Annotated in this window: 39 protein-coding genes and 3 pseudogenes (1 of these 42 running past the window's edge); 27 read left to right on the top strand and 15 right to left on the bottom strand. The window is 42.1% G+C overall.

The genetic code is table 11. The annotated features are described in order from the left end of the window. From FKV70_RS21750 to FKV70_RS21705, 11 genes are all read left to right on the top strand, one after another. A protein-coding gene (locus FKV70_RS21750) for a Gfo/Idh/MocA family protein (RefSeq protein ID WP_142614391.1) crosses the window boundary here: on the top strand, positions 1-1,116 show its 3' portion. Its footprint begins 57 nt before the window's first position; the window shows 1,116 of its 1,173 coding nt (coding positions 58-1,173); its start codon lies off the left edge, out of view; it ends in the stop codon at positions 1,114-1,116. A gap of 36 nt (positions 1,117-1,152) precedes the next feature. Further along, positions 1,153-1,881: a ThuA domain-containing protein gene (locus FKV70_RS21745; protein WP_064797130.1), complete on the top strand. Its 729-nt coding sequence runs from the start codon at positions 1,153-1,155 to the stop codon at positions 1,879-1,881. Positions 1,882-1,952: 71 nt separating this feature from the next. Next, positions 1,953-3,059, top strand: coding sequence for a Gfo/Idh/MocA family protein (locus FKV70_RS21740; RefSeq protein ID WP_063210444.1), 1,107 nt, complete (start codon positions 1,953-1,955; stop codon positions 3,057-3,059). A 451-nt stretch (positions 3,060-3,510) separates the two neighbouring features. Next, positions 3,511-3,882 (top strand): hypothetical protein, encoded by a 372-nt coding sequence (locus FKV70_RS21735; protein ID WP_142614389.1) that lies wholly within the window; start codon positions 3,511-3,513, stop codon positions 3,880-3,882. A 58-nt stretch (positions 3,883-3,940) separates the two neighbouring features. Then, entirely contained in the window at positions 3,941-5,122 is a 1,182-nt protein-coding gene (locus FKV70_RS21730; RefSeq protein ID WP_142614387.1) for a DUF4272 domain-containing protein, read from the top strand. Between the two features lie 278 nt (positions 5,123-5,400). Further along, on the top strand, positions 5,401-5,751 hold the full coding sequence (locus tag FKV70_RS21725) for a cellulase family glycosylhydrolase (RefSeq protein WP_063210438.1): 351 nt from the start codon (positions 5,401-5,403) through the stop codon (positions 5,749-5,751). A 241-nt stretch (positions 5,752-5,992) separates the two neighbouring features. After that, positions 5,993-7,195, top strand: coding sequence for a macrolide family glycosyltransferase (locus FKV70_RS21720; protein WP_142614385.1), 1,203 nt, complete (start codon positions 5,993-5,995; stop codon positions 7,193-7,195). Positions 7,196-7,291: 96 nt separating this feature from the next. Then, the gene (locus tag FKV70_RS21715; protein ID WP_063210434.1) at positions 7,292-7,741 is read left to right on the top strand and encodes an RrF2 family transcriptional regulator; all 450 of its coding nucleotides are present in this window, start codon (positions 7,292-7,294) and stop codon (positions 7,739-7,741) included. A gap of 270 nt (positions 7,742-8,011) precedes the next feature. Then, entirely contained in the window at positions 8,012-8,671 is a 660-nt protein-coding gene (locus tag FKV70_RS21710; RefSeq protein WP_142614383.1) for a nitroreductase family protein, read from the top strand. 121 nt (positions 8,672-8,792) lie between these two features. Continuing rightward, on the top strand, positions 8,793-8,903 hold the full coding sequence (locus tag FKV70_RS26745) for a DUF6254 family protein (RefSeq protein ID WP_014599788.1): 111 nt from the start codon (positions 8,793-8,795) through the stop codon (positions 8,901-8,903). Positions 8,904-9,124: 221 nt separating this feature from the next. Next, positions 9,125-10,654, top strand: a complete 1,530-nt coding sequence (locus FKV70_RS21705; RefSeq protein ID WP_142614381.1) for a right-handed parallel beta-helix repeat-containing protein — start codon at positions 9,125-9,127, stop codon at positions 10,652-10,654. A gap of 87 nt (positions 10,655-10,741) precedes the next feature. On the opposite strand, the gene FKV70_RS21700 is transcribed toward FKV70_RS21705, so the two are convergent. Then, entirely contained in the window at positions 10,742-11,446 is a 705-nt protein-coding gene (locus FKV70_RS21700) for a helix-turn-helix domain-containing protein (protein WP_142614379.1), read from the bottom strand. Between the two features lie 138 nt (positions 11,447-11,584). Here FKV70_RS21700 and FKV70_RS26970 point away from each other — a divergent pair, with 138 nt between their 5' ends. The 4 genes from FKV70_RS26970 to ppsA all read left to right on the top strand — a co-directional run bounded on the left by FKV70_RS26970 (position 11,585) and on the right by ppsA (position 17,143). Beyond that, positions 11,585-12,178: a sugar O-acetyltransferase gene (locus tag FKV70_RS26970; RefSeq protein ID WP_142614377.1), complete on the top strand. Its 594-nt coding sequence runs from the start codon at positions 11,585-11,587 to the stop codon at positions 12,176-12,178. 123 nt (positions 12,179-12,301) lie between these two features. After that, complete coding sequence (locus tag FKV70_RS21690; protein ID WP_142614375.1) at positions 12,302-12,775, top strand: MarR family transcriptional regulator; 474 nt, start codon at positions 12,302-12,304, stop codon at positions 12,773-12,775. 153 nt (positions 12,776-12,928) lie between these two features. Then, positions 12,929-14,164, top strand: coding sequence for an MFS transporter (locus FKV70_RS21685; protein WP_142614556.1), 1,236 nt, complete (start codon positions 12,929-12,931; stop codon positions 14,162-14,164). Between the two features lie 360 nt (positions 14,165-14,524). Beyond that, positions 14,525-17,143: a phosphoenolpyruvate synthase gene (gene ppsA / locus FKV70_RS21680; RefSeq protein ID WP_142614373.1), complete on the top strand. Its 2,619-nt coding sequence runs from the start codon at positions 14,525-14,527 to the stop codon at positions 17,141-17,143. 450 nt (positions 17,144-17,593) lie between these two features. Here ppsA and FKV70_RS21675 read toward each other — a convergent pair whose 3' ends face one another. Then, positions 17,594-18,571: an AraC family transcriptional regulator gene (locus FKV70_RS21675; RefSeq protein WP_142614371.1), complete on the bottom strand. Its 978-nt coding sequence runs from the start codon at positions 18,569-18,571 to the stop codon at positions 17,594-17,596. A gap of 393 nt (positions 18,572-18,964) precedes the next feature. On the opposite strand from FKV70_RS21675, the gene FKV70_RS21670 reads away from it, so the two are divergent. Then, complete coding sequence (locus tag FKV70_RS21670; protein ID WP_244310806.1) at positions 18,965-20,002, top strand: NAD-dependent epimerase/dehydratase family protein; 1,038 nt, start codon at positions 18,965-18,967, stop codon at positions 20,000-20,002. A 102-nt stretch (positions 20,003-20,104) separates the two neighbouring features. Here the strand turns inward: FKV70_RS21670 and FKV70_RS25970 are convergent, their stop codons facing one another. Next, on the bottom strand, positions 20,105-20,266 hold the full coding sequence (locus FKV70_RS25970; protein ID WP_155762551.1) for a hypothetical protein: 162 nt from the start codon (positions 20,264-20,266) through the stop codon (positions 20,105-20,107). Further along, the gene (locus FKV70_RS21665) at positions 20,260-20,811 is read right to left on the bottom strand and encodes a TetR/AcrR family transcriptional regulator (protein ID WP_142614369.1); all 552 of its coding nucleotides are present in this window, start codon (positions 20,809-20,811) and stop codon (positions 20,260-20,262) included. The genes FKV70_RS25970 and FKV70_RS21665 overlap by 7 nt, the downstream gene beginning before the upstream one ends. A gap of 164 nt (positions 20,812-20,975) precedes the next feature. Between FKV70_RS21665 and FKV70_RS21660 the strand changes: the two genes are divergently transcribed. Beyond that, positions 20,976-21,902 carry a ketopantoate reductase family protein gene (locus FKV70_RS21660; protein ID WP_142614367.1) on the top strand — a complete coding sequence of 309 codons (927 nt, stop codon included), beginning with the start codon at positions 20,976-20,978 and terminating at the stop codon, positions 21,900-21,902. 153 nt (positions 21,903-22,055) lie between these two features. Here FKV70_RS21660 and FKV70_RS21655 read toward each other — a convergent pair whose 3' ends face one another. Next, positions 22,056-22,940 (bottom strand): LysR family transcriptional regulator, encoded by an 885-nt coding sequence (locus tag FKV70_RS21655; RefSeq protein ID WP_142614365.1) that lies wholly within the window; start codon positions 22,938-22,940, stop codon positions 22,056-22,058. Between the two features lie 170 nt (positions 22,941-23,110). Between FKV70_RS21655 and FKV70_RS21650 the strand changes: the two genes are divergently transcribed. Further along, positions 23,111-23,857 carry an acetoacetate decarboxylase gene (locus FKV70_RS21650; protein WP_142614363.1) on the top strand — a complete coding sequence of 249 codons (747 nt, stop codon included), beginning with the start codon at positions 23,111-23,113 and terminating at the stop codon, positions 23,855-23,857. A gap of 13 nt (positions 23,858-23,870) precedes the next feature. Continuing rightward, complete coding sequence (locus tag FKV70_RS21645) at positions 23,871-24,902, top strand: ketopantoate reductase family protein (protein WP_142614361.1); 1,032 nt, start codon at positions 23,871-23,873, stop codon at positions 24,900-24,902. Between the two features lie 84 nt (positions 24,903-24,986). Here the strand turns inward: FKV70_RS21645 and FKV70_RS21640 are convergent. Continuing rightward, positions 24,987-25,943 (bottom strand): annotated as a pseudogene (locus tag FKV70_RS21640) (IS30 family transposase). Between the two features lie 221 nt (positions 25,944-26,164). Between FKV70_RS21640 and FKV70_RS21635 the strand changes: the two are divergent. From FKV70_RS21635 to FKV70_RS21620, 4 genes are all read left to right on the top strand, one after another. Beyond that, the gene (locus FKV70_RS21635) at positions 26,165-26,740 is read left to right on the top strand and encodes a TetR/AcrR family transcriptional regulator (protein ID WP_142614359.1); all 576 of its coding nucleotides are present in this window, start codon (positions 26,165-26,167) and stop codon (positions 26,738-26,740) included. 67 nt (positions 26,741-26,807) lie between these two features. Then, positions 26,808-28,025 (top strand): MFS transporter, encoded by a 1,218-nt coding sequence (locus tag FKV70_RS21630; protein ID WP_142614357.1) that lies wholly within the window; start codon positions 26,808-26,810, stop codon positions 28,023-28,025. A 588-nt stretch (positions 28,026-28,613) separates the two neighbouring features. Further along, positions 28,614-29,960, top strand: a complete 1,347-nt coding sequence (locus FKV70_RS21625) for a cellulase family glycosylhydrolase (protein ID WP_063210412.1) — start codon at positions 28,614-28,616, stop codon at positions 29,958-29,960. A gap of 686 nt (positions 29,961-30,646) precedes the next feature. Continuing rightward, complete coding sequence (locus FKV70_RS21620; RefSeq protein ID WP_142614355.1) at positions 30,647-31,294, top strand: FusB/FusC family EF-G-binding protein; 648 nt, start codon at positions 30,647-30,649, stop codon at positions 31,292-31,294. 462 nt (positions 31,295-31,756) lie between these two features. On the opposite strand, the gene FKV70_RS21615 is transcribed toward FKV70_RS21620, so the two are convergent. Further along, positions 31,757-32,368 (bottom strand): TetR/AcrR family transcriptional regulator, encoded by a 612-nt coding sequence (locus FKV70_RS21615; RefSeq protein WP_142614353.1) that lies wholly within the window; start codon positions 32,366-32,368, stop codon positions 31,757-31,759. 227 nt (positions 32,369-32,595) lie between these two features. On the opposite strand from FKV70_RS21615, the gene FKV70_RS21610 reads away from it, so the two are divergent. From FKV70_RS21610 to aiiA, 3 genes are read left to right on the top strand one after another with little or no spacing between them, the layout of a single operon-like run. Beyond that, on the top strand, positions 32,596-33,984 hold the full coding sequence (locus tag FKV70_RS21610; protein ID WP_142614351.1) for an amidase: 1,389 nt from the start codon (positions 32,596-32,598) through the stop codon (positions 33,982-33,984). A gap of 14 nt (positions 33,985-33,998) precedes the next feature. Further along, on the top strand, positions 33,999-34,202 hold the full coding sequence (locus tag FKV70_RS21605; RefSeq protein WP_142614349.1) for a hypothetical protein: 204 nt from the start codon (positions 33,999-34,001) through the stop codon (positions 34,200-34,202). Between the two features lie 48 nt (positions 34,203-34,250). Continuing rightward, positions 34,251-35,009, top strand: a complete 759-nt coding sequence (gene aiiA / locus FKV70_RS21600; RefSeq protein WP_142614347.1) for a quorum-quenching N-acyl homoserine lactonase AiiA — start codon at positions 34,251-34,253, stop codon at positions 35,007-35,009. Between the two features lie 220 nt (positions 35,010-35,229). Here the strand turns inward: aiiA and FKV70_RS21595 are convergent. Next, positions 35,230-35,343: pseudogene (locus FKV70_RS21595) on the bottom strand (TetR-like C-terminal domain-containing protein); the annotation flags it as partial. 133 nt (positions 35,344-35,476) lie between these two features. Here FKV70_RS21595 and bluB point away from each other — a divergent pair. After that, positions 35,477-36,112, top strand: coding sequence for a 5,6-dimethylbenzimidazole synthase (gene bluB / locus FKV70_RS21590; protein ID WP_063210400.1), 636 nt, complete (start codon positions 35,477-35,479; stop codon positions 36,110-36,112). A gap of 532 nt (positions 36,113-36,644) precedes the next feature. On the opposite strand, the gene xerS is transcribed toward bluB, so the two are convergent. The 7 genes and pseudogenes from xerS to FKV70_RS21545 all read right to left on the bottom strand — a co-directional run. Next, entirely contained in the window at positions 36,645-37,715 is a 1,071-nt protein-coding gene (xerS, locus tag FKV70_RS21585; RefSeq protein ID WP_142614345.1) for a tyrosine recombinase XerS, read from the bottom strand. A 196-nt stretch (positions 37,716-37,911) separates the two neighbouring features. Further along, positions 37,912-38,862 (bottom strand): phosphotransferase enzyme family protein, encoded by a 951-nt coding sequence (locus FKV70_RS21580; RefSeq protein WP_142614343.1) that lies wholly within the window; start codon positions 38,860-38,862, stop codon positions 37,912-37,914. A gap of 599 nt (positions 38,863-39,461) precedes the next feature. Continuing rightward, a pseudogene (locus FKV70_RS26730) lies at positions 39,462-40,670 on the bottom strand (IS5 family transposase); the annotation flags it as partial. Positions 40,671-41,002: 332 nt separating this feature from the next. After that, positions 41,003-41,278: a hypothetical protein gene (locus FKV70_RS21560; RefSeq protein WP_244310805.1), complete on the bottom strand. Its 276-nt coding sequence runs from the start codon at positions 41,276-41,278 to the stop codon at positions 41,003-41,005. A gap of 129 nt (positions 41,279-41,407) precedes the next feature. Beyond that, the gene (locus FKV70_RS21555) at positions 41,408-42,130 is read right to left on the bottom strand and encodes a thioesterase II family protein (RefSeq protein WP_142614337.1); all 723 of its coding nucleotides are present in this window, start codon (positions 42,128-42,130) and stop codon (positions 41,408-41,410) included. Between the two features lie 23 nt (positions 42,131-42,153). Next, the gene (locus FKV70_RS21550) at positions 42,154-52,263 is read right to left on the bottom strand and encodes a non-ribosomal peptide synthetase (protein WP_142614335.1); all 10,110 of its coding nucleotides are present in this window, start codon (positions 52,261-52,263) and stop codon (positions 42,154-42,156) included. Positions 52,264-52,292: 29 nt separating this feature from the next. After that, on the bottom strand, positions 52,293-57,671 hold a 5,379-nt coding region (locus tag FKV70_RS21545), incomplete at its 5' end, for a non-ribosomal peptide synthetase (RefSeq protein ID WP_142614334.1).

The following is a 57,671-nucleotide window of genomic DNA, read 5'->3' as shown; positions in this document are numbered from 1 at the left end:
AGCAACGCTTATCGTAGTCTACCCATGTTCTTCCCAGACGCCCCGCTGCAGCCAGAGATGTCCGTCATCTGTGGACGTAACGAGCAGGGGGTTCAAGCAGCTGCTCACCAGTTCGGCTGGAGCGAGAGTGTTACGAATTGGCGTGATCTAGTGAAACGTAACGATATTGATCTTATTGACATTAACGCCCCGAGTAATGCCCATAAGGAAATTGTCATGGAAGCTGCCCTCCATGGCAAGCATCTGTTTTGTGAGAAGCCGCTTGCGCTTTCCCTGGCAGATTCCCGTGACATGCTGGAGGCAGCAGAGAAAGCAGGGGTCAGTCATATGATTGGCTTCAATTATCGCTTTTCTCCGGCTGTCCAACTGGCGAAACAGCTAGTCGGAAGCGGCCGCCTAGGCAAGATTTATCATTTTCGTGCCTTTTTCCTTCAGGATTGGATCATGGACCCATCCTTCCCGCTGGTATGGCGGTTGCAAAAAGAAGTGGCCGGTTCTGGCTCTCATGGCGATCTTGGGGCCCATTTGATTGATCTCGCTCGGTTCCTGGTTGGCGAATTTCACGAAGTCATCGGCATGAGCGAGACGTTCATCAAACAGCGCCCGCTGGCTTTGGAGATGAGCGGATTGAGCTCCAAAAGGAGTGCCGAGGCCAATGCACCGATGGGAGAAGTAACGGTCGATGATGCCACGTTATTTCTAGCACGTTTTGCCGGAGGTGCGCTGGGCAGCTTTGAAGCTACACGCTTTGCTGCTGGACATCGGAGCACAAATTCATTCGAAATCAACGGTAGTCTGGGCAGTGTACGGTTTGACTTTGAGCGAATGAATGAGCTGGAAGTGTATTTCACACAGGATGAGGAAGGTGTTCAAGGCTTCCGCCGCGTGCTCGCCACCGATCCGGCACACAAGTATTCCGAAGCCTGGTGGCCTGCAGGACATACAATTGGATTCGAGCATACCTTCACCCACGAGATGCTAGAGATGTTGAGTGCTATCTCCGAAGGACGGCAACCTTCACCAAACTTTCATGACGGGGTCGCTTGCCAGGCCGTGCTTGAAGCAGTAGAACGATCTATAAAGGAACGCCGTTGGGTATCCATTGAAGAAATGTAGGTTAACAACACATTCCGAAAGGTGAGTGGATTACAGATGCGCAAGGCACTGATTGTATGGGGTGGATGGGACGGACATGAGCCGGAGCAGGTGTCAGCTATTTTTGAACGTATTTTAAAGGAAGAACAGTTCGAGGTAGAGGTATCTAATAGCCTTGACGCCTACCAGGATGCGGAGAAACTGCTTGGCCTCGACCTGATCGTTCCCATGTGGACTATGGGCCAGATTGAGCAGGAATTAGTCAATCATGTATCAGCAGCAGTTCAAAGCGGCGTAGGTCTGGCAGGCTGCCACGGTGGCATGTGCGATGCCTTTCGGAACAACGTAGACTGGCAATTCATGACAGGCGGGCAATGGGTTGCACATCCCGGCAATGACGGGGTGGAATATAGGGTGAACATTAAGCGAGGCTCCAGCCCGTTGCTGGACCACATTGAGGATTTTCAAGTCAAAAGCGAGCAGTACTACCTCCATGTAGACCCTGCGGTTGAGGTGCTGGCAACCACACGCTTCCCAGTCGTTCCGGGACCTCATTCAGCCAATGGACCAGTGGATATGCCTGTTGTATGGACAAAACGATGGGGGAACGGACGCGTGTTCTACAATTCGCTAGGTCATCACGCAGATATCATAGATATACCCCAAGTGACCGAGATGATGCGTAGCGGGTTCCTGTGGACTGCAGCTGGCAAACAGGCGGCGGTCAACCGTGATAGCTCCCTGACAGAGGCATATACGGGGATGGCAGACAGCCAGCAGCAGTAGCGTGAAAGGATATCCGATGCAATAAAAGAATGCCATTATCCATTTTTTCTGAAGGAGAAGGGAGTTCAGGCATGAAAAAAATGAAAGTGGGTATCATCGGTTGCGGTAAAATTAGCGGAATTTACATGGAAAATTGCCATCGTTTCGACATTCTGGAGCTGTTCGCAGTAGCGGATCTGGACCAAGGTCGGGCAGAGGAGCAGGCGAAAACGTTCAACGTTCCAAACGTATATACGGTAGATGAGATTTTGGCTGATCCGCAGATCGAACTCATCATTAATTTGACCATCCCGGGCGTTCACGCTGATGTGTGTCTAAGAGCACTTGAGGCTGGCAAGCATGTCTATGTGGAGAAGCCACTTGCTGTCACCCGAGAGCAGGGCCAGGCAGTCTTGGATCTTGCTCAACAAAAAGGACTGCTTGTCGGCTGCGCACCGGAGACCTTCTTTGGTTCCGGTATACAGACATCATTAAAACTGATTGAAGACGGAGTCATTGGGAATCCGGTAGCTGCTACGGCTTTTATGATGATTCGTGGACACGAACATTGGCATCCTGATCCTGAATTTTATTATGCAGCTGGTGGTGGTCCGATGTTTGATATGGGACCTTATTATTTGACGGCTCTGGTGCAATTGCTGGGACCGATTGCCGCCATTTCGGGCATGACCAGCAAAGCGATGGATCAGAGAACAATTACGAGCGAGAAAAAGAGAGGCCAGACCATCTCAGTCGATATTCCGACCCATGTGGCTGGATTGTTGCGTTTCAAGCAGGGAGCTGTTGGTACGCTGATTACCAGCTTTGACATCTTTGGTGGAAGTACTCTGCCACCGATCGAGGTATATGGTACGCATGGCACGTTGCAGGTACCTGACCCGAACACATTCGGAGGGCCAGTTCGCTTTAGGCTGGTAGGTGAGCAAAATTGGACCGAGGTCCCGCTGCTGCCAGGTTACCAGGAGAATACACGAGGTATCGGTGTTGCTGATATGGCCTATGCAATCCGGAATGGACGCCCCCACCGCGCCAGCGGGGAACTGGCCTACCATGTGCTGGAAGCGATGTGGGCATTTCATGATTCTTCCGATCAACAGACCTTTTATCAGATGCAGAGTACATGTCAGCGCCCGGCGGCCTTACCGGGAAATCTACCCTTATATACATTAGATGTGTAAACGAGTACCAGCCTGAAGCTGTATTCGCAGCATATAAAATTACAAGACTGAGGATTGCCCCAATAGCAGGCCTGGGATTTGCCTATTCTGCTCTAGATGTTTCAGTGCTGTTAAAAAGAAGGCTCCAGTTCCGCTTTGACTGCGGCTTTGGAGTCTTCTTAGTTAACTGTTAAGAACAACATGCTACATAATTGTATCCCTCGAAAAGATCTTAATGCTATAAAAAAATAGCAGCATCATCACGAGGAATGCGCTAGAAAGGACTGTTTAACTTGATTATTTTTATGATGTCGCTCTAATATAAAAGAAACACCCGCTAGACATCTATGTACTCTTAATACTGCGGCGCTGTGAATGTATTTTTGATTGTTCAAAAATAATAGATTGATAGATTGCTAATATGTGAGCAAAGAATAATATCGCAATTATAATTTTTAAAGAGGGTGAAAATATGTGTAGATACGCAATGTATGGCCCATACAAAGATATCTTTGCCTGCTTTGTATGTAGGAAGGTATATAAACAAACATCCCGTTTTGAGATTCCAAAGGGAAAATATGATGGGATTGTCCATGTCTGTCCGCAATGCCAGGCGCCTATGCATGACATGGGGCATGATTTTCAAGCCCCGAAGCAAACGGATATCAAGCAGTGGGAAAAGATAGAGCTTCTGTACCAAAATGGATATACATACCATTCCTGCGGTTGTGGCGGTCCTGGGTACAGACCTTCCCGGCTGCAAGAGGTTCCTGAATTCCTGAATGCGCAGCGAAAGTTTGAGAATGAGGGAGAGGCATTGCTGCATCGGCTTTTGCAGAGTTAATTGAACCGAGCAAGTAACAAACATGGACTATTCGTAGTGTGGTCATAAGGAGGTCACCATGAGAAATTGTGCACTTTATAGCTCAACCTTCGATCTGGATCAGGTTGAGAAATTATTAAATTCGATTTATCCCAATAATCAGATACACGTGAATGAAAGCAAAACTAGGTTTGAGGTCAAAGGCAAGGGCTGGTTTAATAAGAAAGTCAAAGGGTTTAATATAATGACCAGCAAAACGAATCCGGAGGAGTTTGCCTCCATGCTTAACGGAATGATAAATTTTTTCAGTCAGATTCCTGCTGAGAACAAACAGCTGCAGCAAAAGCTGCTGATCAAGATAAGTACGCTGAATATGGTGATTGGTGTGGAGACCGAGGAGGATATATCCAAAGCCTTTTTTGCCGAATTGCTTGATTTCATAAATTCGCTGGATGGGCTAATGTTCTGGGGTGGCGGTAATTTGCTTGCACCTGACGGAAGTCTGTTATTAGATGTTAATGGACGTTCGGAAGTGGAAGATTATACAGTTACTGCTCATGTCAGTTATTTGCATGGAGAGGACCGAATTAGCGAATCCGGGATGAAGCGAAAGCTGCAGTCGGAAAAGAAATTGGTCGATCAAGGCTTTACGCAAATGCCGCCGATCCCAGGCAGGCTAGGAGATGAAGCCGCAGACAGCATCCGTTCTCTTAAGGAAGTGGCTGGTCGAGCCGTTGCTTTATGTATTGTGGCACTGAAAGGTGAGTGTATCGGTGCGGGTGAAAGCATGGAAGACACGAAACGGATAATAAATCAAGTGACTGATCAGTATGGCGCGGACCGTTTCTTTTCACCAGAAGAAAAAAGGTTCCTATTCAATGATTACGTCGATGAGTCGGAAGGTATCCAGTTCTCTTGGCGTTATGAAGGCTTTTGGGTTCTGTTATGGGCTTTGGGCCATCTTGATCAGCTAGGTGACCCAACTGGGATTTGCGACGTGCCCTTGTCTGTTTCAAAGCTGCAGCAATTTGACTCGTTTGAGGATTTTCTGTCAAGCTCAAGGCTGCGCAGCAGCAAGGAAATTTTAGATGAAGCCGATTTAATTTGGCGTTATGACTGGTTGTGTGTGGATAGCCGTATTCATAAACAGCCCGCCCCTGGAAATCTGGATGATGGTGTAGTGTATGAACGTCATCGTGTGCTAAAATGGCTTACTAGTTACATGGGACAGGAGTGGGATGATGTGCGCACAGATACATAATAGGAAGCCTGAATAGCAACAATCCTCTACCGAATAAGTAGAGGATTGTTTGTTTGACGAGTTTAATCGACAGCTACATAAATAAAACAAAGTTAGACAAGACAACTGATAGCAGAAAGGTGTCTTGTTTTGTATTTTTAGGACCCATGCCATGGAGTTAGGAAAACAGATTTTAAAACTTTTTACTCATCAAGGAATAGTACTGAAAAACAAAAATATATATGCCTTAGGTCGCTTTGATAAATTTTCATAGCTGGAAACGATGCAGAAAATCTATTATGTACGAATATGCCGGAGGGAATGCCGCCACTGTAAAAAGCAATATGGATCATGTACTGAATAAAAACCTGGCTCTAGTGATTGGAGAATTCGGTATCAAACATACGAGTGGCGATGTGGATGAGGCTACCATTATGAGTTACGCTGAACAAAAAGGTGTAGGTTATCTAGCATGGTCTTGGAAAGGAAACAGTCCGGGTCTCGATTATCTGGATATGGCCACTGACTGGCAAGGATCAAGCTTTACGGAACAAGGTCGTATTATCATCGAGGGTCCCAATGGTATTAGGGCTACATCGAGATTAAGCACAGTTTTTGGCGGTTCAGTTCAACAAGCAGTCATCCAGTAACCGTGAGTATTAAACGTAGTCAACGATGTCCAGTATGAAAACAAGCTTCTTTTGCTGTAAACAGAGCCGCTAAAATAGGCGGCTTTGTTTGTTATGGAGACGACTAAAAGTATACTAAGTTGAGAAAGCAGCTACAATGTTCATTAGAGAAGGAGCATCCTAAGCACCTGGACTTAACAGAACATATTAGAATCAGAAGCGGTTAATTTTACTGAATAAAATGAATTAAGGAGTGGAAGAAATGGCGCGTGTTTTATTTATTAATGGTGGATCAGAGGGACATATCAATCCAACCATTGGAGTTGTGCAAGAGCTTATTTCGCGTGGAGAAGAGGTAGTGTACTTTTCTATTGAAGCTTTTAGGGAACGTATGGAGAGAACGGGGGCTTCAGTACGAACATTTGACGATCAAAAATTTATAAAAGCTTTTATCTCAGGTGGAAGAGATTATTTGCTGGAAAGAATCAACGGTCTTTTACTTACAGCAGATATCGTCATTCCGAGCGTTCTCGAACAGATCAAAGGAGAGCATTTTGATTACATCATCCATGATTCCATGTTTGGTTGTGGACGTTTGCTTGCTCAAATTCTTAAGCTTCCTGCAATCAACTCTTGTACTTCTTTTGCCCAGACAAAGGAATCATTTAATCATATTATGGAACAATTCTCCAATCATGTCCCTACAGATATAGTTAAACCTATAAACGAAAAATTTCAAAACCTGACGGCGATGGTGAAGAATAAATATGGCGTGGAGATCCATTCACCTTACGAAGTGTTTTGTAATCCTGCACCACTTACAATCGTATATACAACAAGGGAGTTTCAACCTTATGGAGAAGCATTCGACCAAACTTATAAATTTGTAGGTCCATCCATCTCTTCACGCTTAACACAAGAAAACTTCGATTTTACTGCAATCAAGGGGAACAACCCAATTTACATTTCGCTGGGTACAGTCTTTAACCAAGCAGTTGACTTCTATAAGCTTTGTTTTGAGGCATTTGGGAACACGGATCATACGATTGTTATGTCGATCGGAAAGAGAACTCAAATTTCCGATTTAGGAGAAGTTCCTGAAAACTTCATTGTAAAAAATGAGGTCCCACAAACGGATATTCTGCAATACACTAAATTATTTATTACCCATGGTGGAATGAATAGTACCCATGAAGGGCTCTATTACGGAGTTCCGCTGATCGTCATCCCGCAAAGCGCGGATCAGCCGGTTATTGCGGGGCGAGTCGCCGATGTGGGAGCAGGCATTAAGTTGCAAATGGAAAGCTTGACTGCACATCAATTACGTGAAGCCGCAGAGCATGTGTTAAGCCGCCCATCTTTCAAAAAAGCTGTTGCACATATTAGAGAATCCTTTCGAAAAACAGGTGGGTATCACCAAGCTGTTGATGAGATTTTCACATTTAAAAGCCAATATCATATCTAAATATATAAATGTAAGCTCGTCTATTGCAGCATATTAGGGAATTAGGTACAATTTACTCATACTAGCTAAGTGTAAGCTGGAAGGAGAGAGTAAAGGTTGAAGCAGGAGTATTGTACACCGACTCAGCACCCAAAATGGTTTGGACTTGCTATTCAAGCGCTTGTTATTTTGTCGCAGGAGGACAAAAGCATAGCTTGTCCAAGTATTGAACTCGCCAAATATCTTCAGTCGGAGCCTTCTCTGCTGCGCCGTATACTTTCCGTTCTCGCCAAGGAAGGATTTATCGGAACCCGGGAAGGACGTGACGGCGGGTACCACCTTAGAAAACCTGCAGAGTCTATACGACTGGTTGATGTGTACGATGTATTTCGTTCAGGCAGCAGGTTTTCCTTTGGTATTATCGAGACAGCTGGCACGCATCCACTCGGTAAATGTATGAAATCTACGCTTGAGGATATTACCCAAGAAATGGATGACAGCATACGCGGAGTATTAAGCAAGTACACGATTGCTGATCTCGCCGAACAACTGGAAGCAAAGCTTTAGATGAATCTGGAAAAAGAAGGTTGACAGCGGCTTGCTTAGATTTTATACTGTGCAATATAAACAACAGTTAAATGCAAGCCGCGCAAAGCGTTAATTTTTAGGTTATACTGTGTCATAATAAACACAGTTATATCTGTGCGCAAAAGCGGAAAAATTTTCGGGATTTTTCATGGCACTTCGTTTTAGCAGAATTCAAGCCTTGACTAATCGCTTAGCCTGAATTTAACTGTGCTGAATAAAAAACAGTATCTACTCAAAGGAGGATTCATAATGTTAACCTCAACTCAAGCTGTGCAGAACTCCGCCTTGTTTGCCGATGTCATCCGCGAGCGTCGCTCTGTGCGTCATTATGACAAATCGATTCGTTTGTCTCACGAGGAAATTAAGGAGCTGCTGAAAGAAGCGACGCTTGCGCCTTCTTCGAGTAATGTTCAACCGTGGCGCTTCTTGGTAATTGAGACGGAGGAATTGAAAGCAAAACTGCAGCCCATCGCCTACAATCAATCCCAGGTTACTGAGGCTGCTGCAGTGATCGTTGTGCTTGGTGATACGGAAGGATATAAGAAGCTTGATGAAGTTTTCGGCGAAGCAGTAAAGTACGGCTATATAGCGGAAGATACCGCTAAATCGTTCGTGGAAAGATCAATTCATACGTATGCTTCATTGCCGGAGGAAAGCCTTCACAAAATCATTCATATCGATGGTGGTATTGTATCCCAGCAGCTCATGCTGGTTGCACGTGCTCACGGCTACGATACTGTCGCAATGGGCGGCTATAATGCGGCCGAGCTTAAGCAAGCGTTCGGCATCGGAGACCGATACATTCCAATTATGCTGATTGCACTTGGCAAAGCGGCACAACCAGGTCATCAGACAACTCGGCTACCGATCGACGACATCACATTCTTTAACGAGATGCCTGTTAATTAAAATTTTAGTTCAAAAGTATATACAAAATGTAACGAATTTAATTCTATGAATGAACAGAGGCAAGAAATGACAACTTAAGGAAGTAGTATACATTCACAATTTCCAAAGGAGGATATCTGTTATGGCTCACCAGAAGAGAAGGAAAGAAGCTGCATGGAAGTCACGAAAGCAAGAACAGCATCCCCATGGTAAAATCAAATCGCTTAAGGAATTATCCAGCGAACAAGATTGAGGAGTATACTACTTGGAAGAGAAGGGCTGCCGGTGACATTTATCGGCAGTCCTTCTTTTGTTGAAATAATCTCTGCTTTATCGGGGAGACGACATAGCTATTTCATGGGGAGGCACCGATAACTTGCCGATCGGTGGAGACCAGCCTTCGCTTGCAAGAAGAGGCAAATTGATGATACCGTAGATTTGATGAAAGTAAAATTTGGATGGAGTTGAAAAATCGTGAAGAAACTAAGTAGAATTTTGCTTGTAGGCTTAAGCTTGGGATTGGGCCTGGCAATCGGTAATGTGCAACCTCCTGCCGTTTCAGCGGCCGGTACCGAATATTATGTGGCGACGAGTGGCAGCGATTCCAACGCGGGAACGAGCGACGCGCCGTGGAAAACGCTTCAGCATGCGGCCGACGCCGTCCCTCCGGGCAGCAAGGTCTACGTCCGCGGCGGAGTATACAAGGAGAAACTGAAAATTACCCGATCTGGCTCTGCATCGCAAGGCCCCATAGTGTTCGCAAGCTATGGCAACGAAACCGCCATTGTCGACGGGACTGGACTATCGGCCAGCGGGAACGAAGGATTAATCGAATTGGCTGACGTTGATTATGTCACCATCCAGGGGTTTGAAATCCGCAATTTTACTACTACTTCTAAAAATGCAGTGCCTACAGGAATTTACGTCCACGGTGCAGGGGGCTTCATCAATCTGTCTGATAACAAAATCCACGACATCAAAAACACAGCCACCCCAACTGCCAAAGACCGACTGGGCCGGGATGCCCACGGCATTGCTGTTTATGGCACTAAAGCTCCTGCATCGATTCACAACCTGACAATTAACGGTAACGAACTATACAATCTCGTACTCGGCTCCAGCGAAGCGGTCGTATTAAACGGTAATGTGGATGGTTTTACAGTGACCAGCAACCTCATTCACGATAACGACAACATTGGAATCGATCTGATCGGCTTTGAAGGAACCGCGCCGAATACGACTTACGATCAAGCGCGGAACGGGCTGGTGAAGAGCAACCGGGTTTATAATAACTCTGTTCGAAACAACCCATCCTATAAGAGCGGTGACAACTCGGCCGGCGGTATTTATGTGGATGGGGGCAAGGAAAGCATTATTGAACAGAATTACAGCTATAACAACGACATCGGCGTTGAAATTGCCTCCGAGCATGTTGGCAAAGCCACCAGCAACATTACGGTCCGCAGTAATGTGATATATAATAATCGGTTAACAGGCATTGCCATGGGTGGATACGATGATGAGCGTGGCTCAACAGTTAACTGCAAGATCGTGAACAATACAGTATACAAGAACGATACATTTGACGACGGAAGCGGCCAGCTTTTGGTTCAGTACAATACGCGAAACAACGTGATTAAGAACAATATTTTTGTAGCCAGCTCGACTGATGTGTTGATCTACAATGGAAACACCAAAAACACTGGCAATATTGTGGATTATAATCTATATTTTGCACCCAGCGGCAATTCGGAAGCCAATTGGACCTGGAAAAATAAAGAATATGTAGGCTTCTCCGCGTACAAATCAGGAACAGGTAACGACACCCATTCTCTATTTTCCGATCCTAAATTCATGAATGCCACGAAGGGCGACTTCCATTTGCAATCTTCCTCACCAGCGATCGATTCTGGATCAACGGATAACGCCATTATCGGAACTGAGGATATCGACGGCGAGCCCCGCGTGAAAGGGACGGCCGTCAATATCGGTGCAGATGAGTGAAGCAAAACTAGCTTATATCAAAAGCCCTCTAGATTTGAGGGCTTTGTCTTTTATAACCAGTTTGAGGGAACTACACTTTATCCAAATCTAAATAAGGAGTAACGAAAATGAACCTAGAACTAGGCGGGAAATTACAATGGGGAAAAGCTCAGCAAGGAGGCTGAATATTCGTTCTGTACTCTTTAGGTGTAATTCCCTATTTCTTTTGAACACTTTAATAAAATAACTAGAGGAATTCAAACCACATTCTAAGCAAATTTCTTGGATGCTTCGTGTTGTGCTGCATAACAGGCGTTTTGATGATTCAATACGATGCTTTAGTAAATATTCTATAGGTGAGGCAAAAACATCAAAAAGCTTATTTAAAATTTCTTTATGCCAAGGAATATCGGAATGCAAAACAAAATAAGGTAAATTAGAATTCGTAAGGAGCGGCCTCACATATTTTTGATAAATGCTGCTTGTATATGGTGCTATTATCTCCGCAGAAAAGACGATATTGGGACATTTACATATATCGTTTTCATTTATTTGTTCAAAAGAATGTAAAGTATTGCTACTAATAAAAATGCCGTCGCCTGAATTTAATTTAATAAAATGATTACCGATTTGAACTTTTAGTTCTCCACCTCGTGCTATAAAAAATTCTGGTTCAAAATGCCAGTGAAGCGGAAATCTCCTATTTTCCGATTTATATAGCTCATCAACATAGAATTGAATGGGAAAATCATTTTGGCCATGTTGAATAGATTCATAAAGCGTATTATCTAGATGTGTGATTTGTGTGAGCATGCTAAAACTCCTCAATTGATAATATAGTTATATGAATAGAGGATAATGTACATTGTTTCTAGATCCTTCGATGATATAATTTTATCTGTAAAATAGAAAAACACGAACTGAAAAAATAATCTATTACCAGGAGGGCCTATGGATATTGAAAAAATAAAGCAAATTATTAATTCGGGGGAAATGTATGATGATGCGGCTGAAGATATATCAGCACTTAGAGCACATGCGATTTCAATGAGTCGGAAATACAATCATAAAGTAAATACGAACGATGAATACGATATGTCTATCTTAAAAGATTTATTTGCTGAAGTCGGAGAGAATGTATATATTGAGTCCAACTTCCGGTGCGAGTTTGGTTTTAATATTTTTATCGGGAATAATGTATATATCAACCATGATATGATTATTCTCGATTGTAATGAAGTGAAAATTGGTAACGAGGTCTATATTGGACCTAGGGCAGGACTATATGCAGCAAATCATGCTGAAGATCCTTATGAACGTGCAGAAAAAGGGGTTTATTCCGCCCCTATAATCCTAGAAGATCATGTGTGGCTTGGTGGTGATGTTAAAATTACACAAGGAGTGTCCATCGGCAAAAATAGTATTATTGGAGCTGGGAGTGTAGTTACTAAAGATATCCCGCCCAATTTCATTGCTGCAGGTAATCCATGTAAAGTCATTCGACCCATTAGATTTTCTGACAATCCGTGGAGGAGACCCAAATGAATGACTCTTACATAGGACATTTCATGGGGGAGTTCAGTGAAATAAGAGGGCACAACACCGTGTTGTGCTCCCTTATTTAGTATTATAGAAACGATAATTTTTAAAGTGGGAGGAGGACAGTCCGTGAATAAAGAAGAACAGGTCAGAGTGGGTTTCAGAGACTTATTCAACAAGATGGTTTGGCTCAATAAGTTTAAGATGGAAGACCGCCTTAAGGGTTATAAGCCTTCTGAAGTACATTGCATCGAATATATTGAAAGAAATATAGATTCAAACGTGACAAAACTGGCGGAATCTCTTTATATGACTAGTGGCGCCATCAGCAAAATAACGAAGAAGCTCATAAAAAAGGGCCTTATCGAAAGCTACCAGAAGCCAGAAAACAAGAAAGAAATCTATTTTAGGCTTACTGAACAAGGGAAAGTAACCTATAAAATCCATGAGGAGCTGCACAAAGAGTTTGAAGAGCGGGATAAAGCCATATTTGAGCAGGTAACCGAGGAGCAATTTGACAGCATGCTTAGCTTCATAGAGAAGTATAGTAGACATTTGGATACAGAAATAAAGAAACAGGGTGTAGATGTGAATTCGGAATAAATTTAAATATTGAAAATTAAACCACAGCAGCCAGGCTCTATGAGTAGGGGCTGCATTTTTATTGCTATTATTTTGTTGCCAAGGAAGGAAAATAATGATACGATGTTTTTGTTTCCGAGGAAGCAAAATAAATCTTTTGAGGAGAGAACTCAAGTGTTCAAATTTGGATCAAACAATGAACAGAATAGGGAACAGACCATAGATAAGAAGGCTTTAGTATTCGGTCTGATGTCTGTGTTTCTTTGTGGAATAGGCTTCAGCATCATAACACCTGTTGTCCCATTTTTAGTCCAGCCTTATTTAAGTAATTCTGGAGATCAAGCCATTTTTGTTACACTGTTGACCTCTGTTTATGCAGTCTGTGTGTTTTTTGCGGCCCCCGGACTTGGGGCTTTAAGCGACAGATATGGCCGTCGTCCATTACTCTTGATATGCCTTTTGGGTTCTGCACTTGGATACTTCATTTTTGGTATGGGCGGAGCTCTATGGGTATTATTTGTTGGACGTATAATAGAAGGTATAGCAGGGGGGAGCATAAGCACTCTGTTTGCATATTTTGCAGACATCACTCCTAGAGAACATCGCACCAAATACTTTGGGTGGGTAAGTGCGGTTGCAGGTGTAGGCTCCGCCGTTGGTCCTGCTCTAGGAGGGTTGATTGCCAAGTTTGGTTATTCTGCACCTATGTATTTGGGCGCGATCATAACTTTATTAAATGTTGTTTATGGATTCTTTTTTATGTCTGAGAGTCATGACAAGAATAATAGACTAAAAATGATCACCTTGGTAAGACTAAATCCATTTACACAGCTTGTAAACGTACTTTCCATAAAAAACTTAATGAGATTACTTGTCTCAGCGTTCTTAATTTGGATACCCAACGGATCTTTACAGGCTATTTTTTCACAATTTACAATAGATACTTTCCATTGGGCACCTACACTAATCGGACTTATGTTTTCAATTTTGGGCCTCCAAGATATCATCTCACAAGGTTTTATAATGCCCAAGCTTTTGAAAAAACTAAGTGATGCACAGATAGCAATTCTCGGAATGATATCGGAGATTATAGGCTACGGGTTTATTGCGCTATCTGCTTTGTTCTCATTCTATCCTTTGATTATCGCCGGAATGTTTATATTTGGTTTTGGTGATTCGATCTTCGGGCCTTCATTCAATGGAATGCTCTCCAAATCTGTCGATTCTAGTGAACAAGGAAGGATTCAAGGAGGCAGCCAATCTATTCAGGCTTTAGCAAGAATAATCGGGCCTATCCTGGGAGGACAAATCTATGTATCCCTTGGTCATGCCGCGCCCGCCTTTATGGGGATGATCCTTATAGCAGCGGCAATACTAGTTCTGTATAGAGGTACGCATGTCAATAAGTAAATGCGGAGGTTTCGAGGCTAATGCAAAAAAAGATGACCCTGGTAAATTCAAGGATCATCTTTTTATATAAAACAATTGAATACGAATAAACGCTATGATATAATCGGAAGCGCCATTGACAAATCATATAAACGTTCAAATATTATTATCTCTATTTTTATAATACATCTAGAAGTTTGATTTGTCAATGCTTTTTTATCCCCAAAAAATAACAGAAAGGATGGTGGAAGGTGCGATCAAGCTGCGTACATCCTCAAGCGGTTTTAAGAAGAAGTATGCGGCGACTTACTTTGACGGTGACTAGGTATGATCATGATTGTTCGCTTTTTTCTCTATATTAATGATTAGGAGAGATGTTGAATGAATTCACTAGTTCTCGATTTTCAAGAAATGGATGACACCCAGCTTTTGCTTGTTGGTGGAAAAGGACTGCACTTAGGGCAATTAACTAAAATGGAAGGAATACAAGTACCGAAAGGGTTCTGTGTTACAACAGTGGGATATCAAAAAGCCATCGAACAAAACGAAAGGATTCATGCTTTGTTGGATCGTCTAACTACGCTTAAAGTAGAAGATCGAAAACAAGTTGATGAAATCAGCCAAAAGATTCGACAGGCCATTATGGAAGTAACCATTCCTTCCGATGTTGTAGAAGCAGTTGCTCACTATCTCTCCCAGTTTGGCGATGACTATGCTTATGCTGTGCGTTCTAGTGCGACGGCCGAGGATTTACCGCATGCTTCTTTTGCCGGTCAACAAGATACCTATTTAAATATAATCGGCAAAGAATCCGTCTTGGAGCATATCCGCAAATGTTGGGCTTCTTTATTTACGGAACGCGCGGTAATTTACCGAATGCAGAATGGATTTGATCACAGCCAAGTTTATTTATCTGTTATCGTTCAAAGGATGGTGTTCCCACAGGCTTCAGGGATTTTATTTACCGCTGATCCCATCAATGGCAACCGAAAAGTGCTCTCTATCGATGCTAGTTTCGGACTCGGAGAAGCGCTGGTCTCCGGCTTGGTATCTGCTGATTGTTATCAAGTAAAGGATGGGGTAATCATCAGCAAGAGGATCGAAACAAAAAAAATGGCTATTTATGGACGAGAAGAAGGCGGAATAGAGACCAAGCAGCTCAATCCTGATCAGCAAAAAACGCAAACCCTTACGGATCAACAAATTTTACAACTGGAGCGTATTGGAAGACAGATTGAAGAACATTTCGGATGTCCCCAAGACATCGAATGGTGTTTGGCTGATGATACATTTTATATTGTCCAGAGCCGACCTATCACCACTTTATATCCCATTCCTGAAGCAACTGACCAGGAGAACCACGTGTACGTATCTGTTGGGCATCAGCAAATGATGACGGATCCTATTAAACCACTGGGGATATCTGTTTGGAGGTTAACAGGTTCCGCTCCTATGTTTAAAGCTGGTGGTGGAAGGCTGTTTGTAGATATTACGAAGGGCCTGGCTTCACCGGATGGAAGGCAAAATTTATTGGATGTTTTAGGGCACTCCGATCCGCTCATAAAAGACGCGCTTATTACCATTATAGAGCGGGGAGATTTTATAAAATTGGACCCATATGACAAAAGCGAACAGGGGCCTGTTAAAAGCCATAAGGGTATGTCGTCTGCGGATATTCTGGCAGAAGCAGGAAATGATCCAGCAATTGTTTCTGAATTGATTAAGAGTAGTGAGACATCGTTATCCGCATTAAAACTTAACATTCAAACGAAATCAGGATTGGATGTATTGGATTGCATCTTGGAAGATATGCAGCAACGGAGGCAGCGTGCGTCAGATCTGAAAAATTTGAATGTGATTATGTCTGCCATCCATGCTTCAGCATGGATCAATGAAAAAATGAGTGAATGGCTAGGTGAAAAAAACGTAGCAGACACACTTTCTCTATCTGTACCTAACAACATCACTTCTGAAATGGGTATGGAGCTACTGGATGTTGCAGATGTGATTCGTCCCTATCCGAAAATAATTGAGTATTTAGAACAGGTGAAGATTGATAACTTTTTGGATGAACTGGTTCAGTTCGAAGGTGGGCAGCAGGTACGTGATGCTATTGCTGCTTATCTCGACAAATATGGAATGCGATGTGCCGGAGAGATCGATATTACAAGAACACGCTGGAATGAAAAACCAAGTATTCTGGTACCTATGATCCTCAGTAACATCAAAAACCTTGAGCCTGGCGCCAGTAAACGAAAATTTGAGCAAGGGCGACAGGAAGCTTTGAAAAAAGAACAGGACTTATTAGCTCAATTGAAACAATTACCGGATGGTGAACAAAAAGCCAAAGAGACAAAACAAATTATCGACCAGATCCGGAATTTCATCGGTTATCGTGAATATCCGAAATATGACATTGTCAGTCGCTACTTCATTTATAAGCAGGCTTTATTAAAAGAAGCGGAACGACTCGTACAAGCTAACGTTCTTCATGAAAAAGAAGATATTTACTATCTTGCTTTTGAAGAATTGCAGGAAATCATACGCACAAATAAACTGGATTACCAGATCATTGACAAACGAAAAGATGAATACAGATTATATGAAAAACTAACTCCACCACGTGTTATCACGTCTGATGGAGAAATCATTACGGGTCAGTACAAACGAGAAAATATCCCCAGTGAAGCTATTGTAGGCCTTGCTGTTTCTTCGAGCGTTGTAGAGGGGCGGGCCCGTGTGATCCTGAATATAGAAGGGGCTGAACTGGAAGATGGCGATATACTAGTCACCACTTTTACCGACCCAAGCTGGACTCCATTGTTTTTATCCATAAAAGGCTTGGTTACGGAGGTGGGCGGACTAATGACCCATGGAGCCGTGATTGCACGTGAATATGGCTTGCCAGCCGTTGTGGGAGTGGAAAATGCGACCAAATTGATAAAAGATGGGCAAAGAATTCGCGTGCATGGTACTGAAGGGTATATCGAAATTCTGTAACGGATAAATGAGGAAGTTTAATTAAATGCAACTACCTACCACTTAAACGGAAAGATGTACAATCTCGAAAAATAGAAGCTGTTTCTGGCGAATCTCCACATGGGTGTGCCGAATCAGTTGAAGGTGACCTGATCTTCTATGAGCTGGTCTATGATGGGGCTGAGGTGATTTCGTATACGGATAACAACTTGAGGGACGGATTTTACAGTTATTGTTATGTATAAGAGGACAAGTATATACAAGTTTAATAGCCGCGTTGCTGCGGCTTTTTTGTTTTAACGATATCTGTTCTTGTCCAAACCAAACGCCAAGAAGAGATATCGTTAGCCGAAAAAACAAGAACATGTATCGTTGTCAGCAATTGATAATGGATTTACAAGGAGCGATTTGGCATAGCAACAACGAATGAAAGGCCATCCGCAAAGGGACGGACCTTGTTTTTGATGAACATTAACGGAATAAAGCTGGATTATCTTCAATCAAGCCTGCACTGGCATGTCGCTTCAAGGCCTTGACATCTTGCAGGGGGGGGAGTCCGAACAGGCGACGGTATTCCCGGTTAAATTGCGAGGGGCTTGAGTAGCCAACTTCCAAGGAGGCATTGGTTACATCCATTTGACCGCTAATGAGCAGTCTCCTGGCTTCTTGAAGCCGAAGTTGCTTCTGGTACTGTAGCGGTCCCATTGAAGTTATAGCTTTGAATTTGTGATGCAAACCGGACACGCTCATGTTGGTGGCGTTAGCGAGCTCTTTCATAGTAAAGGAACGGGCATAATGGTCTTTGATCCAAGCGATAGCCTTGCCGATACCCTCAGCTTGCTGATCAAAGAACACCTGTTGAAAGAAAAGATGGCTGTACTCACCAGATAGCAGCTTGAAGATGAGCTCCTGTTTAATTAATCCCGATAAGAAGAGGGTTTCTTCTTCAGGCTTATTAAGAAGCGATAACAGACGAACAAACAAGACAAGCAATTCCTCGTCTGCCCTTCCAATAAACGCAGCAGTCGAATGTTTATCGCGCGGGCTGACTTTTAATTGGGATTCGGTGATAACCGACGCTATTTCTTGAATGGTAAAATCAACCCGCAAGCCGATATAAGGCTGCGTATCCAAAGTGTCGGCATTCACTTGCGCTGTAGTGGGTAAGGCGATAAGCGAAGTCAAGAAATCGCCTTCCCGAGCGTAAAGAATATGCTCACCAGAATGGACTTTTTTGGAACCCTGCAGAACTAGGCAAAAAGAAGGACTCAACACAACGGGAATCGGCGGCATCCGGCGGCTGTATCTGTTAATGGTCAAATAAGGGATTCGAGTTTGATAACGGCTGTCGGCACTCACTCTGCTCTCGACCATTGCCTTGGCCTGCTCCAATAAATATTGGCACCGATCTTGCTGCCCCGATTCCTCTAAAGCCAAGAAGGTAACCATGTCAATCTCCTCTCTTTATAAAAGTATCCATTATATCAACTTTCTTGCAGGATCGAGCAATTTTTCGGCAGAAATCATCAGGTTTTCTTCTGTAGTGTAATCTATAATGACCTCAGCAGCAAATAAAGATGGACAGAGAAAATAAGGAGAAGCCGAAAACAGTTTTTAGTAAACCTCCCTGAAGTATGCTCCAAATTTCTTGCAGAGTGGGGTCAAAAAAGGGATAGAACTGCTTTTGTTATCATTTCGGCACTCGCATGGCTGATTGTCGTCCTGCTTATTTTCAAACCGAAAGTATCGGGTACGAGGAGTGTTATCGAAGTGATATATAAACCATTACATGAAGTACAACCATTTAAAGGAAACGAATGAAAACGTGGAGGGTATGAGGGTATGGCGATGAAGGATCAAAATAAACAAACTGTTTTAGTTACCGGTGGTACTGGTTTTGTGGCGGGATGGGCCATTTACGAACTCCTCAAGCGGGGATATAGAGTACGGACCACTGTAAGAAGTAAAGAGAAGGAGCTGCTGATTCGTAAAATGATACAGGGTAATGGGATAGATACCTCACCATTGTCTTTTTATATAGCGGAACTTACGAGCGATGAGGGTTGGAACCAGGCAATGGCAGGAGTGGAGTATGTGCTTCATATTGCTTCTCCACTTGTTGCGGGGGAGCATGACGACCTGAACGCTTTCGTGATCCCGGCTCGTGACGGGGCGCTTCGTGTACTTCGGTCGGCGGTTAATGCCAATGTCGGACGTGTGGTTATGACTTCTTCGCTCGCTGCCGCAACCCCGGATATTTCCAGCGAAGACCAGCAGGTCAACGAGTCGTTTTGGTCCGATCCGAACGACAAAAATCTGAATTCTTACCGCAAATCCAAAGCCATCGCCGAAAAGGCTGCTTGGGATTTTATGAAGGAGACCCCCTGCAAAACCACTTTAGCGACGATTCTTCCGGGAGCTATATTTGGGTCTTTTCTTTCTGCTTCCGTTCCGCGTTCCATCGAAGTGATACAAAAGCTGGTACAGGGGGGAGGGCCCGGTAATCCAAAAATCGGATTTGAAATCGTCGATGTACGTGATTTGGTAGACCTTCATATTCGGGCGATGACTGAGCCAAAGGCATCTGGACAACGTTATATTGCCAGCAGCGGATATATGAGGTTGGTCGATATGGCTAAGTTTTTGAAGCAGGAGTTAGGTGAAGCAGGGAAAAAGATTACTACCCGATCTATTCCGGATCTTGTGCTAAAGAATGCCGCCAAATTAAATCCATCCCTAGCCTCTTTAGTTCCAATGCTGGGACGTAAATTTCGTTACACTTCGGAAAAAGCAAGGTCGGAGCTGGGCTGGAATCCTCGTCCAGCCGAGGAGACTGTTTTGGACAGCGCAAAAAAACTGATAGAGTCTCATCTGATTTAATTAAGTATTACTTGAGCGATTAAATACATTTGGGCAACAATGTTGAAATACAGGAACATATATCATTTGCCGAAAATGACAAGAACATAGTCCGATTACCGATTAAGTGAAGGCCGACTTGGTAAATCCCTTGTTCATCTCAGGCACATGCCAGGTACCCGGATTCAAAGTAGCATCGTCTGCGTGTTTGGTGAATAGCACCCGGTTCTGATGGAGAAGAACAATTTTAATGGATAGTCGATAGTTAGGATAAGGGTTTACCATAGCCGCAGCCTTGCTTCCAGAATCTTAGTCATCTGTTCGACCATTTCTTCTGGTGAATACGGCATAGATTGAACGACCCACCACTCAATCAACCCTGTAAGGGAGAGGGATAAGAATTGAGCCAGCACATCCCTGTGTATACCGGTTTCCAGCTTCATATGGTTCACCACCACGGTCATATTCCCCTCAATCATCTGTGTCATACGGTGTCTGAAAGTCGGAATGCCTTTGTTTGTGATCAAAACACCATAAACAGCTGCATGCTCCTTCAGATACGTGAACGTACGAATCACCAGGTCCCGGGACAGTTCAGTGGCTGTCCCTCCCTCCGGCTTACAGCTGTCAGCAAGCATCGTCAGATACGTTTCCACGCTCTGTTCCAGCAGGTCATATTTGTCTGTAAAATGCAAATAGACCGTTCCACGGTTAACATTGGCCCGATCCGCAATCCCTTGAATGGTGATCCTCTCAAAATCCTGCTCCCCCAACAGCCCGATGAACGCTTGCATAATCATTTGTCTTGATCGCACGATGCGTCGATCCATGGTCTTCCCCTCTTTCTTGAACACATCCAGTGTCCGTTGTTCATTTCTCAACAAAAACGGATGCGATTAGCCATTGCGTTTGCCTCAGTCCCAATGATACCTTGATTGTAGTACACAGATGATAGATATTCAACAACTGTTAACTATAAGAGGAGGGGATGAGATTGAACATACTCGTGTACGGCGCAGGTGTGCAGGGAAGCTATCTGGCGCATACCCTAGTACGGGGCTGTCATGACGTGACCGTGTTGGCAAGAGGAAACCGAGCGGAGGAACTGGAAAAGGAAGGGCTGATCATCCGGCACTACCTTCAGCGCAAGACCACCGTCGATCCGGTTCGTGTGATACGTACACTGGAGCCGGATGACGCGTATGACTTGATCTTCGTCGTGATGAAATATTCGGACTTCGGAGCTGTGCTGCCGATCCTCGCAGACAATGATAGCCGCCATATCATACTGGTCGGCAACAATATGGATACCTATGCCATGCGGGATTATTTGAGCAAGCCTGGGCAGTCACCCAAGCAGGTCGCATTTGGATTCCAGACTACCGCTGGTACACGTGCCGACGGAAAAGTCATTTGCATTCGTGGCGGACACGGGCAGATGGTCATCGGAGGATTGGACGGACCCGTTCCTTTCCGATCCCTGCTGGAGCAGGCATTCATGCGAACCAAGTACAAGCTCACTGATCATGATCAGATCGATGCCTGGCTGAAAAATCACATGGTGTTGGTCGTGCCTATGAACATGGTGATTCTGTTCCATGGCTTCCAGATGAAACAGGTTATTCGTGATGACAAGCGAATGCGTCAGTTGGTGGCGGCGATGGGGGAGGGCTTCCGCGTACTGGATTCATTGGGGTACCCGCTAACCCCTGCGGGGCAAGCGTCTTGGATTACCGGTTATCCACGCTTAATCTATTGGGCCCTGAAGCTTTTCTTCGCGCTCCCGGTTAGCAGGCTGATTGATGGGACGGCAGTGGAGCTCAAAGCGTTGAATGAGGCATTTGCCGAGTGGAGGGTCAGGTCGGATGTACCTACGCCGAACTGGGATGCGTTGGAGGCTGAATGGCTCACCCAATCATAGTCACTGCTGCAAGCCGAGTGATATGATGGGAAAACTGATGTCGGGAAGTATCAGAGCAGTTGCCGAGACGCACTCGTGGCCTATCTTTCCGGTAAACGGGAACAATCCGGTAGATATGTGGGATAATCTAAGATAATTATGTAACTATATCTTTTAAATCTTGAAAATTACATGGTTATCTTTATAGAACGAAATAATAATGTCACGAAAATTTCTTACTGAAGAAGATAACAATTTATTTTTTTTCCAAGATAAGCTGACAGGATATTTTGCAGACTTATCCGTAATTTTAATATAATTTAACCCTAGTGTTCTACAAATTGAAATAGGGAGTAAAGCCACTCCCTGATTAACCTTTATAATTTCAACCAATAAATAAGAATCGATCTCAAAGGAAATATTTGGGGCGAAGCCGGCTTTCTCACAAAGCATGGTTGTAAAGTCACTATATTCTACATTATTAGCAAGAGTGATAAATGGTTCATGGGCTACATGACTTAACGAAATCTCGTTTTTACCCGTAAGTTTGTGGTTCGAAGGTAAAACCAGAACAATATCTTCATTTACCAGTAAACAACTCTCTAACTCTTCATCTTGGATAGGATGACCTGTTATTCCTAAATCCATGTCACCTTTTTTTAAACTTGTCAATATTTCGCTTTTGACTCCGATGGTTTGAAGTATTTTTGATTCAGGAAAACGGGTAACACATTCACTGATGAGTCCTGTAAGGAATCTTGAATTGGAAATTGATATTCTTATGGTGTTAGCAAATTGTTGTTCCTCCGATCTAATTTCCAATTGGGCATTTTCAATCTCCGTAAAAATCCTGTTAACGTGTTTCAAAAGAATTTTTCCTGACGAACTCAGTTGGATATTTCTCCCTTTCCTCTCAAATAGTGTTGTTCCCAATTCTTCTTCAAGTCTTTTAATAGTCAGGCTTAAAGAGGGCTGAGCAATATTCAATTGTTTGGCTGCATTAGTAAAATGCTCGGTATAAGCAACTGTCTGAAAGTATTTGAGTTGAAGCAACTCCATTTAGCTTGGCTCCTTATTTATTATGATAAATATATACATACATTATTATGTATTAGTTTAAATGTAAATATAGATATAAGATAATGTCATCAAGTGAAGTGAACAAGATCAAACTCAAGCGACATATAATAAATAGTACAAAATTTGAGCAAGAAAGGAATGTGCTTTCTATGAGAATTGATGTAAATAACACTTTTAAAAATTTCAATACACCATTAACAGCACCAGCATATTCGGTGCCAACCTATAAATTTGTTAATCGTGAATATCTTAACATTATTTACCGAACGGATGAAAAAGCTTTACGCGCAGCAGTGCCGGAACCCCTAGAAATCGGTGATCCCTTGGTTAAATTTGAAGTGATGTGGATGCCCGATGTTTCCGGACTAGGTGCTTATACTGAGGCTGGACAAGTAATTCCTGTCCGATTTAATGGTGAGGACGGAGATTATGTGCATTCGATGTACGTTGATAACTTTCCAGCGATTGCAAGTGGTCGGGAGCTAACTGCATATCCGAAAAAGTTAGGTGCTCCCAAGCTTTATGTAGATTCAGATACTCTTGTTGGCACACTTGATTACGGTACACTTCGCGTTGCAACAGTCACCATGGGGTATAAGCATTTTGAGATGGATAAGGAACTAGCTAAAAATGAAATTTGTCGACCTAACTTTATGGTTAAGATTGCTACTGATTACAATGGAGATTTAAGAATTTGCGACTTGGTACGAACACAAATAACGAATATAGAGGTTAAAGGGGCTTGGACAGGTCCTGCTCGACTTCAATTATTTGAGCATGCTCTGGCACCTCTTGCAGATTTGCCTGTATTAGAAGTCGTTTCAGCATCTCATATCCTTACGGATTTAACCTTAAATGCTGCACAACCTGTATACAACTACTTAGAGGAAAAATAAGGAGGACTTTGAGATGAGAATTGCAGTTTTAGGAGCGGGGTCTTTAGGAACCATAGTTGGAGCATATCTTGCTGCTGGCGGAATGGATGTTGAGTTGATTGATGCATACAAAGCACATGTAGATACTTTAAATCAAATAGGTGCTAAAGTAGTGGGTACGACGGAATTTCAAGCAAAGGTAAAAGCCATCATCCCTGAACACAAGTCAGGCAAGTATGATTTAGTCTTACTGCTAACAAAACAATTATATAACGACTCTGTTCTTAAAGAGTTACTTCCTTTTCTAAGGGACGATAGTGTTGTATGTTCTCTACAAAACGGTATACCCGAAAAGAACGTTGCTTCAATTGTTGGTGAAGAACGTGTAATTGCAGGTTCTGTTGAATTTGGTGCTACGTTTATTGAACCAGGCGTATCTAGCCTTACAACCGAGTATACGCAATTTAAAAAGTACGCTTTTCAAATTGGAAAATTAAACGGCGAAGTCACAGAAAGAATACAACGTATTAAATCGGTTTTAGACCTTGTCGGCGGAACACACATTTCCGATAACTTAGTTGGCACGAAGTGGTCAAAATTACTGATCAATAATGCATTCAGTGGTTTATCTGCAGCATTAAATGGAGCATATGGAGACATTCTTGACAATGAAATTAGCATTGTTTGTGCAGTTCATATCGCAGATGAAACGATCAAGATTGGACACTCAAATGGTGTCAAATTTGCTAAAATGGGTGGATTCGATATAGAATCTTTGGAATTAAGAAGAGAAAATGATATTCCTGAACGTGTCCAAACCTTTAGGGTAGTCATGGAACCGTCCAGGCTGCTAAAAGCAAGTATGCTTCAGGATCTTGAGAAGAAACGTAAAACTGAAATTGATTACATTAATGGTGTGGTTCCCAAAATGGCAGAAGGGACAGGTATTTCAACACCATTTAATGATTTAGTTGTAGCCCATGTCAAATCTGCAGAAGAATCTCAAACTGTGCCTGATTTTGATACAAATCTAAAAGCTTTTAAAGAGTTATTGAATATCCAATAAGAAACAAGATGCATGGGGAGGAGAGAAAGGGAGTGCTTCGGTATTCCCTATCATTATAAAGAAAGCTTTTTAAATGACGGATTGTCAAGCTAAGTGCGACAGTTCCTCTGAAAAGGATTCGTGAGCGGTTCTCCAACCCAAGCATTTTCGTGGTCTATGGTTGATCAAGCGCAGAGCAGTCTCCAAGGCTTCATCCGTGATTTGCGCAAAATCTGTCCCCTTGGGAAAAAACTCTCGCAAGAGGCCATTGGCATTCTCATTCGAGCCGCGTTGCCAGGAAGAATACGGATCTGCGAAATATACCTGTAGGCCATGAGCTTCTTCCAGGCTGGCGTAACAGGCGAATTCCTTGCCACGATCTGCAGTAGCGGTTTGAAATGCACCGTCAGGGTACTGCGAGGCTACTACACCAAAAGCAATTTCCATGGACAAAGCTGTACGGTCAGGCATGGGAACGGCGGTGTACAGTCGGGTCTTGCGTTCGATGAATGTAGCTACGCAGCCCTTGCTTTTCCCACGGCCCGAGACGACCGTATCGAGTTCCCAATGACCGAAGGTTTTCCGGGAACGAACCTCTTTCGGACGCTGAGAGATGGTCTTACCCACAGCGAACTTGCCGCGTGTCTCTACAGGCTTCTGCCGTTTACCTTATTGGCGTAGGACGGCAAGCACTCCTTTCACCAAACGGCCTGTATATAGCCAGCGATAGATGGTTTTAAAGCAGACCACAGGGTGTCCCTCTTGACGGAGTCGTTCTACGATCTGCTCGGGAGACCACGTGGCATGAAGCTTTTCTTCAATAAGGACCGACTGCTGTGGTGTCCATTTTCCGGCTGGGACGGAGGACTTACGTCGCTGGACATAGCTCTCCTGAGATCGCTCGGCACAATAGGGCTTCTGCGTTTCATTTCGACGGAGTTCTCGGCAAATGGTGGCATGATGCCTGCCCAATTCACTGGCAATGGCTCGAGCACTTTTCCCCTGCTGGTGGAGGATTTCTAGCTTGCTGCGCTCGATTATGCTAAGATGTGTGTAGCTCATGGTGGATTCTCCTTGTGTGAATGTGGTGTAGGAACCTTCATTCTACACGAATCCGGCCATGGGCCATTTTTTATTTATTTCCCGTAGGTGTCGCACTTCATATTACAATCCGTCAAATGAAAAACTTTTTAACGAATTTATGGAACAAAAATGAATAGAAAATACTGGACTTATCGTTCCAGTAAAGGATATACTGTACCTACGGAAACGGAGGGAGAACCATGGGACGCTACAAAGAGTTTGATAAAGAAGCGGTGCTTCATAAAGCAATGCTCGTTTTTTGGAAGAAGGGCTACGAAGCGACAAGCATTCCCGATTTGCTGGAAGCTATGGATCTTAGCAGATCAAGTCTGTACGAAACGTTCGGGGACAAACAAACGCTTTATATCGACGCGATCAACTGGTACAAGAAGTGGAAGCAAGCCAAACGGGACATCCTCGTCAATGCGGCATCCGCAAAATCGGGAATCCGGCAGTACTTCGAGATACATATCGATTCAGCCTTGGACGGCGAGTCGCCGAAGGGCTGTCTCATTACTAATGCAGCAGTCGGCATGGATTCGCCAGATGAGCAACTGAATGCGTTGATCAGGGAGCGGTTTGACGAGTTGGAGAAATCCTTCTACGAGCTGCTACGCAAAGGTCAGGAGACGGGAGAAATCATGCCTGAGAAAGATATCAGGACTTTATCTTATCTGCTCTCAAACCTGAATCATAGTATAAATATCGTTGCGAAGGTGCAGGGGGACCGCAGCAAGATGCAGCAGATGATAGACATGGTGATGGAAATGCTATAAAACATTTTTTTTAAACATTTTGGAACGATTGTTCCAGAAAATTTCTGGTGAGCAAAGGGGACTTTCTATGCATTCAGCTTCCACTCCAACGGAAAAATCGGTTTCGCTAGCGCTGATTTTTATCCTGGCAGCCGCTTGCGGTATCATAGCGGCAAATCTTTATTATGCTCAACCATTGATAGGCTCGATCGGTTCGAGCATCGGACTCTCCTCCGAGGTTGCCGCACTCATAGTTACGTTGACTCAAGTCGGTTATGGAATTGGCTTGTTATTTATCGTACCGTTGGGAGACATCCTGGAAAATCGTAAGTTGATCCTTGCATTATTGCTCCTTACAGCCGCCGTTTTGACAATTGCCGCTGTAATCAAAAGCGCCATCCTGTTCCTTACCGCTTCGCTCATGATCGGAGTAGGTTCTGTAGCAGCACAAATCCTTGTACCGTATGCGGCTCATCTTTCGCCCGAAGTCGTGCGCGGTCGCAATGTAGGCAACGTCATGAGCGGGCTACTTCTGGGGATTATGCTTGCGCGTCCTATTTCAAGCTTGGTGGCGGAGTATATGGGCTGGCGTGCCATTTATTTCATCTCCGCAGCTTTGATTTTCGCGCTGGCTCTTGTATTGGCTAAGGCACTACCCTCAAGGAAGCCTTCGACCGCTACAGCTTACTCGGCCCTGCTGCACTCTATGCTGCATCTGCTGAAGGCGACACCGGCATTGCGTCGGAGGGCAATTTATCATGCTTGTGTATTCGGAACGTTCAGTTTGTTTTGGACTACAGTTCCGTTGGTATTGACAAGTCCGCCGTTCCATTTCACTCAGAAGGAGGTTGCTCTGTTCGCATTAGTCGGGGTTATGGGGGCAATTGTGGCGCCAGCGGCGGGCCGTATGGCAGACCGTGGATGGGTTCGCTCGGCTACGGGATGGGCATTGGCCATCGTCATCTTTTCTGGGATGCTTCCCTTGCTGGTTCCATCAAGTTCTGCACTGGCAGTCCCCATCCTCGTAGTTGCAGCGATTTTACTTGACATGGGGGTTTCCGCCAACATGGTTCTCGGGCAGCGGGTGATTTTCTCTTTAGGAGCGGAATTTCGCAGTAGGCTTAACGGTTTGTATATGGCCATTTTCTTTTTAGGGGGCGCAATCGGCTCAGCGGCAGGGGGATGGGCTTACGCAACGGGGGGATGGGAGGCGGCACTGCTGATCGGAATCGCCTTACCGGCCATAGCCATGGCGTATTATGCGACGGAGTTTTCGAGATTAAGGAAGAAAAATCTCATTGATTGAGGCACAGTTGAGTAATCCACACGTTCTAAACTAACGAAGAACGTTAGTTCAATAAATTGGCTTTACCACTTTTGAGCAACATGCTAAATTGGTGATAACTGATACGGTATTTAGAAGGAATTAGCCCCCAAATAGGCGTATATATAATTGTACAGTGACCTCTCAGGGAACAACCGCCCAGAATAGGTTTGGAGCCGGCAGGACATCCTCCTGGACTTCTTTAACAGAAATGAGGCGCTCCATGTTTTTGGCGCTGCACATTTGATGATTATTCAACCTGTCGAAATGACAGGTTTTTTTGCATAGAAAAACAAAGAACTTAACAGAGGGAGCACTACATTAGACTGTGAAAATAAAGTTATAGACTAACCTAATTAATTTCAAAAAAATAAATTTTATCAAGTTGTGATTTGTAAATGTAAGTACTACAATTAAATACAAGAAATGAAAATTAGAATTAAAATATTCTATTAACAGGGGGGATGATGATTTTGAATTGGGGTAGGTTCAGGAAGCAGGCTACTACATGTTTATACCATTTTATTGTTTTGGCAATAGACAATTAATTTTTAAAGAGGAGGCCTTTCTTTGAAAAAATTAGGTGTGGTATGTAAAATAGTTCTGATACTTGTATTCTTAACGTCTTTAACACCGACCTTTGGCCAACATGTAGATGCATGGTCAGGTATGCCTATGGGAAAGCTTCATGTCAGGGGCAATCAATTGGTGAACAGCAGCGGAAAACCTATTGTTTTGAGTGGCTGGCATCAACCGTCTGGCGCATACTGGACTTATCAAAACAGTAATTATTATCTCAATTTGAATGGTAATAATCGTCATGCAGCCATTTTGGCCTATTTGAAGGATATCACCAACACCTTTACAGACACCAGACCAAAGTATGGAAGCAACCACGGCTGGTATATGAATCAGGTTCGATTGTTTATTGATCGCCAGGATATGGGAGATGTGGCCGCAGGTTCATACAACTTTTCAGGTTTACAAGCAGCTACACAAAATGTGATTATACCATATATCAATTATGCGAAAACAAAGGGCATTTATGTGACTCTTGGTCTTGATTTTACTTTGGCTAACGACCAGGCTACCACACAATCCAATTTGGACAAATTCAATCAAATATGGGGGTATCTTGCCTCGCAGCCAGCTATTAAGAGCGCGGATAACGTCATGTTTGAACTGATCAACGAGCCCATTAAGTCGTATGCGAATGGGCATTGGGGGGGCTATGCCGGCGAAAATGATTTTGTTGACCATTGGAATGATCTGAGAAGATTCCAAAACTCTATCATTTCCACGATTAGAAGTAAAGGAGCGGATAATGTTATATGGGCTGCAGGGCTTGGATACGACCAATTTTACAGTCCGGCAGCAAAACACCCGCTGATAGACCCATTGAACAACTACGGCTATGCTGTCCACTGGTACCCGGGCTACGGAGCACATGATGACAAGGATAAGCTACAATCGCAATGGAATTCCAACATTAAGGCGGCAGCTCAAGCCTATCCAATAAATATTACAGAGTTTACCTGGTTCAAAACTCAGCCCGGCGACTCAGAGTATTGGAACTTGTTTAACGGCTCTAATGATGGATTTGGGAAAAACACGAAGTCGATTTTTACAGCAGCTGGTAATGTCAGCATGACCGCACACATGAATGGATTTCTGCTGGAAGCAGGAGCAAGGAGTTCATTTGCAGACCCAACGGCTGGGTTAAAGTGGGATGGGGATACCCGACGTCAGGCGATGGCCCGTTTCTTGTTTGACTGGTACTATGAACGTGCACGGACCTATCCGAGAGTACTACTCCAGAACAGTGAATCAGCAGAGGAGAATGGGCCTGCGACTGCACCGACTGATGTGCTTACAGATACATACACTACTGTACCGACTGACGCACAATCAGAATGATGTTAATAATTTCAACGCTGATACTTACGAATGACCTCGAATTTCTCATCTAAACTGAATTTAGTCAAAAAAACTGCACCCCTTTGTTAGTCGTATCTGACAAAGGGGTGCAGTTCACTTTCCATCTATTTTTCTTAACTCATTTCTCGACCCACAAAATATCTATATATAAACATTTCCACGAATAACAAACACAGTTTATAAGATAAGAGGGAATGTCCGAAACACCGATACCAGTTTGTTTCTCTCAACTCGATATGAAGGTGATAGGAGTCTGACGGCTTTACCAGCTTTATTGAGTTCAAGGATGGCCTGACAGCGGTGTTTGAAGTAGATACAACCAATTCGAAGAACTATTTAAATCAAGTGAAAACTGCAAATTACACAAAGCTAACGAAGCTAACGAAGCGAAAGTGGGGAGGATTGAGCATTTTATATGATTTGTAAATTGCCTCTTATAAAATTTCCTGCTATACTTTTCGCAGGTTATATGTGATTGGGGGGGGTGTTGATGGCAATGCTGGATTGCTCATTAGCTAGGAAGTCCTCATGCAAAGCCTGACCTAGGGCGATACTTTTCGTGGGGTGCGATAGAATAGATTCGATCGCCCGAACTTAACTTTATCGTTTCTAATAACGGGCTTTGCACCTTATGATCATTCACGAAAATAAGGGGCTGAAGAGCTATGAGTACACCATTTATTAGAAACCATCAATATAACATAATTAAGAAACAAGCGGAATTTCTTCAGAATACACTGCGAACCGTCGCGGATCGAAGCGTCTTGGAGACCGTAAGGTATCGTGCTGCAGCGAGCATTATTGAAGCATTTCCATATCTGACAGGGGATCAGCAGCAGATGCTGGAGCAAATATCGACCTTCGAGACGACATATGATTTCCAGAAATATCTTAGCACATTAGAAGCATACCTGGAACCATACCCACCGATTACGCTGAAGCAGATTCAGAAACTGTTCCCTAAAAATAAGAAACTGAAAGTACCTGATTTACGATCCATTGACTTTCGATATTTGACGTATCTGAGCTGGGTAGATATTGCCACAAATAAATTATTCATTGTATATCCGTTCGAAGGACAGTTCATTGGCATAGAGGGAAGAATCACACCGACCCACAAAAAAGGATACTGCCTGTTTTGCAATCGGCATCAGGAGCTTGCATTCTTCACGGTTAGAACCAATCCTTCGAGCGCTTCGCCGGACCATTTTTCTGCCATTGGCCAATACGTGTGTAAGGAGAGCCGAGGATGCAATCAGTGCATTACTGATACAGGAGCGCTGGAGAAATTCATCTTCACTGTCCTCAAATAACTGACTAGAAACAGGTTGCCCTTTCAAAGGCAGCCTGTTTTGCTCTGCTTTCAATTAAATGTGATTACATCGACGACAAATTTCATATCATCCAGATAGCGATCCAAGGAAGTCATATTTAGCCGTAAATCACTATATATCAATGATTTGATTGAAATTTTGAATATTAGAGAAGTTCCCAGTAATCAGCAAAAAATAAAAGTGTGTTAACAATAAAATATAAAAATGTTGATTTCAAATATCCTAATAGTAGAAACAATACTTTAAAAAATATTAATATAAAAATAAGTAAAGAGGGTAGTACTAGCATAGCTGACACTACCCGCAAAGTAGATGGAATGTTTATAGAACTTCATGAAGCGAATTGCCACCTAAATGAGAACGCATGCAAATAAGCGCCGAACTATGCGGCGCTTATTTGTCGTTTCCGATCTTAAGTGTCATTTCGATTTGATCGTAGGGTCATCCGCTTTTTGACGCTTTCAAGCCATCAATGTAAAGTCTGCAAATTCCTTTCAAAATTTGTTTCGTCGAAAGTTCTTCATCTTTTAAATGAAAATCGATGTTGTGGAGAGTTGCCAATAAAGCTTCTACGGTGTATACAATGTCAACGTCCGAAATATCTCCTTTTGCTGAAGCCTCGCTATATAAATATCTACATGTTGTACGCATCCATTGACATAGCGGCGAATGAAGTGGGCGATGTCCGGTAGATGCGCGGCTGACGGCGCAAAGCCAGGGGACTTTCGACTCCAAAAAGGAAACATAGCTCACGATGACTTGATAAAGTTGCTCCAAAGGAATAACATCCTTGGATTGGCCGAGGTAGGCCTGAACTTCGTCGAATAATGGTTGACACTCTTCGCTGACAATTTCCAAACAAATGTCGCCTTTCAGGGGATACCGGCGGTACAAGGTTGCTTGTCCAACTCCTGCCGCTTTAGCGATCTGATGCATATTAACGTTCTCGACGCCTTGTTCTATAAAAAGCTCTCTTGCCGCTTCCAATATCCGTCTTCGGTTAACTCCCTCCCTAGGGATCTTGGGGGATTCCAGTGTGATTTTATCTTTCATAGGGATATTCTCCTAGTAATTTGATTTCAACTAAATAGGACAACGTGTCCCTTCATAATTATAATAATTTTTAAATGGAAGGCAAACTCAATAGTGGTTTATCATAATTCTGAATTGACATACGGACAATTTGTCCGTTAATATTATAAAAAGAAACGGACAATTTGTCCGTATACCTAATAAGTGAAACATATCCATTAGAAGAAAAAGGCGGGGAGTTGAAGCGGATGAATGAACGTGTCTCCGAACTCACGTATGCTACCATCAATGAGTTAGCTTTTATGATTCATGCCGGGGAGGTATCCCCGGTCGAAATTACGGAACAAGTCCTACATCGAATTCAGCGGTTGAATCCGAAGTTAAACGCTTTCGTTACTCTAACTGCCGAATTGGCGATTGAACAGGCTAAGCAAGCGGAACATGATATTATGCATGGCCGGTACAAAGGACCGCTTCACGGAATTCCTATTGTGCATAAGGATCTTTATTATACGAAAGGCATCAGGACAACAGCAAGCTCGAAAATATTGAAGGATTTCGTTACCGATTATGACTCTACCGTTGTCGCTAAACTGCATGAAGCAGGGACAATTTTGCTCGGCAAAGTGCAAACTCACGAATTCGCGGCTGGGATGACTACAAGTAGTCCGCATTTTGGTCCTTGCCGCAATCCGTGGAATCTTGAGCTTGTACCGGGGGGATCAAGCGGTGGCTCCGCATCTGCCCTTGCATCCGGAATGGCATATTTGGCTACGGGCACTGACACCGGAGGATCGATTCGCATACCGGCTGCTTGTTGCGGCGTTGTCGGAATGAAGCCGACCTATGGCCGTATTAGCAGATATGGCATAATGCCAATGGCTTGGTCGCTCGATCATCCAGGACCGTTAGCCCGAAGCGTCCTGGATGCATCTCTATGCCTGGATGTAATGTCTGGCTTCGATGCGAAGGACGTCTCAACAGTCGACCTGCCCCCTCCTGGCATCAAGCTGTATCCTGAAGGGCTTAAGGGCGTTCGTATCGGATTGCCGACAAATTATTATTATGAGGACCTGGAGCCGCAGGTCGAAGCGGCGCTGCAATCGGCTATCCATACTTTCCGTGAGCTTGGAGCCGAGCTGATTGAAGTTGAATTTCCGCTGATCAAGCATGTTCCCGAGGCGACAATGGCCATTATGATGGCGGAGATGTATTCCATCCACGAGAAATGGATGGAAAAGAAATCTGATGATTACGGGCAGGATGTGCGGATGTTTCTTGAAAGCAGCAAAGATATTCCCGCCTCGATTTATCTACAATCTCAGCGGGCTCGGCAGTTGGTAACCGATGACTTCCTGAACGCGATGTCCGGAATTGATGTATTGTTGACTCCGGCAACGCCAAACACTGCTCCCTATCCGGACGATCAAGCGGGAGCGCTCCGTTTGACGACGTTTACGCTTCCAACAAATTTGACCGGAATGCCTAGTCTATCGATGCCATGCGGCTTTTCTCCTTCCGGTCTGCCAGTTAACATGCAGTTGATTGGCCGTCACTTCGAAGAGGCTGAAGTCCTTGGCATCGGCTATGCCTATGAACTTGCTACGGATTGGCATAAAAGACATCCCCAGTTATGAAGGAGAAAAATTGAATGACTACTAAGCAACCTGACTCTGTTCGCAACCCTGAAGCATTGAACGAAACAATTATCATTGCAAGGGAAGAAGAAACTAAACCCTATCTTCAGTTTATCCCCGGGATCGCTAGTCTTAAGGAGTTGAATTTGACAGGTATAGAACCAATATTGCCTCCTGCTTACAAGAGGAGGCCTAGTCGGGATTTAATTTTGGAGTAACCGAATATTCAGAATGGAATACAATGATGACGAAATGAGGATGCGCGAATGACTGTGAAAAAACTATTTTTTTTACCAGCTGGTTATTGTTATCTTGATCAATCTGCGGTGAATCGCAATCTCACGCCAGGTTCTTTAGTCAAAATGCCGATATGGACTTTTCTATTAGAAACGACCGATGGACCGATTTTAATCGATACGGGCATGCCGGATTCTTTTATTAATAATCCCGATTATTACAAAGGAACCGGAAGGGAGGGAAGGGTTGTCCCTGCCATGACCGAAAATGACAGTATATTGGCCATATTAAAGCGTGCTGGTTACAGGGCGGACGATATTCAGCTCCTTATCAGTTCCCATTTGCACCTTGATCATGCCGGAGGAAACGGGCATTTCCGAAACACGCCAATTCTTATTCAGCGCGCGGAATATGACGCGGCCATATCGAATGACGACTATTCACCTCAAGAATGCAGAATACCTGACTTGAAGTACCAAATCATCAGCGGGGATTATGAAGTGGCGCCAGGGATTAGCATATTTTCAACACCAGGCCATTCTCCGGGGCATCAATCAGTTCTAGTAACAACGGAGACTTCCGGTCCTATCCTGCTTACAATCGATGTATCATATACTAGGGAGAACTTTGAAAATGAAATTCCATTCCTATCATCAGACCCAGAGCTATCCGCAAAATCGATCAAACGAATGCAAGAACTAATAAAGGCAGTTCGGCCTTCGGCTGTTTTTTTCGGGCACGATGAAGTTCAAGCTAAAAAATGTCGTGTATTTCCTAACTTTTCATAAATAGAAATAGAAATGTGAGGAGGACATAGCCCGGTGGCAAAGCACGGGAATGTCCTATTTTATTGAATACGAGATTATGCTAGGCGGACGATCAACAAAACTTAATTTTAGTTGGTGCTTAAGTTTCGGCGTAATTGACATGTAGAATGTCACTCGTTGTATACTGTGACCTATATTGAAAAGGGAAAAGGCCATTTACTTTACAGAATATAATTACCGATTAAAAACTTCTTTCTAGCAAGGTGCCAACTTGCGTGGCCATGACTTGCGGTGAATAGGGCATTCCATTTCGAATCCACCATTCAATGACCCCTACATAAATTGATTTCAAGTATAAATAATATTAGAGTTATATTATAAAAATACCAACTTCAATGTAAACTTGACCCCTGTCATAATAATCTGAGTACTGGTTCATTCTCAGTCTTATATAAGCTGGGGATTTTTGTTTTAAGGGAGGAATTAAATTGTTAAATGATTATGAAAGAGAAGGAATATTTAAAGCCATTTTTGAAAGGAGAGATATACGATCATTTAATGGAAAACCCATATCCAAAGAAAAGTTAAACAACATATTAATGGCTGGTCATCATGCACCTTCCGTTGGTTTTATGCAACCTTGGGATTTTATTATAGTTGACTCTCAAGAAGTTAAAGAACGATTGGCGCATGCATGTCATAAAGAGATTAAGGCCTTGTCCATACACTATGAAGATGAAAAAAAGAAAAGATTTCTCTCGTTAAAATTAGAGGGTATAAGGGAAGCACCTATAACGATCTGTATTACATGTGATCCAACTAGAGGTGGCGGACATGTAATTGGACGAAATTCTATTCCTGAAACAGATATTCTTTCCGTCGCCTGTTGTATCCAAAATATGTGGTTGGCGTCTTATGCAGAAGGAATAGCTATGGGATGGGTGAGTTTTTACAAGAAAACAGACGTACGGGAAATACTAAATATTCCACCACATATTGATCCTATTGCTTTGGTTTCATTAGGTTATACGGAATTTTATCCTACTAAACCAATCCTAGAGCAAGTAAATTGGGAGAGACGTCGAAATCTAAATAATCTAATACACCATAATACATGGGAATGATCTGAAATATAGTGAATTTTCCTTTTTGGATATGATGCTCACGGAAACGATTGTTTCATAAGCATCATTAAGCAAGGACAAATGAAAAAGATAAATTTATTCGAGGTTACAAAAGATATAAACGTTTATGCGAACTTTGTATCATTTATAACCTCAGTAAACAAAAATTTTCGTTCAGATAAATAGCTAAAGTAGGGAACTAGTGCCAATCTCCAACAGGAATATGATGATGGAGTCCACATGCATTTTCAATTCATTAACATATGTACAAAATACGGGTTTTGTGAATATGTATCAGGAGAAAACCTAACCTCTATTTTTGGGCCGCGAATTGTACATTGACACAAAATCCCCTACTAAAATGACACAAAGTTCCCTACTTTAGTAGTTAAATCATACTTTTGAGTGACTTAGTTCTTTTTCTTCAAGCGAATGAGGTAATTTTTTTTATTTATCAAGCTAAGTAGGTAACTTTGTGTCATTCTCCCAGTCAGGTAGGCAATTTAGTGTCACTTACTTGACGCGCTCTACATTACTTATCCATATTATTGACTGCCTTCCTCATTTCCTCATCTGTTAAATGTGTATAGATCATGGTTGTTTGTATTGAGGAATGTCCTAATTGGTTTTTCAATCTAGGCACATCATTGTTCTCTAAATGATAGCGCGTTGCAAATGAATGTCTTAGAGAATGCACGGTTAATGCTGGTTTTCCAAAAGCTGAAGCATACTTTTCGATTAGTTTTTCAATAGATCGCTGCGTTAAACGTCGGCTTTTTCCTTTACGACCTATGGAAGCTGCAATAAACAAAAAGCTTTCGTTTTTTTCTGGGATATATCTGGATTCTCTAATCTGCAGATAATTTTCTAAATCTAGTAACGCTTGCTTGCTGAAATACACGTATTGTTCTTTATTGCCTTTTCGTATAACACGCACCAAAGCTTTGTTCATATCTAAATCTTCAATGTTAATACCTGCTACCTCAGAGAGCCTAAGACCAGAACCTAAAATGAGGGAAACAATAGCTGTATCTCGTTCACGGTTAAATTGATGGAAATTGAAAATACGTTTATTCTCTTTATTGATTTCTCCGAAATCATGAGCTATAAACTGCCTAAATGACTCAAAATCGTCTTCTCTAAGAATTTTCCCATCAATACGATTGGCAATGGTTTCTTGGCTTTCTTTAATCACGTTTAAATCCATTTTGGCCATAACATTGCGCTGGATATATGGTTTTAAGTCATTTGTTTCAGCTTTGTTCTGTAAGTAATCAAATAAGGATTTTAGTGAGGACAATTTACGGTTGATGGTTAGCTTGGCATTGCCTAGTTGATACTCCAAAAAAGATAGGAAATTTTCCACTTCACGAATCGTTAGTTTCTCCAAAGTAGCTAATTTAATGTTTTTACGGCTATCTTCAGTAAAATTTTCTGCAACTAACCAATCAAAAAAAATAATATAGTCATGGCAATAATTCAGAAGCGTTGTGGGAGAAAGTTTTCGTTTTCTGCTATCAATAAATTCCGTAACAAACCACGGAAGATCGGACAATTTTTCATCGATTCGATTCATGTAATGCATTTTCATTTGTTTATCCATATATGTATAACCTCCGTAAATTATTATACTTCAGTTATAAATATTCGTCAAAATTATATTTTACGTAATTATCAAATGAGGTCACAGTAGGTCGAAATACTTCCAAGTAATTAAACTGGTCTCTTCCTTGGTTTAGGTACATTATTATTTTCCTTATGATGTCGCGTTGCAAACGAATACCTAAGAGAATGTACTGTTAGAGACCACCCAGCACCTTAAGTCCACAAACATCTTTGCTTATGGCTATTAACAAATTAATCCCTGACTCGAAAAAATGTTTTTTTGAATATTGTCGCGCCCACATATTCCAGTTCTTAGCATGTAAGCCTAGCCACCATAAATTACGGGCAAAAATTAAGAAACGTATTAGGCCTTCCTCCTCCTGGTTTAAAAAGCGTATAGAGGAGTACCCTGAAATAAGCTCTTTCCAAATTTCAGGGGTCCCCCCTCTCCCAAAAGTGCCCCAGATTGCAGTCGCTAGATCATATATTCTCCACTGCCAACCAACATCTTCAAAATCGATTATCACAGTTTGTCCAAGAGTTGTTTGTATTGCATTTAAGTGGTGTGCATCTCCATGTGAGCATCCAAATAAAGATTCATCGTTATACTTTTCTAATATTACAGCTATTGTGCTTGTTAGTCGTTCAGTCAATAAGAGACTTTCACAATCATTGTAAGAATTTCTTATTGCGTCCAATGAGTTATATAGTAACTCATTAATTGTAATATCTCGAAGCCAACTCGGCTTCTTCATCTTAGCCCAAATATTGTGTATATGACCAATTGAAGTGCCTAGTGAGAAGAAATTGGATTTATTAATTTGTAGTGCATGACCTTCAACAAACTCATAAGCCCTTGCCATAAATGCCACTTCATTAATTTGTATTATATTATTCTCTTCTTTGAGGGGACGTGGTACGGGAGCTCCTTCGCGAAATAGTGTTTGTATAGCAAGATATTCACGTTGTAATCTATCCAAAGAGTTGATAGGAAGAATCTTCAAAAGAAAATCTTCACGCGCTGTGATGGCTTTATATACATAACTTCTATTTAATGATAGTGGGAGTAATTCTTGAATTTTCATGTGTGGAAATATAGAATCAAGGTGAAATAACAATGTTTGAGTATTTGAATGATACTTCAATCCATTAACAACTCCATTCTATGACGTTCACAAATCCAAGGAAGTGTTGATACTCGTTGTAGCTGATTTGTACTTTCATGTAGCTTCGGTCCACTTCTCTTTAACTCTAATAAATCTAAATCGTAATTATCTGTTACAAAAGTTGAATTCTCAAAACCATCTTTAATGTTACCCAAAGAAAACTCTCTCAGCCCCACTAGTCCATAGCAAGGATAAATATAACCATCACCATCAATATATAATCTTAAATGATTTGCACACTGGTTAATTGGATTTTCTGGAATTGTGTTCCAAAAATTGCTTGTTTCACTTTTAATCGGATATATCGTAATGTCCATTGAATTAACAGATCCATAACTGAGAAACCCGTATTCCCGTAAAGTTGAAATCGAACCAATAATTCCGATTGGTCGGCGTAAATTTATTAATAATCTCATAAAGTCTTTAATTGATGTTAACTTTGCTAATACAAAGAGATTGTCTGTAGTTACTCCAACTGATGAGAGCAGCGAATCATCGCAAAGTGATTTTAGGTGAGTGTAGTTATGAAATAGCTCGACTATATCTAAGGTTATTGAAAATGCGAAACCATTATTAATACGACCCAACTGCGGTCCGCTTAAGCGAATTCCCTCTTTGCAGAAGCGCAAGTTGTCGCGGGTTCGATAGATCTGGTCGGCCAGCACCGCTTTGGGATAATAACCAAATCTGGCGCGGTAACGCTCTACGGCGTCCTGCAATGTCTGCCCTTCGTTGTAGCTATCCCACGACAGATGCTCGCGGAAAGCGTAGCCGTTCACCACGCTAATCGCCAGCTTCTCTCCGAACTCGACGTTTGCCCTGGCTTTGCCCCGCACGATCGGTCTGACATGTGGCTGTGCGATACTGACAATCCGATCCGATATGCTGTGTGTCCGCTTGTCATACATCGTTTGCTGCTGACAATAAAGCTCTTGAATGACCAGCAGTTCCTTGTACAAACGCCGCGGCAGGCCGCTCGTCATATCGGCGAGTTCGGCGATCATGCGCAGATCACGGGAAACGAACCTGAGCTGCTTGCCGATCGCTTTTCGTATCGCGCGCGGGCTTCACGCGCCGCTGCTTGGCAACCGCCAGATAGGCTTTGCGGGCACGCTCTCGGTATGTTCTGGGCTTGCGGGTCTTTCCACGTTCCGGTTCGTGCAGGATGTCGATGATCTTCTCCAGCTTTTCTCTGGCCTGATTCAGTAACGACAAATCCGTCGGGTAGGCGATATCCGCCGGCGCGCAGGTAGCGTCCAGCAGCAGTTCGCCCTCGTTCGTCAGTTCCATCTGCTGTGGCTGCGTTTCTGAAGGCTTACCGGACGCTGCGTCAGTTCCGCTGCCAGGTTCATCGTCGTCCGATGAATCATCCGACACTTGCGCGCTTCTTCCAGAGCGATCCATTCATTCACTTCATCCAGAATTTCGCCACCCAATCGCTTGCGGAAATGCGTCATGAGAGAATGATGAAACGGACGGCGGTACCGATATTCCGGCAGACCGAGGAAGTACTGCAGATACGGGTTCTCCAGAATCTGACGAAGTGTCTCCCGATCATCGGTGCCAAGCCGCTCCTGGATGATGAGTGCGCCGAGCGCGATACGGATCGAAACGGCTTTTTGGCCCTTGAGGCTTTTCTTGAAGTTTTTCGCATACTTCTCTTCGAGCATCCACCACGGAATCATCTGGGCCAGCAGCACCCAGCGGTTATCTTCTGCGAGCTTTCCGCCGAACGGCAGAAAAAAGTCGACGGGCAGGTTCATCTGGTTCTCGGTTCGCTGATACAATCCTGACGCCTCCAAGTGCACGGTTTTTCACGGGGCTGCCCCGTTTTCCTTCGACATAAGAGGCCCTAAACCCTTGTGCCTGTTGGAGTTTTGATTCGTTCAGCAAGCCCTAGGTAAACCGTGTCCTATGGGCATCGGCGCACGTGTTTAGACTCCGATGCCGCGAGGCTCATTGTCAAGGCGAATACGTTGTTTACATGTCTTCGATGTACACGCCCTTGATAATCAAGGATTTTCTAAAAGCGAGTTGAGATAATTAACGAAAATATACGCTAAGTATTAAACGGATTAATGACCCTTTGGCGGCTCAAACATCATATTGTTTAACTGGTTCACAAAATACCTTCGTTCGGGCCCGGGTTGTTTCGAAATACTTTCGCTTCTTCCACTAGAACCTCGTCCGCATCCGTACCAAGTACCTTCATCGTTTCATCAATGAATGATGCTAGTAGCATAGAGCTCGGATCGTTATTGAAATACGTTTGAACCCCTGGCGGCGCAATTTCCAGGATTTTCACCGATGTGTCTTTAAGCATGTACCGTTGGGATAGCGTATAGGAATGGAGCGCTGCTTTCGTCGTAATACAGAAACATGAAAATAATTCCAATAGGACGTAGGTTCTACTTTCTTGAAATTTTTGATTAGACTGGAAAGAGGCTAAGTCTACAGGTCATTAAAGTCAACCTAAAAACTTAGCCTCTTGATTTCATATTAAATTTTAAATAAACTTCAGTCTTCACATAACATTGTCTGCAAAGTCGGTGAGACTACTATTTATTATTGCTGCTACATCCTTTTTGTAATCGTGTATAAAAAAATGATCCCCGTCAAACATATGAATTTTACAACTTTTGGACGTATAATCATGCCATTTTGCAACGTCAAAAATAGTGGCTCCCTTTTCTCTTTTTCCCCACAATACACTTATATCGCAGTCAAGCTTAGCGTTTTTTTCAATGTGCCTGTATGTGTCAGTAATTCTAAAATCCGCTCTGAGTATCGGTAAAAACAACTCCATTAATTCATTGCTTTTCAGAACCTCTTTGGGCGTGCCTCCCAGCTTAAATACCTCATCCACAAACTCCTTATCCGGCAAATCATAGAGTACCTTCTTCTTACTTACAAAACCCGGAGGATATCTGCCGGAAATAAACATATGGACAGGATATGGATGTCCGAGCTCCTTTATTCTATAGGCAAGTTCATATACAAGTACACTGCCCATACTGTGGCCAAACAACGCATAAGGTTGTTCTTCAAGGTTGCTTATGATAATACGGTGTATATCTTCAAGCGCTTCCTCAACACTTCCGTAAAACGGTTCACCAATCCTGCTGCCTCTTCCCGCAAGCTCAATCGGGAAAAGCTCAATCCTATCATGCAAGTATTGTTCCCAATATTTATATACTGCTGCAGAACCTCCTGCATACGGCAGACAAAACAATTTAATCTTATCCATTATATCTACCCCTTATATCTGAACTATTGGTTGATCTCTTCCAATATTTCTTTAATAATAGCCGCATTTTTATCTATATATCCTGTACTTAACATATCAAAATGACTGCCAAATCCGTTATATACTTTGAACTCTCCCGTTGTTGCCTCTCTCCATCCTTCACATAAATCAGCTTCACCTTCATTGTCTTGCTGCTGTGATATAATAAGATGGATATTGGAGTTTATCTGTCCCGAGTTTATAACACTTCTAGTGTATTTATGATAATTTCTCATTCTTTCAATGGCCTTTTCAATAACTGCCTGGTTATCTCCAAACATGCCTTTTATAAGTTTCTCATTTTCTTCTATAAATTCTTTATCCTGTTGCTCAGCAAGTTTCTTAGCATCTTCGCTTTCTTCCTCAATAAGGACAAATGATTTAGCCGAATCCAGAAAGATTATATCGGATACATGATGTCCAGTTTCAATTAATACTTTAGCAACTTCAAATGCCAGATTACCTCCTGCCGAGTAACCAAATAGAATATATGGGCCCTCGGGTTTGACAGAAGTAATTGCCTTCACATACTCCTCCATCCTGCTCTCATTTTCTATAAAGTCAAAGGAATATATGGAATAAGCATTCATTTGTTTTGATAAACTACCATAAGCTATTCCATTTCCTCCTCCTGGAGGGAATGCAAACATAAGACTCTCCATTGCTGAATTAAAATGAATTGCCGGACTTGGTGTAATATAATCATTGGCGTACGTATTGTGTATAAAACGGGCAATTTCCTTTATGGTTGGGGCCATATAAAAGTCTTTTAGTGGTACCTCAACATTTAACTGTTCATAAATTCTGCTTATAAGGGATATTGCCTTCAGTGAGTATCCTCCCAGTTCAAAGAAGTTATCATTCACACCAATTTTTTGTACTCCAAGGGCATCATGCCACAGCAGTGCAAGCTTCTCCTCAACTTCACCGCAAGGCTCTACATACTCTACTGATGTAGCTAAAGTACCGTCATTTTGGGGTAAATTATTCCGATCTATTTTGCCATTGGCTGTCAAAGGCAGCTTTTCCAGCTGAACAAAGTATTGTGGTATCATGTAATCGGGAAGTTCTTTTAAGAGAAGCGCCCTTAAATCTGATATTGTAAATTCACTTTCCCCTGCTATATAAGCACACAAATACTTGTTGCCCTCCTGGTCTGTCTTTGCAATTACCGCAGCTTCTTTTATTGAAGGATGCTTTAATAGCTGCACTTCTATTTCCCCAAGCTCTATCCTAAAGCCCCTAATCTTTACCTGATGGTCTACTCTGCCTATAAATTCGATGTTTCCGTCAGGAAGCCACCTTCCAAGATCACCGGTACGATACATTCTTTCTCCAGAGCTGAAAGGATTAGCTACAAATTTTTCCGTAGTCAATTCAAGTTTGTTCAAATAGCCTTTTGCCAGCCCATCTCCAGATATATATATTTCACCAGTTGTATTAACCGGTAAGATATTCATGTCTTCATTAAGTATATATATCTTATAATTCTGCAATGGCATACCTATAGGTATACTTGTTAGATTTCTCACCTTCTCACGGCTTAAATGGTAATAAGTTGAATCTACGCAGCATTCTGTTGGACCATAAACGTTTGTTATAGTAGGGTTATTATCTTTATACCGATCATAGAAACCTTGTATACCTTTACATGAAAGTTCTTCCCCTCCGATAATAAACTGCATAACTGAAAGACTTTCGCCAGGCCTGGCAGTATCTGTTAAAAGCTTTATATGTGCTGGTGTTCCGTCTGAAACAGCAATTGAATTCCTGTTATAGTACTTTAGAAGGCCCTCACCATCTAGCCTTGTATCCTCAGGAACTATAAACAGCGTATGGCCAAGGAGAGAAGCCGCAAATATTTGTTTTACAGATGCGTCAAAAAAGTAAGGGGACACAAGGGCAACATTTAAATAATTATCATAATTTTCATAGACAAGCTTTCTTAGTCCATAAACCAAGTTAACTACACTTCGATGCTCTATCATTGAACCCTTCGGAACTCCAGTAGATCCCGATGTATAAATGATATAAGCTAAGTCCTCTGGTTTATTTATTTTATCAAGGTTTTCAGCACTTCCAATGTATATTTCAGGGGAATCAAGCAGTAATATATTACCGTAAAACTCTGCTTTATCCGCTAAATGTGATTGCGTCAACAGCATAGTTGCATTACTATCTTCCAGTAATTTTTTTATTCTTAGTCCAGGAAGTTTGGTTGAAATTGGTAAATAGACACCTCCTGCTTTTAAAATTCCCAGTATTCCAACCTGCATATCTACGGATCTTTCTACCATTATTCCAACTATGCTGTTTTGCTTTACACCATTACTTCTAAGTGCTCTGGCAAGCTGATTTGCCTTTTCATTGAGCTGCCTGTAGGTTAATTGCTTGTCCTCAAACACTACAGCTACATTATCAGGTGTCCTTTCCACTTGGTCTTGGAACAGCTCATGTAGAGTCTTATCCCTAGGGTATTCTGCCTTTGTATCATTAAAACTATTTAGTATTTGCTGTTTTTCATCCTGAGATAGTATATTTATTTCGGACAGCATCTTTTCGGGGTAAGCTGTGATCTCTTCCAGTACATTGATGAAATGGACCCCAAGTTTTTCTATTGTCTCTTTCTTAAACAGACGAGTAGCATACTTTAACCCAAATACAATATTATTCTGGGTCTCTTGGGCGTTTAGGGTCAAATCAAATTTGGACGCCCTGAACTCATTATCATAGGGCATGAACCTTAGCCCATTCATCTTAAATTCTGATGCCTCTTTATTTTGCAAGACAAACATAGTATCAAACAGCGGATTTCTGCTCAAATCCCGCTTAATGCTAAGCTTCTCCACAAGTTCCTCAAATGGGTAATCCTGGTTTTCATAAGCCCTTAGAGCATTTTCTTTTACTACCATCAAAAACTCGCTGAAATTCTTTTTACCTTGAGGGTAATTCCTCATAGCTAGGGTATTGACAAACATGCCTATGATGTCCTGCAAATCTGTATGTGGCCTTCCTGCTATAGGGCTTCCAATTACGACATCTTCCTGTCCGGTGTATTTGAAAAGAAGCACATTGTATGAAGCTAGAAGCACCATATACAGTGTTGCTCCATGATCCACGGCAAGCTTGTTCAGTTTATGTGCAAGTTCCCGGCCTGTTTCAAAACTGACCATATCGCCTTCAAAACTCTGTATAGCCGGCCTTGGGTAGTCTACCGGCATATCAAGTACTGGTATTTCTCCCCTAAATGCCTGGAGCCAGTATTCTTCTTGTTTACTGATTGTGCCGTCAGCAAACAATTTATTCTGCCATACGGAATAGTCCTTGTACTGAATCTGAAGTGCTGGAAGATTCATTCCTTCATACAAGCTTATGAATTCTCTTACCAGTATTTCATCCGACACCCCGTCAGATATGATATGGTGTTTATCAAGCATCATGACATGCCTGTCTTCTCTAATTTTTACGAGCCCTGCTCTTAGTAAAGGAGCCTTGCCAAGGTCAAATGGCCTTATGAATTCATTTGCTGCTTCTGAGGCTTTTTCTTCGCCGGTTTCCATGTACATGATACTAAATTCCACCTCATCATGGACCTTCTGCACCGGTTCACCATCTACCATATGGAAGGAGGTCCGGAAAGCCTCATGCCTTTTTACCAGCTGATCTAAGGCTTTCTCAAAACGTTCTATATCAATACTGCCTTCTAACAACATAAACTCTGGCATATTGTATGCCACCCTTGCTCCTTCAAGCTGATTTAATATATACAGCCTTCTTTGGGAAGACGACATAGGATAGTATTCCATTTCTCCAGTGGGCTGGATAGATTGATAAATACTCTCTTGGGCTTCCTGGATGTACTTGGCAATTTCTGCAATTGTCGGCAGCTTGAATATCTCCTTAAGAGATATATTTACATTGAACTCTTTGTGAATTTTGGCTGCAAAGTTTATTGCTTTTAATGAGTGCCCCCCAAGCACAAAGAAATTATCATTTCTCCCTATTTTCTCAACCCCCAGGATATCCTGCCACAATTGTACAAGCTTCTCTTCCACTTCACCTGAAGGTGCTTCATACTCTACTCCAGTATTTAAATGAGCAGCAGGGTGGGGCAAGTTCTTCCGGTCTATCTTACCATTGGCTGTCAAAGGCATTTCATCCAGCTGCATGAAGTATGCCGGGATCATATACTCGGGCAATTCTTTTGAAAGGCATTCCCTTAGTTCAGTTATTGTCAGTTCATTTTCCCCAACGAAATATGCACACAGATCCTTGTTCTTCTGTTGGTCTTCCTTTACAATAACCACAGCTTCTTTTATTGAAGCATGTCTTAATAGCTGAGCCTCTATTTCTCCAAGTTCTATTCTAAATCCCCTTATCTTTATCTGGTGGTCCATCCTGCCTAAAAATTCTATATTCCCGTCAGGCAGCCATCTTGCCAAGTCCCCAGTACGATACATTCTTTCTCCCTTTATAAACGGGTTAGATACAAATCTTTCTGCAGTAAGCCCCGTCTTGTTTAAATAGCCTTTGGCAAGACCATCCCCAGATATATATAATTCCCCAGCGATACCTATAGGATTTACTTCTAATTTCTTACCAAGTATATATGCTCTGGTGTTTGGCAAAGGACGGCCTATGGGGATATTATCCAATCCACTAAGCCCCGCCGCAGTAATCAAATATTCCGTAGAATCCACACAGCATTCGGTAGGACCATAAACATTTGTGATGCAAGGTTGCACATCCTCAAATCTGCTTAGGAAGTCTTTTACTGCATCAAATGGAAGAACATCTCCGCCTATAATAAAATGTCTCACTTTTAGGTTATTATCTATAGGAGGAGAATTTAACATCATATTTACGTGTATGGGCGTTCCATCCGAAATATCAATCCTATTTTCACTATAGAAGTCCAGCAGCTTTTTACCGTCTTTCCTTGCTTCCTCCGGTACAATGTACAATGCATGCCCCATTAGCAGTGCTGCGAAAATCTGCTGCACCGAAGCATCAAAAACATAAGGGGCAATGAGGCAAACATTCAACGGTGATTCATATTTGCTATATATTCTCTGGAACAGACCCTCTACCAGGTTTAATACACTCTTATTATCAATGCAAACACCTTTAGGGTTTCCCGTTGAGCCAGAGGTATAGATAATGTACGCTGTATCACCAGGCTTATTTATACATTTTATATTCACATCGTTTATAAAATTATAATCATAATCAGATAAATCAATAATCTCACCATCGAAATCATCACGATCCATAAGATGATTTTGGGTGAGTAAAATTTTGGCCTTGCTGTCCTCCATCATATACCTTTTTCTTTCCAATGGATAATTAGGATCTACAGGAAGGTACGCCCCCCCAGCCTTGATTACTGACATTATACCTATAACCATTTCAGGCGAGCGGTCCACCATTATGCCTACAATATCATCAGGCTTTACTCCCTTTTCTCTTAATGCCCTGGCCAATTGGTTTGCCTTTTGATTCAGTTCTCGGTAGGTTAATTGTTTACCTTCAAAAACCCCTGCAATATGATCAGGAGTCTTTTTCACTTGCTCCTCAAACATTTGGTGTATGGTTTTATCCAGGGGATATTCGAGAGCAGTATCGTTAAAGCTGTATAATACTTGCTGTTTTTCTTCCTGTGATAACATTTCGATTTCATAAAGCCTTTTTTCGGGGTATGCTGCAATTTCTTCCAGCAAATTGATGTAATGAGCCCCAAGTCTTTCAACTGTTTCTTTCTTAAACAGTCTTGTACAGTATTCGAGTTCAAAGGCTATACCATCCTCAGTCTCAAATGCATTTAAGGTGATGTCAAATTTTGATATTCTGCCTTCTATCCCTTTGTTGTACGGCTTGAAGCTTAGATCAGACGTTATGAGCTCTGCTTTTCCAACATTGTATATGGCAAACATGGTATCAAAGAGGGGATTCCTGCTCATATCCCTCCTTATGTCCAGCTTATCCACTAATTCTTCAAACTGATAGTCCTGATTGTCGTATGCTTTCAAAGCATTTTCTTTAACTTCTTTCAAGAATTCAATAAAAGTCTTTTCTCCTTGCGGGTGGTTTCTCATGGCCAGAGTGTTTACAAACATACCTATGATGTCTTGAAGGTCAGCATGAGGCCTTCCAGCTATAGGACTTCCCACAATAATATCTTCCTGTCCAGTGTATCTAGATAACAGCACATTGTATGCAGCAAGAAGCGTCATATATAATGTAGCTCCATTGTCTGATCCAAGCTTGTTAAGTCTAACCGCAAGCTCGCTATCAGCTTCAAAGCTGATGTAGTCTCCTTCAAAGCTTTGTACTGCGGGTCTTGGGTAGTCGGTGGATAAATCCAGCACAGGGATCTCTCCCTGAAAGGTCTGGAGCCAGAATTCCTCCTGCTTACTTATGGCAGCTCCTGCAAACAATTCCCTCTGCCAAACTGAGTAGTCCTTGTACTGTATACGCAGTGGAGGAAGTATTTTCCCTTCATATAAGCTTATAAACTCTCTTACCAGTATGTCGTTGGACACTCCATCCGATATGATATGATGCATGTCAAACACCATAATATGTCTGGCTTCTCCAATCTTTACAAGTCCAACTCTTAATAGTGGAGCCTTTCCAAGGTCAAAGGGCCTTATGAATTTCTCCACTATTTCGGGAACCTTCTCTTCACTGGTTTCCAGGTACATGATACTTAGGTCCGCCTTGTCATGGACTTTCTGAGACAGCTCTTCCTCGATCATATGGAAGGAGGTTCGAAAGCTCTCATGCCTTTCTATCAGACTATGAAAAGCCTGCTCAAAACGTGCTTTATCAACAGTACCTTCCAGCAATATTATGCCAGGTATATTGTAGGCGATTCCAGCTCCTTCAAGCTGGTTTAATATATATAGTCTTTTCTGGGCGGATGACATGGGATAATATTCCATATCCCCAGCACGTTGAATGGACTGATATAGGCTCTCCTTTGAGTCTTCAATGTAGCTGGCAATTTCTAAGATGGTTGGTGTCTTGAATATTTCCTTAAGAGGTATGTCTACATTGAACTCTTTGTGAATTCTTGCTACAAGGCTTGTTGCCTTTAACGAGTGTCCTCCGAGCATAAAGAAGTTATCATTTCTTCCTACCTTCTCTATTCCAAGGATGTCCTGCCACAGCAGCGCAAGCCTTTCCTCCACTTCACCTGAAGGCGCTGCATACTCTGTTCCTGTATTTATTCTTCCATCAGGCAGCGGCAGCGCCTTTCTGTCCAATTTTCCATTTATGGTTAACGGTACTTTTGCTATCCTCATAAAATAGGATGGAATCATATAATCGGGCAGCTCTTTAGATATAAGCTCCCTTATTTCGGTCACTGTCACTTCTCGGTCAGACACTATATAAGCGCAAAGATACCTGCCTACACTTGAATCCTCCCGGTCAATGACCACCGCCTCATTTATATCAGCATGCTTCAAAAGGGCTGCTTCTATTTCCTCAAGCTCGATTCTATACCCTCTTATTTTAACCTGGTGGTCTTTTCTGCCGGCAAATGCAATATTCCCGTCAGGAAGCCACTTTGCAAGATCTCCTGTTTTATACATCAGTTCTCCAGGCATAAATGGGTTCGGTACAAACTTTTCCCTGGTAAGTTCCGGTTTTTTCAAGTATCCTCTCGCCAATCCTGCCCCGGAAACACAGAGTTCACCCTCAACACCTATGGGCTTAAGATTATTGTTTTCATCAACTATAAACACCCGGGTATTGGTAATAGGTTTACCAATAGGTACCGACTTATCGGCCGTCTCACAATCATCTGCTTTCCATACCGTTGCACATACGGTTGTCTCAGTAGGTCCATAAGCATTTATATATGAAATCCTGTTGCTCCATTTCTTTAAAAGTTCGAGAGTGGAAGCCGAACCTGCTGCAATTACCTTCTTTAAGGAAGTTACTTTTTCCGGGTCCAGATTTGCCAGATACGGAGGTGGTAAAGTAGCAATAGTTATCTCATTTTCATTTAGGTATTCTTCAAATCTTCGATAGTCATTGATAATATCGCCTGAAGATATATATAGTGTTGCTCCTGCCAATAGTCCCATAAATATTTCCCAAACTGCAGCGTCGAATGAAATTGATGCAAATTGAATAATCCTATCGCTTTCACTTACATTTAAGCGGGTCTTGAAAAACGCCTCCAGATTTGCTACCCCTTTATGTTCTACCATAACCCCTTTAGGTTTTCCTGTAGACCCAGATGTATAAATGATATATGCCAAATTTTGCGGTGAACATACCACTTCCAGGTTCATAGGGTTTCCGGCATAAAGGCTTTCATCTTCTATGTCTATATACTTCCTGTAAAACTCCACTTTCTCCAGGAATTGCTTTTGGGAAATCAGCACCCCTATCTCGCTGTCCTCGAGTAAATATTCGATTCTTGCCTTAGGGTAGTCAGGATCTATAGGCATATATGCCCCTCCGGCTTTAAGTATGCCAAATATACCTATGACCATCTCCAGTGAGCGTTCTACCATAATACCCACTATGCTGTCTGGTTTAACTCCCTTATCCCTCAACACTCTTGCAAGCTGATTTGACTTCTCATTGAGTTCCCTATAGGTTAGCTGCTTACCCTCAAGCACCACTGCCGCATTGTCAGGTGTCTTCACCGCTTGTTCCTCAAATAGTTGGTGAATGGTCTTTTCCCTGTGGTATTCCTCCGTTGTATTATTGAAGCAGTGTACTATTTCTTTCTTTTCCACTTCGGTGAGTATATCAATATTCCTAATATGCATATCGGGATTATCGGTTACAATTTCTATTACCGACTGAAAATGTCCCTTGATTTTTTCTATGAAATTACCATCATATACCAGTGAGTTGTAACTGAATTTAATAGATAATTCCTTACCGCCATCAACGAGTATCCCAAAATCATAATTCGTCTGCTCGAATATTTCCATTCCAACTACATTTAAAATGCCATTACTGGATGAAGCATTAACCGCTTCATCCATAGGGTAATTTTCAAAAGCCATGACATGATGTATCAAGGCATCTTTCAAGCATGTTTTTGACTGCACATCCGCCAGAGGATAGAAACTGTACCGGTCAGATTCAAGCACCGATTGCTGCATCTCTTTGATCAGTTCGGTAAAAGTTTTATCCTCATCACAACTCACCCTTACTGCAACGGTATTTATAAATAAACCCACCATGCTCTCAATTCCCTGTATTTCATGAGGCCTTCCCGATACCACCTCACCAAACACCACATCATCGGTATTGTTATACCGCTGTAATAATATCCCCCATATGGTCTTTATAATGGTACTCATGGTTGTATTGTTTTTGGCTGCAAACTTCTCAAGATCGCTAGTTATTTGTTCAGATATTTTAAACTCCGTTTCTTCAATCCTGAAATCATCACTTGCAGACCTGCCGTTTTGGGGAAGGACTGTCTGATGCTCGTAACCTTTAAGATAGGTTTCCCAGTAATCTGCGGCCTCGTTCTGATTTCTGCCTTCCAACCATTTGATATAGCGGCTGTAAGGATATACCTTTCCTGACTCCGGCTCCCGGCTATTCATCAGGGCTTCATAGTTTTCCATAAATTCTCTAAATATATTTGCGAGACTCCACCCATCAATAATGATGTGATGAAAGCTCCATACCATGTTATAAGATTGGTAGCCTGTTTTAATTACACTTAATCTTGTTAAAATATCCCTTGATAAGTCAAAGCCCTTTTTTCTGTCTTTAACCCTGTATTCTTCTATATACCTATCCCTTAGTTCTTCGGCAAGGGAGGTAATATCCTCATAGCTGACAGACAGCTTTCTTTCCTTCATGACTACTTGTAAGGGCTTGGCTACATTTTCATACAAAAAAATTGTTCTCAAAGCGTCATACTTTTCAATAATGATATTAACGCTCTTTTCAACACAATCAATGTCCAGGATGCCTTTTATAGAAAGTGATATCTGCTCAAAGTAGGCGTCTGAATTTTTATCCATCATATAGTGGTACAATATCCCTTGGTGCATAGGAGTGAGCCGGTACATATCTTTTATGTTTTGTTTCTTCAAATCACTCATAAGTACTCCTCCTTAAATACAAACTCTTTTTATTCGAAGTTATTCAATACGTCTTCAAACTCATCCATATTCAGATCGTCTACTGTAAAATCACTGAGTGTAGCTTCTGAATAGTCCATTTCTGCACAATGGGTTATTATGTTTACTAAATGCTTTTTAAAACTCACCGCTACCCCTTCAATAGTACTCTTCTCATACTCGCCCTGGTTGTAGCTAAAGTTTAATTCCAGCTTCCCGCCTTCTACAGTTCCGCCGTTAATATCAATACAATACTCACTCTTATAGTTTGGTCCTGTAGACTCTCCGGCAGGAATATCAGACACTCCAAATAAATTGTCTACATTATCCTGGTTGAATTGACCGAGGTAATTGAAGCTTATTTCAGGGTTTAGATTAAAGTTTAAATCGGCTTTGTTTTCCGGCAAGGTAAGATATTTTAGTATGCCGTAACCTATCCCTTTGTTAGGTATCTGCCTGATGTTTTCTTTTACCGATTTGATCATGCGGGAAATATCGAGTTGTCCGCTGACATCTAACACCACGGGATACTGGGTGGTGAACCATCCCACGGTCCTGCTTATGTCAATGTCTTTAATGATTTCCTCCCTGCCGTGCCCCTCCAGACTGATCAGAACCTTATCATTTCCGGTCCATTCCCTCACTGCTAATCCCAAGGCGGTAAGCAATATGTCGTTTACTTCTGTGTTATAAGCATGGTTTACCCGCTTTAGCATCTTCTCAGTCTCTTCAATACTCAGCTCGATCTTGACGCTATTGTTATTCATATACCTTCTTTCTTCAATCTCTCGGTCTTTTGGAAGCGGTATTGTTTCAGTTTTTTCCAAATTGGTCCAGTAATTTATTTCTTTTAATAGTTCAGGGCTATTGGCATACTCATCAAGCCTCTGTGCCCAATCTTTGAAAGAGTTGGTCTTGTTGCTGAATTTTATTTCATCATTGTTTAGCGCCTGTCTGTATCCTATGTCCAAATCTTCCAGTATGATTCTCCACGATACCCCATCAACTACAAGGTGGTGAATAGCTATTAGCAGGTGGTCCCCTTCTTTAGTCTTAAACAGACCAACCTTAACTAAAGGACCGTTATACAAGTCCATGCTCCTCTGAATCCTCGACGCTTCCAGCTCTATTTTTTCCCGGTAATTATAGCTGTCCCTAAGGTCTACAATTTCCAATGAAAAATGTTCACCTTCAAGGTTTTTGTTGTATTGGAGTATATTTTGATCCTCTATTTTTACCACTGTTCTAAAAATATCGTGGTGCTCTACAAGCTTTGACAATACTTTTCGAATAATAGCTTCTTCAAATCCGTTACGCCCATATATCATTATTTCCTGATTAAAATGATGGATATCCTTGCTGTCTTGTTTATACAACCATCTTTGTATAGGTGTTATCGGTACTATGCCTTCTACCGGGCCTTGATGAATTCTTCGGCTTGTAGATTGTATATATTCGACGAGTTCCTCAATTACAGGATGTTTGAATAAGTCCCGCATTTCAAGCTTTAGCCCATGGACGTTAAGACGCGACATTACCTGTATGGCTTTTATTGAGTCTCCTCCAAGGCTGAAGAAATTATCTTTTACCCCGATGTTTTCAGTTTTTAGTACGTCTTCCCATACTTTGGCCAGTATTTCTTCTCTTTCGTTTCTAGGAACTACATGCTCTACTCCGGTATTAATATTCCCCTGTGGTTCAGGCAATGCTTTCCGATCAATTTTACCGTTGGCATTAAATGGCAGCTGTTCCAGCTTCATGAAATATGCTGGTACCATGTAGTCAGGTAGTTCGTTTAAGAGATGCTCCCTTAGCTCGGAAATGGTCAATTCATTTTCCCCTACAATATATGCACACAGGTACTTCTTCCCTTGCTGCTCTTCCTTTGCAATAACCACTGCTTCCTTAATAGCAGTGTGCTTCACCAGATGTGCTTCAATTTCTCCAAGCTCTATTCTAAAGCCTCTTATCTTTACCTGGTGGTCGATCCTGCCCATGAATTCGATGTTCCCATCAGGAAGCCGCCTTACTAAGTCCCCTGTGCGGTACACTTTTTCGCCGGGAATAAACGGGTTAGGTACAAATTTTTCTGCTGTCAGTTCAGGTCTATTCAAATAGCCCCTTGCAAGACCGCTTCCACCTATCACAAGTTCACCGGCCACTCCTACAGGAGTTAATTGGTTGTGCTTGTCCAGTATATAAAGGTATACATTCTGTAAAGCTTTCCCTATAGGTACTGTTATAAGTTCTTCTGCTATTTTCTTTGTTATACTGTAACCCGCTGCATATATCGTGGACTCTGTAGGCCCATAGATATTTTCCAGAGATGTGTTCTCTGAGACATCGAAAAGCTCATGGACAAGCTTTTTGGGCAGCGCTTCTCCAGCAGCAAAAATATACCTGAGAGTTGATGGCAGTTTTATACCATTATCTTTTAAAGTCTGTACCATTATATTCAGCATTGATGGTACAAAGTTTACATGGGTTATCTTATGCTTGTTTATTACCTCTACTAACTCCATAGCTTCCTTTTCCACACCTTGGCGTGATATTACAAGCTTTCCTCCGTTGAGGAACCAGCCAAATATCTCAGCTACGGATACGTCAAAGGTATAAGTTGTTTTAAATAGAAAAGCGTCTTCCGCTTTAAGCGGATACATGGCCTGGAGGGCTGTAATTATGTTTACAACGCTAGTATGCTCAATCATTCCACCTTTGGGCTTCCCTGTCGAACCTGATGTATAAATGACGTACGCAAGGTCCGAGGGTTTGTTTACATTTTCAAGCTTTGAGTTCTCTTCATTTAAATATTCTTCCTCCAGATATATAATATCCGCATCAATCTGCTTATTTTCCATAAAGGTCCTGGAGGTCAAAAGGATCTGGGAACCACTATCGTCCAACAAATACTTTATCCTTGTATCAGGATAATTAGGATCTATCGGCAGATACGCCCCTCCAGCTTTCAATATGGCAAATATCCCCACAATCATCTCAAATGAACGTTCGGCCATAATTCCTACAATACGGTCAGGCTTTACCCCTTTGTTCCTCAATACTCTGGCCAAATGATTTGCCTTTCCGTTCAATTCCCTGTAAGTCAAGTGCTTGTCTTCATATACCACAGCTATGTTGTCAGGTGTCCTTTCCACCTGCTCAGCAAACAGCTCATGTATGGTTTTGTCCTGCGGATAGTCTTTCTTAGTATCATTAAAGTCTATCAGCAACTGCTTTCTTTCTTCATGACTTAATATAATAAGCTTGTCAACTGACCCTTTGGGGTTATGGATAAACATATTTAAAATATTAATAAAATAGTCTATACACTCTTCTGCCTGTTTTCTTTCCAATACTTTGTCCGAGTAGATCAAGCTTATATTAAGATCATCGAATGTATTACTTACTGTAAAGTCAAGACTTGTATTGGTTGCTTCATATTCATCAACTGAAATTCTATCTTTAACATCAGCGATTTCTTTGTTTATTATCTCGTTATATATATGAAAATCCACATAATTGAATATGGTATCAAATAAAGGATTTTCCTCTTTGTTTTCTTTTCCGCCCAGGATATTTATGATCTCAAATAAAGGCAGTCTTCCATAAAGCTTTAAGTTTATTAATTTCTTTTCTGCAACTTTTATCAATTCCTCCCATATATCGATTTTATCAAAACACATTTTGACGGGAACCGTATTTAAGAAGCACCCCAGCATCTTATCTCCATCTTCGCATACAGGTCTGTTATTTTCTACCAAACCTACGACAAAGTCATCCTCGTATGAAAGCATATTGAGCATATAAGTGTATGCAGCAAAGCAAAGTGTCTTTAAGCTTACATCATATCTTCTGGCAGTACTTCTTAAATCACCTAAAAATTCCTGACTTAAATGGCGTGTTACATGGTCTACTTTATAAGATTTTTTTGTTTTTCCATGAATATTTGCAGGCATATTCAACCTTTTATATTCACTTAATTCCTCTCTCCAATAATTAATTACTTCCTGGTTGTCCTTAATTGTCATTTGGTCTGCTATATAATCTTTATAGCCGCATTTAAGCCGTGTTGGTATATAATCTTTTTCTTGCTTAAGCTTAGAGTATAGGTTTGAAACTTCCGTAATCAATGAAGCAACACTCCAGCCATCCAGGATAGCATGGTGGAATATCAGAACCAGACAAATATGGTTTGCGTCAAGTTTGAATATTCTTATCCTCCAAAGGGGCTTTGATATATCAAACGGATTCGCTCTGTCATTTTCCAAATATTTGTTTATATACTCAACCTGCCCTGTCCTGCTAAAATTCATGATATCTATCTGCTCAATATCAAGACTACTGCCCTTGTAAACAATTTGCACAGGAGTTTCAAAATCCTCTAAATTAAAAACCGTCCTTAAAATATCATGTTTTGACGTCATTAGAAGCATCGCTTCTTTAAATGCTGGGAAATCAAAGTCTTTGTCATTCAGATGAAATGCAAATTGGTCATGATAAACTGCATTTTCATAGTTTTTTTTGGAATGATAAATCATACCCAGCTCTATGTGACTCATCGGATATATATCTTCCATGTCCGAAGGTAACTTTTCTGAGAGAGTTTCATTCATCAATATTCGCTGTTTAAATAACTCCAGTTCTTCCCTTGCTTTACCCATCTTACTGTTAAAAGCTTCCGTATCTTTTACTTTTAAGAATGCAGACAATCTCTCAATATCAGGATTCATGTATATATCCCTGATTTGGATGTTTATATCCAACTTTTTGCATATTGTGCTGACTAATGATATTGCACGTATAGAATCTCCGCCTATTTTAAAGAAGTTGTCCCTTATTCCTACCTGTTTTGCTCCAAGCACTTCCTGCCATATTTCAACCAGTTTCTCTTCCACTTCATTCCGCGGCGCTACATATTCTGTTCCCGTACTCATACTTCCGTCAGGCTCGGGCAATGCTTTCCTGTCTATTTTTCCATTAGGGGTCAATGGCAGCTTTTCCATCTGCATAAAGTAAGAAGGGATCATGTAGTCCGGGAGCTCTTTTGACAAGTGTTCCCTCATCCCCTGTACGGTTATTTCTTGATCCGGTACGACGTACGCACAAAGATACTTATTTCCGTCAGCTCCTTCTTTGTCCAATACCACTGCTTCTTTTATTGTTTCATGCTTTAATAACCGGTTCTCTATTTCACCCAGTTCTATCCTGTAGCCTCTTATCTTTACCTGATGGTCGATCCTGCCCAGGTATTCTAGGTTGCCGTCAGGCAGCCACCTTGCCAGGTCACCTGTCCTGTACATCCTTTCACCCGGTGCGAATGGGTTTGCTGCGAATTTTTCTTCTGTAAGTTCCGGTCTGTTCAAGTACCCTCTTGCCAGTCCATCCCCTGCTAT

Origin of the sequence: Paenibacillus ottowii, assembly GCF_006874425.1 — a bacterium.
Classification (GTDB): domain Bacteria; phylum Bacillota; class Bacilli; order Paenibacillales; family Paenibacillaceae; genus Paenibacillus; species Paenibacillus ottowii.
This window is presented reverse-complemented; position numbering and strand designations above follow the sequence as displayed.

Bases quoted from the DNA above. Each gene is read 5' to 3' on its own strand.
- FKV70_RS25970 (WP_155762551.1), bottom strand. From the start codon at position 20,266: ATGGTAAACCCTTATCCTAACTATCGACTATCCATTAAAATTGTTCTT.
- FKV70_RS21550 (WP_142614335.1), bottom strand. From the start codon at position 52,263: ATGAGTGATTTGAAGAAACAAAACATAAAAGATATGTACCGGCTCACT.
- FKV70_RS21630 (WP_142614357.1), top strand. From the start codon at position 26,808: ATGCATTCAGCTTCCACTCCAACGGAAAAATCGGTTTCGCTAGCGCTG.
- FKV70_RS21610 (WP_142614351.1), top strand. From the start codon at position 32,596: ATGAATGAACGTGTCTCCGAACTCACGTATGCTACCATCAATGAGTTA.
- FKV70_RS21645 (WP_142614361.1), top strand. From the start codon at position 23,871: ATGAGAATTGCAGTTTTAGGAGCGGGGTCTTTAGGAACCATAGTTGGA.
- FKV70_RS21735 (WP_142614389.1), top strand. From the start codon at position 3,511: ATGTGTAGATACGCAATGTATGGCCCATACAAAGATATCTTTGCCTGC.
- FKV70_RS21605 (WP_142614349.1), top strand. From the start codon at position 33,999: ATGACTACTAAGCAACCTGACTCTGTTCGCAACCCTGAAGCATTGAAC.
- FKV70_RS21615 (WP_142614353.1), bottom strand. From the start codon at position 32,368: ATGAAAGATAAAATCACACTGGAATCCCCCAAGATCCCTAGGGAGGGA.
- FKV70_RS21635 (WP_142614359.1), top strand. From the start codon at position 26,165: ATGGGACGCTACAAAGAGTTTGATAAAGAAGCGGTGCTTCATAAAGCA.
- FKV70_RS21555 (WP_142614337.1), bottom strand. From the start codon at position 42,130: ATGGATAAGATTAAATTGTTTTGTCTGCCGTATGCAGGAGGTTCTGCA.
- FKV70_RS21740 (WP_063210444.1), top strand. From the start codon at position 1,953: ATGAAAAAAATGAAAGTGGGTATCATCGGTTGCGGTAAAATTAGCGGA.
- FKV70_RS21675 (WP_142614371.1), bottom strand. From the start codon at position 18,571: ATGGTTACCTTCTTGGCTTTAGAGGAATCGGGGCAGCAAGATCGGTGC.
- FKV70_RS21700 (WP_142614379.1), bottom strand. From the start codon at position 11,446: ATGCTCACACAAATCACACATCTAGATAATACGCTTTATGAATCTATT.
- FKV70_RS21745 (WP_064797130.1), top strand. From the start codon at position 1,153: ATGCGCAAGGCACTGATTGTATGGGGTGGATGGGACGGACATGAGCCG.
- FKV70_RS26745 (WP_014599788.1), top strand. From the start codon at position 8,793: ATGGCTCACCAGAAGAGAAGGAAAGAAGCTGCATGGAAGTCACGAAAG.
- FKV70_RS21725 (WP_063210438.1), top strand. From the start codon at position 5,401: ATGTACGAATATGCCGGAGGGAATGCCGCCACTGTAAAAAGCAATATG.
- FKV70_RS26970 (WP_142614377.1), top strand. From the start codon at position 11,585: ATGGATATTGAAAAAATAAAGCAAATTATTAATTCGGGGGAAATGTAT.
- aiiA (WP_142614347.1), top strand. From the start codon at position 34,251: ATGACTGTGAAAAAACTATTTTTTTTACCAGCTGGTTATTGTTATCTT.
- FKV70_RS21650 (WP_142614363.1), top strand. From the start codon at position 23,111: ATGAGAATTGATGTAAATAACACTTTTAAAAATTTCAATACACCATTA.
- FKV70_RS21655 (WP_142614365.1), bottom strand. From the start codon at position 22,940: ATGGAGTTGCTTCAACTCAAATACTTTCAGACAGTTGCTTATACCGAG.
- FKV70_RS21620 (WP_142614355.1), top strand. From the start codon at position 30,647: ATGAGTACACCATTTATTAGAAACCATCAATATAACATAATTAAGAAA.
- FKV70_RS21710 (WP_142614383.1), top strand. From the start codon at position 8,012: ATGTTAACCTCAACTCAAGCTGTGCAGAACTCCGCCTTGTTTGCCGAT.
- FKV70_RS21720 (WP_142614385.1), top strand. From the start codon at position 5,993: ATGGCGCGTGTTTTATTTATTAATGGTGGATCAGAGGGACATATCAAT.
- ppsA (WP_142614373.1), top strand. From the start codon at position 14,525: ATGAATTCACTAGTTCTCGATTTTCAAGAAATGGATGACACCCAGCTT.
- FKV70_RS21670 (WP_244310806.1), top strand. From the start codon at position 18,965: ATGGCGATGAAGGATCAAAATAAACAAACTGTTTTAGTTACCGGTGGT.
- FKV70_RS21730 (WP_142614387.1), top strand. From the start codon at position 3,941: ATGAGAAATTGTGCACTTTATAGCTCAACCTTCGATCTGGATCAGGTT.
- FKV70_RS21665 (WP_142614369.1), bottom strand. From the start codon at position 20,811: ATGGATCGACGCATCGTGCGATCAAGACAAATGATTATGCAAGCGTTC.
- xerS (WP_142614345.1), bottom strand. From the start codon at position 37,715: ATGGATAAACAAATGAAAATGCATTACATGAATCGAATCGATGAAAAA.